Annotated in this window: 57 protein-coding genes (2 of these 57 cut by a window edge); 36 read left to right on the forward strand and 21 right to left on the reverse strand. The window is 34.6% G+C overall.

Features of this window, described 5'->3' with window-relative positions:
* The 5 genes from Q1A60_RS01280 to Q1A60_RS01300 form a co-directional block, all read left to right on the forward strand.
* Positions 1-261: the 3' end of a sigma-70 family RNA polymerase sigma factor gene (locus tag Q1A60_RS01280; protein WP_299763179.1), read on the forward strand. 288 nt of this gene lie to the left of the window's left edge; the window shows 261 of its 549 coding nt (coding positions 289-549); its start codon lies beyond the left edge, outside the window; its stop codon occupies positions 259-261.
* The gene (locus tag Q1A60_RS01285; protein ID WP_299763181.1) at positions 245-847 is read left to right on the forward strand and encodes a hypothetical protein; all 603 of its coding nucleotides are present in this window, start codon (positions 245-247) and stop codon (positions 845-847) included. The genes Q1A60_RS01280 and Q1A60_RS01285 overlap by 17 nt, the downstream gene beginning before the upstream one ends.
* A gap of 11 nt (positions 848-858) precedes the next feature.
* Positions 859-2,544 (forward strand): hypothetical protein, encoded by a 1,686-nt coding sequence (locus Q1A60_RS01290; protein ID WP_299763183.1) that lies wholly within the window; start codon positions 859-861, stop codon positions 2,542-2,544.
* 371 nt (positions 2,545-2,915) lie between these two features.
* Positions 2,916-4,868 (forward strand): DUF3857 domain-containing protein, encoded by a 1,953-nt coding sequence (locus tag Q1A60_RS01295; protein ID WP_299763185.1) that lies wholly within the window; start codon positions 2,916-2,918, stop codon positions 4,866-4,868.
* A gap of 1 nt (position 4,869) precedes the next feature.
* Positions 4,870-5,547 (forward strand): peptidoglycan DD-metalloendopeptidase family protein, encoded by a 678-nt coding sequence (locus Q1A60_RS01300; protein WP_299763187.1) that lies wholly within the window; start codon positions 4,870-4,872, stop codon positions 5,545-5,547.
* A 403-nt stretch (positions 5,548-5,950) separates the two neighbouring features.
* On the opposite strand, the gene Q1A60_RS01305 is transcribed toward Q1A60_RS01300, so the two are convergent.
* The 8 genes from Q1A60_RS01305 to kynU all read right to left on the reverse strand — a co-directional run bounded on the left by Q1A60_RS01305 (position 5,951) and on the right by kynU (position 12,289).
* On the reverse strand, positions 5,951-6,643 hold the full coding sequence (locus Q1A60_RS01305) for a hypothetical protein (protein WP_299763189.1): 693 nt from the start codon (positions 6,641-6,643) through the stop codon (positions 5,951-5,953).
* Between the two features lie 380 nt (positions 6,644-7,023).
* Positions 7,024-7,275 carry a biotin/lipoyl-binding protein gene (locus Q1A60_RS01310; RefSeq protein WP_299763191.1) on the reverse strand — a complete coding sequence of 84 codons (252 nt, stop codon included), beginning with the start codon at positions 7,273-7,275 and terminating at the stop codon, positions 7,024-7,026.
* 18 nt (positions 7,276-7,293) lie between these two features.
* On the reverse strand, positions 7,294-8,121 hold the full coding sequence (locus tag Q1A60_RS01315) for a Cof-type HAD-IIB family hydrolase (protein ID WP_299763193.1): 828 nt from the start codon (positions 8,119-8,121) through the stop codon (positions 7,294-7,296).
* A gap of 43 nt (positions 8,122-8,164) precedes the next feature.
* On the reverse strand, positions 8,165-8,461 hold the full coding sequence (locus Q1A60_RS01320) for an immunity 53 family protein (RefSeq protein WP_299763195.1): 297 nt from the start codon (positions 8,459-8,461) through the stop codon (positions 8,165-8,167).
* Between the two features lie 12 nt (positions 8,462-8,473).
* On the reverse strand, positions 8,474-8,890 hold the full coding sequence (locus Q1A60_RS01325; protein ID WP_299763197.1) for a RidA family protein: 417 nt from the start codon (positions 8,888-8,890) through the stop codon (positions 8,474-8,476).
* 2 nt (positions 8,891-8,892) lie between these two features.
* The gene (locus Q1A60_RS01330) at positions 8,893-10,290 is read right to left on the reverse strand and encodes an NAD(P)/FAD-dependent oxidoreductase (protein ID WP_299763199.1); all 1,398 of its coding nucleotides are present in this window, start codon (positions 10,288-10,290) and stop codon (positions 8,893-8,895) included.
* Positions 10,291-10,358: 68 nt separating this feature from the next.
* On the reverse strand, positions 10,359-10,982 hold the full coding sequence (locus tag Q1A60_RS01335) for an FMN-binding negative transcriptional regulator (RefSeq protein ID WP_299763201.1): 624 nt from the start codon (positions 10,980-10,982) through the stop codon (positions 10,359-10,361).
* 26 nt (positions 10,983-11,008) lie between these two features.
* Positions 11,009-12,289 carry a kynureninase gene (gene kynU, locus Q1A60_RS01340; protein WP_299763203.1) on the reverse strand — a complete coding sequence of 427 codons (1,281 nt, stop codon included), beginning with the start codon at positions 12,287-12,289 and terminating at the stop codon, positions 11,009-11,011.
* Positions 12,290-12,417: 128 nt separating this feature from the next.
* Between kynU and Q1A60_RS01345 the strand changes: the two genes are divergently transcribed.
* The 5 genes from Q1A60_RS01345 to Q1A60_RS01365 all read left to right on the forward strand — a co-directional run bounded on the left by Q1A60_RS01345 (position 12,418) and on the right by Q1A60_RS01365 (position 16,366).
* Entirely contained in the window at positions 12,418-13,578 is a 1,161-nt protein-coding gene (locus Q1A60_RS01345) for an MFS transporter (protein ID WP_299763205.1), read from the forward strand.
* A 77-nt stretch (positions 13,579-13,655) separates the two neighbouring features.
* On the forward strand, positions 13,656-14,288 hold the full coding sequence (locus tag Q1A60_RS01350) for a 7-carboxy-7-deazaguanine synthase QueE (RefSeq protein ID WP_299763207.1): 633 nt from the start codon (positions 13,656-13,658) through the stop codon (positions 14,286-14,288).
* Between the two features lie 65 nt (positions 14,289-14,353).
* Positions 14,354-15,706: a Mur ligase family protein gene (locus tag Q1A60_RS01355; RefSeq protein ID WP_299763209.1), complete on the forward strand. Its 1,353-nt coding sequence runs from the start codon at positions 14,354-14,356 to the stop codon at positions 15,704-15,706.
* A gap of 10 nt (positions 15,707-15,716) precedes the next feature.
* Positions 15,717-15,959, forward strand: coding sequence for a hypothetical protein (locus Q1A60_RS01360; protein WP_299763210.1), 243 nt, complete (start codon positions 15,717-15,719; stop codon positions 15,957-15,959).
* A gap of 35 nt (positions 15,960-15,994) precedes the next feature.
* Positions 15,995-16,366: a hypothetical protein gene (locus Q1A60_RS01365; protein ID WP_299763212.1), complete on the forward strand. Its 372-nt coding sequence runs from the start codon at positions 15,995-15,997 to the stop codon at positions 16,364-16,366.
* 241 nt (positions 16,367-16,607) lie between these two features.
* On the opposite strand, the gene Q1A60_RS01370 is transcribed toward Q1A60_RS01365, so the two are convergent.
* Together Q1A60_RS01370 and Q1A60_RS01375 are read right to left on the reverse strand one after the other, a co-directional pair.
* Positions 16,608-17,174 carry a hypothetical protein gene (locus tag Q1A60_RS01370; RefSeq protein WP_299763214.1) on the reverse strand — a complete coding sequence of 189 codons (567 nt, stop codon included), beginning with the start codon at positions 17,172-17,174 and terminating at the stop codon, positions 16,608-16,610.
* A gap of 593 nt (positions 17,175-17,767) precedes the next feature.
* Positions 17,768-18,010: a hypothetical protein gene (locus Q1A60_RS01375; protein ID WP_299763216.1), complete on the reverse strand. Its 243-nt coding sequence runs from the start codon at positions 18,008-18,010 to the stop codon at positions 17,768-17,770.
* Positions 18,011-18,688: 678 nt separating this feature from the next.
* On the opposite strand from Q1A60_RS01375, the gene Q1A60_RS01380 reads away from it, so the two are divergent.
* The 3 genes from Q1A60_RS01380 (at position 18,689) to Q1A60_RS01390 (ending at position 20,795) form a co-directional block, all read left to right on the forward strand.
* Positions 18,689-19,066 (forward strand): hypothetical protein, encoded by a 378-nt coding sequence (locus tag Q1A60_RS01380; protein ID WP_299763218.1) that lies wholly within the window; start codon positions 18,689-18,691, stop codon positions 19,064-19,066.
* Positions 19,067-19,246: 180 nt separating this feature from the next.
* Positions 19,247-20,056, forward strand: coding sequence for a hypothetical protein (locus Q1A60_RS01385; RefSeq protein ID WP_300006999.1), 810 nt, complete (start codon positions 19,247-19,249; stop codon positions 20,054-20,056).
* Positions 20,057-20,111: 55 nt separating this feature from the next.
* Positions 20,112-20,795, forward strand: a complete 684-nt coding sequence (locus tag Q1A60_RS01390; RefSeq protein ID WP_299763222.1) for a hypothetical protein — start codon at positions 20,112-20,114, stop codon at positions 20,793-20,795.
* A gap of 801 nt (positions 20,796-21,596) precedes the next feature.
* On the opposite strand, the gene Q1A60_RS01395 is transcribed toward Q1A60_RS01390, so the two are convergent.
* Positions 21,597-22,037: a DUF1569 domain-containing protein gene (locus tag Q1A60_RS01395; protein ID WP_299763224.1), complete on the reverse strand. Its 441-nt coding sequence runs from the start codon at positions 22,035-22,037 to the stop codon at positions 21,597-21,599.
* Positions 22,038-22,180: 143 nt separating this feature from the next.
* Between Q1A60_RS01395 and radC the strand changes: the two genes are divergently transcribed.
* Genes radC through Q1A60_RS01430 form a run of 7 tightly spaced genes read left to right on the forward strand, consistent with a single transcriptional unit; the run spans position 22,181 to position 31,050 of the window.
* Positions 22,181-22,879 carry a DNA repair protein RadC gene (gene radC, locus Q1A60_RS01400; protein WP_299763226.1) on the forward strand — a complete coding sequence of 233 codons (699 nt, stop codon included), beginning with the start codon at positions 22,181-22,183 and terminating at the stop codon, positions 22,877-22,879.
* 12 nt (positions 22,880-22,891) lie between these two features.
* Positions 22,892-24,178: a polysaccharide deacetylase family protein gene (locus Q1A60_RS01405; protein ID WP_299763228.1), complete on the forward strand. Its 1,287-nt coding sequence runs from the start codon at positions 22,892-22,894 to the stop codon at positions 24,176-24,178.
* Entirely contained in the window at positions 24,171-24,857 is a 687-nt protein-coding gene (locus Q1A60_RS01410) for a YjjG family noncanonical pyrimidine nucleotidase (RefSeq protein ID WP_299763230.1), read from the forward strand. The genes Q1A60_RS01405 and Q1A60_RS01410 overlap by 8 nt, the downstream gene beginning before the upstream one ends.
* A 55-nt stretch (positions 24,858-24,912) precedes the next feature.
* Positions 24,913-25,473 (forward strand): hypothetical protein, encoded by a 561-nt coding sequence (locus Q1A60_RS01415; RefSeq protein ID WP_299763232.1) that lies wholly within the window; start codon positions 24,913-24,915, stop codon positions 25,471-25,473.
* 7 nt (positions 25,474-25,480) lie between these two features.
* Positions 25,481-26,881 (forward strand): DUF5723 family protein, encoded by a 1,401-nt coding sequence (locus Q1A60_RS01420; RefSeq protein ID WP_299763234.1) that lies wholly within the window; start codon positions 25,481-25,483, stop codon positions 26,879-26,881.
* 3 nt (positions 26,882-26,884) lie between these two features.
* Positions 26,885-27,703: a hypothetical protein gene (locus Q1A60_RS01425; protein ID WP_299763236.1), complete on the forward strand. Its 819-nt coding sequence runs from the start codon at positions 26,885-26,887 to the stop codon at positions 27,701-27,703.
* Positions 27,703-31,050: a VCBS repeat-containing protein gene (locus Q1A60_RS01430; protein ID WP_299763238.1), complete on the forward strand. Its 3,348-nt coding sequence runs from the start codon at positions 27,703-27,705 to the stop codon at positions 31,048-31,050. Before Q1A60_RS01425 ends, Q1A60_RS01430 begins: the two co-directional genes overlap by 1 nt.
* 10 nt (positions 31,051-31,060) lie before the next feature.
* Here the strand turns inward: Q1A60_RS01430 and Q1A60_RS01435 are convergent, their stop codons facing one another.
* On the reverse strand, positions 31,061-32,338 hold the full coding sequence (locus Q1A60_RS01435; RefSeq protein ID WP_299763240.1) for a replication-associated recombination protein A: 1,278 nt from the start codon (positions 32,336-32,338) through the stop codon (positions 31,061-31,063).
* Positions 32,339-32,424: 86 nt separating this feature from the next.
* Here Q1A60_RS01435 and Q1A60_RS01440 point away from each other — a divergent pair, with 86 nt between their 5' ends.
* Complete coding sequence (locus Q1A60_RS01440) at positions 32,425-33,177, forward strand: rhomboid family intramembrane serine protease (protein ID WP_299763242.1); 753 nt, start codon at positions 32,425-32,427, stop codon at positions 33,175-33,177.
* Here Q1A60_RS01440 and rlmB read toward each other — a convergent pair.
* The 9 genes from rlmB to Q1A60_RS01485 form a co-directional block, all read right to left on the reverse strand.
* Entirely contained in the window at positions 33,174-33,908 is a 735-nt protein-coding gene (gene rlmB, locus Q1A60_RS01445) for a 23S rRNA (guanosine(2251)-2'-O)-methyltransferase RlmB (protein ID WP_299763243.1), read from the reverse strand. The genes Q1A60_RS01440 and rlmB overlap by 4 nt on opposite strands.
* 69 nt (positions 33,909-33,977) lie before the next feature.
* Positions 33,978-35,426: a hypothetical protein gene (locus Q1A60_RS01450; protein WP_299763245.1), complete on the reverse strand. Its 1,449-nt coding sequence runs from the start codon at positions 35,424-35,426 to the stop codon at positions 33,978-33,980.
* Positions 35,427-35,453: 27 nt separating this feature from the next.
* Positions 35,454-37,121: a SusD/RagB family nutrient-binding outer membrane lipoprotein gene (locus tag Q1A60_RS01455; protein ID WP_299763247.1), complete on the reverse strand. Its 1,668-nt coding sequence runs from the start codon at positions 37,119-37,121 to the stop codon at positions 35,454-35,456.
* A 25-nt stretch (positions 37,122-37,146) separates the two neighbouring features.
* Positions 37,147-40,392: a SusC/RagA family TonB-linked outer membrane protein gene (locus Q1A60_RS01460; RefSeq protein WP_299763249.1), complete on the reverse strand. Its 3,246-nt coding sequence runs from the start codon at positions 40,390-40,392 to the stop codon at positions 37,147-37,149.
* A gap of 311 nt (positions 40,393-40,703) precedes the next feature.
* Positions 40,704-41,465 carry a hypothetical protein gene (locus Q1A60_RS01465; protein ID WP_299763251.1) on the reverse strand — a complete coding sequence of 254 codons (762 nt, stop codon included), beginning with the start codon at positions 41,463-41,465 and terminating at the stop codon, positions 40,704-40,706.
* A gap of 90 nt (positions 41,466-41,555) precedes the next feature.
* Positions 41,556-42,410 carry a hypothetical protein gene (locus Q1A60_RS01470; RefSeq protein WP_299763254.1) on the reverse strand — a complete coding sequence of 285 codons (855 nt, stop codon included), beginning with the start codon at positions 42,408-42,410 and terminating at the stop codon, positions 41,556-41,558.
* Between the two features lie 22 nt (positions 42,411-42,432).
* A complete protein-coding gene (locus tag Q1A60_RS01475; protein WP_299763256.1) occupies positions 42,433-43,893 on the reverse strand; it encodes a RagB/SusD family nutrient uptake outer membrane protein in 1,461 nt (486 codons plus the stop codon).
* 18 nt (positions 43,894-43,911) lie between these two features.
* Positions 43,912-46,914: a TonB-dependent receptor gene (locus Q1A60_RS01480; RefSeq protein WP_299763258.1), complete on the reverse strand. Its 3,003-nt coding sequence runs from the start codon at positions 46,912-46,914 to the stop codon at positions 43,912-43,914.
* Between the two features lie 417 nt (positions 46,915-47,331).
* The gene (locus Q1A60_RS01485) at positions 47,332-49,029 is read right to left on the reverse strand and encodes a hypothetical protein (protein ID WP_299763260.1); all 1,698 of its coding nucleotides are present in this window, start codon (positions 49,027-49,029) and stop codon (positions 47,332-47,334) included.
* 186 nt (positions 49,030-49,215) lie between these two features.
* Here Q1A60_RS01485 and rpsL point away from each other — a divergent pair, with 186 nt between their 5' ends.
* The 15 genes from rpsL to rplN form a co-directional block, all read left to right on the forward strand.
* The gene (rpsL, locus tag Q1A60_RS01490; protein ID WP_089373255.1) at positions 49,216-49,590 is read left to right on the forward strand and encodes a 30S ribosomal protein S12; all 375 of its coding nucleotides are present in this window, start codon (positions 49,216-49,218) and stop codon (positions 49,588-49,590) included.
* Between the two features lie 26 nt (positions 49,591-49,616).
* The gene (rpsG, locus tag Q1A60_RS01495) at positions 49,617-50,093 is read left to right on the forward strand and encodes a 30S ribosomal protein S7 (RefSeq protein ID WP_089373254.1); all 477 of its coding nucleotides are present in this window, start codon (positions 49,617-49,619) and stop codon (positions 50,091-50,093) included.
* Between the two features lie 3 nt (positions 50,094-50,096).
* Positions 50,097-52,220 (forward strand): elongation factor G, encoded by a 2,124-nt coding sequence (fusA, locus tag Q1A60_RS01500; protein ID WP_299763264.1) that lies wholly within the window; start codon positions 50,097-50,099, stop codon positions 52,218-52,220.
* A 12-nt stretch (positions 52,221-52,232) separates the two neighbouring features.
* Positions 52,233-52,538 (forward strand): 30S ribosomal protein S10, encoded by a 306-nt coding sequence (gene rpsJ, locus Q1A60_RS01505; protein WP_013073266.1) that lies wholly within the window; start codon positions 52,233-52,235, stop codon positions 52,536-52,538.
* A 149-nt stretch (positions 52,539-52,687) separates the two neighbouring features.
* A complete protein-coding gene (gene rplC, locus Q1A60_RS01510) occupies positions 52,688-53,299 on the forward strand; it encodes a 50S ribosomal protein L3 (protein WP_299763267.1) in 612 nt (203 codons plus the stop codon).
* Positions 53,299-53,928: a 50S ribosomal protein L4 gene (gene rplD, locus Q1A60_RS01515; protein ID WP_299763269.1), complete on the forward strand. Its 630-nt coding sequence runs from the start codon at positions 53,299-53,301 to the stop codon at positions 53,926-53,928. The genes rplC and rplD overlap by 1 nt, the downstream gene beginning before the upstream one ends.
* 6 nt (positions 53,929-53,934) lie before the next feature.
* Positions 53,935-54,225, forward strand: a complete 291-nt coding sequence (rplW, locus tag Q1A60_RS01520) for a 50S ribosomal protein L23 (RefSeq protein ID WP_089373250.1) — start codon at positions 53,935-53,937, stop codon at positions 54,223-54,225.
* 9 nt (positions 54,226-54,234) lie between these two features.
* Positions 54,235-55,059, forward strand: a complete 825-nt coding sequence (rplB, locus tag Q1A60_RS01525; protein ID WP_299763272.1) for a 50S ribosomal protein L2 — start codon at positions 54,235-54,237, stop codon at positions 55,057-55,059.
* Positions 55,060-55,065: 6 nt separating this feature from the next.
* Positions 55,066-55,344, forward strand: coding sequence for a 30S ribosomal protein S19 (gene rpsS / locus Q1A60_RS01530; RefSeq protein WP_299763275.1), 279 nt, complete (start codon positions 55,066-55,068; stop codon positions 55,342-55,344).
* 8 nt (positions 55,345-55,352) lie between these two features.
* Positions 55,353-55,763, forward strand: coding sequence for a 50S ribosomal protein L22 (rplV, locus tag Q1A60_RS01535; protein WP_089373247.1), 411 nt, complete (start codon positions 55,353-55,355; stop codon positions 55,761-55,763).
* A 4-nt stretch (positions 55,764-55,767) separates the two neighbouring features.
* Positions 55,768-56,484 carry a 30S ribosomal protein S3 gene (gene rpsC / locus Q1A60_RS01540; protein WP_299763277.1) on the forward strand — a complete coding sequence of 239 codons (717 nt, stop codon included), beginning with the start codon at positions 55,768-55,770 and terminating at the stop codon, positions 56,482-56,484.
* 20 nt (positions 56,485-56,504) lie between these two features.
* Complete coding sequence (gene rplP, locus Q1A60_RS01545) at positions 56,505-56,927, forward strand: 50S ribosomal protein L16 (protein WP_089373245.1); 423 nt, start codon at positions 56,505-56,507, stop codon at positions 56,925-56,927.
* 11 nt (positions 56,928-56,938) lie between these two features.
* On the forward strand, positions 56,939-57,127 hold the full coding sequence (gene rpmC, locus Q1A60_RS01550; protein ID WP_089373244.1) for a 50S ribosomal protein L29: 189 nt from the start codon (positions 56,939-56,941) through the stop codon (positions 57,125-57,127).
* Positions 57,128-57,138: 11 nt separating this feature from the next.
* On the forward strand, positions 57,139-57,396 hold the full coding sequence (gene rpsQ / locus Q1A60_RS01555) for a 30S ribosomal protein S17 (RefSeq protein WP_089373243.1): 258 nt from the start codon (positions 57,139-57,141) through the stop codon (positions 57,394-57,396).
* A protein-coding gene (gene rplN / locus Q1A60_RS01560; RefSeq protein ID WP_089373242.1) for a 50S ribosomal protein L14 crosses the window boundary here: on the forward strand, positions 57,396-57,671 show its 5' portion. Its footprint extends 93 nt past the window's final position; the window shows 276 of its 369 coding nt (coding positions 1-276); the start codon lies at positions 57,396-57,398; the stop codon falls past the right edge of the window. Before rpsQ ends, rplN begins: the two co-directional genes overlap by 1 nt.

Here is a 57,671-nt window from a genome sequence, read left to right on the forward strand (position 1 = left end):
GTGATAGGCAAAGTAGACGAAGATACCGAAGACTGGGATGTAGGAGATGAAGTCACGGTAGAACACGTCAAGAAAACAATCGCTGAATTACCTGAAAAATATCGCTATCCGCTTATGCTATTCCTTGTAGAAGGATACGATCATCAGGAAATATCAGAAATTTTAAATATAACAGAAGTAGCTTCTCGTACCATGGTGCACCGCGGTAAGAAAAAGTTACAAGCACAATTAAAAAAAGAAAGCTATGGCACAGGATCTTAGAAAAATGCTAAAGCAGGCAAAAGATACCGAAGTAACGCAATTAAGAGAAGGGCATCAATCTCGTTTTGAAGACCGTCTTGCACAGGCATTACCTCAACAAGAAGAGACTCGTGGTTCTAAAAAAGGAGTTTTCTTTTTTATGAAAGTAGCAGCAATGCTTATCCTAGCAACGGGTATTGTATGGGGTGTTTCTAAGTACGCTTTCGCGAAAGCGGATCCAGGAAATTCAGTAGTGTCAACAGACGTTAAGGAAGTGAAAAAAGAAAGAACCATACAGTTAAGTGAAATTTCTCCAGACTTTAAAAAAGTAGAAAATTATTACTTAGCGAGTATTAATCTAGAATTAACACGACTAGAAATTAACGATGAGAATAAAGAACTTATCGATTCTTTCTTAAAACAGTTAAGTGAACTAGATGAAGAATACCAACGATTAAATAAAGAGATTTCAGAAAGCGGAATCAGTGAAGAGATGGTAAATGCGATGATAGATAACTTAAAGTTACGCGTAGAATTATTATCAAAACTGAAACGCAAGTTAGCCGAATTAAAAGCATCTCAACAAGATGCGATCCAAACGATCTAAAAAATATTAAAATGAACACAACAAAAATATATTGGTTTCTTATAGCAGTTTTTATGATGCTATCGGGAAATGTGCTAGCACAAGCCAAAAAGGAAAAACTAAAAGAACGTTTCAACACGAATAAAGATGTTGAAATAGAAGTAGATACTCGTTATGCAGATGTGATTTTTGAAACATGGAATAAAAATGAAGTTTCTGTAGAAGCCTATGTAGAAGGAGAAGATGCAGATAGAGTTATAAGAGATTGGGATTTATCCGTAAGTGGAAATAGTGATCGTGTACGTATAAGTAGTTCTAGCGGATATAGAGGAGATGATACCGTAATTCGTTTAGAGGATTTAGACGATCTAGATTTAAATATTGATTTAAAAGAACTAGTTGGAGGAACACTTAGTATTGTAGAGCCTGTTCTGGAAGGTGTTGTAGGTCCTGTTTTAGAAGGTCTTACAGGAACACCATTACCTGTAGAGTTTTATGAAGAATTAGGAAAAACTAGGTTTGATCATGATGCATATCGTAAAGAAGGAAGAGCATACCTAAAGCGTTATGAAAAGGAAATGGAAGATAGTTTTGGTCCTGAGTTTGATAAAGCGATGGAAAAGTGGGAGAAAGAAAATGATTTTTCTGGGGACGGATTCTTAGGAGGAGCATTACGTAGTCTTAAAGATATTCCGAGATGGCCTTTTAGTGATGATGGGAATATGAATTTTAATGATAATGAGTATCGTAAAGACAAGCAAGACTATGTAGATAAACTGAATAGAAAGTATGATACTAATGTCCGTGTACGCGAAGTAGATGCTTGGTTAGAAGATATGGAGAAATGGGGAGATAACTTTGAAGTTGATATGGAAGAATGGGGAGAAAACTTTGGAGAATCTCTAGAGAAAGTTTTTGAAAACTGGGGAGAAGAGTTTGGAAAAGACATGGAGAAATGGGGAGAAGATTTTGGAAAAGACATGGAGAAGTGGGGAGAAAACTTTGGTAAAAAGATAGAAAAATGGGTAGAAGATAATGAAGATGAATGGGAGGATAAATATGGAGATAAAAAATCTGGTATTCACTTTAACTATGATACGGATGATAAGCCTGGTCGAAATGTAAAGCGTGTCATTATTATTAAAATGCCTAAAAAGGCAGAATTAGATCTTAATGTACGTTATGGTAAAGTAAAAATGGCTGCGGTATATAATCCGAAGGCTATGATATCACATGGTAGTCTTGCGGCTACAAACATTGATGGAGGAGATACCTCCATCAATGTTTCATACAGTCCTGTTTCTATTGGAATATGGAATGGAGGTGCTTTAGAAACAAGTCATGTTAAAGAATGTACGATTGCAAATGCAAAAGACATAGCGCTAACGTCAAACTCAAGTAATGTCGTTATTAATACATTATCTGGAGCAGGATTGCTTACAGGCACTTTTGGTCAATTGTCAATTTCTAATGTAGTAGATGATTTTGGTTCCTTATCTATTGTTCTTGAAAATAGCGATCTTGTTCTTAATTTGCCAGACAGTGCATTTAATTTTAATTATAGTGGAGAGTTGAATGAATTTCTAGTGCCAAGACAGTTAGAAACGAAGACTGTAAAAAGTAATAAAATGTCTATGGTAAACGGTTTTCATAAGTCTCGTAATACCGCTAATGTGATTACGATTACAGCAAAGTATAGTGATGTTGTCTTAAAATAATTACCTACCTAGTTTATAAGAAAAACCTCAACAACCTTTAGTAATCCCACAACCAGTATAACAGAACAATACCCTATCTAAATTCCTTTTTTAGTTCTAGAAACCTTTATGATTTTTAGAATCTTTTTTACAGCTTCTATGAGCTGTTTTTTGTTGTAATAAATATAATACCGTTGGAGTCTTTCCAGCACAATGAAATTTTCCTCCTACAATTTTCCCAATACCATACATCCAAATTTTTGACTAGGCATAGATACAACACATATCCTCTATAATCCAATGGTGTTGTTTTATAATGCTCTTTCTTACTAAGACTGTTCTTTTGTGAATCTTGTTACGAGAGAATTCCTATTTTTGAGAAAAATATTTTCATGAAGTTTTGTTTAAGTGTCATATTATTATGTGTTTTTACTACTGTCTTTAGTCAAAATAAAGAACGTTTAGAGGCTACTTTTGGGAGAATTACTCAAAATGATTATGAGTTAAACGTCTATGAGAAAGATACAACAGCATCGGCAGTTGTATTATATGAAAGCGGTAAAAACACATTTGATATAATAAAAGGGCATGTGAGATTAATTAAAAATGTACATAAGAAAATTAAAGTCTTTGATGCAAATAACTTTGATGGTACAGAAATTAGTATTCCCTTCTATCATAATGAGAGTACAAGAGAAAAAATTATAACGATTAAAGCGATTACACATAACGGAATTGAGAAGAAAAGTATTACAAAAGACGATGTATATGAAGTAGACTTGTCTGAAAGATGGTCCGAAAAAAGGTTTGTGCTTCCAGATGTTCAAGATGGAAGTATCATTGAATATACATATACTATAGAATCTCCATTTCTATTTAATTTTGGTAATTGGGAGTTTCAAGAAGATATCCCGAAAATTTATAGCGAATTTAGTGCAGAAATTCCTGGTAATTATGTGTATAATAGATCGATTTCAGGAGTTAAAAAACTAGATGTAAATGAAGTTAAAATAAAAAAGCACTGCTTTGAAGTTGAAGGAGTAGGTACTGCAGATTGTGATCATGCTATATATGCGATGTATGATGTGCCTGTTTATAAAGAAGAACCTCATATGCTTTCTAAAGAAAATTATATTTCAAGATTATCATATCAACTTACGGAAAGTATGAGTTTTGATGGAGTTAAAAAAAAATATGCAAAAACTTGGGATGATGTAGATAAAGAATTTAGAGGTGAGAAAGATATAGGTAGGCAATTAAAATATGATTCTTATTTCAAAAAGGTAATGCCAGAAGAAATTTTTCAAATGGCAAATAAAAAAGAAAGGGCAAAAGCAGTATATAACTTTATTAAAGATCATTATACTTGGGATGGAAAGTACCGTATTTTTTCTGATATTAGGGTAAAAGAAGCCTTTCAAAATAAAAAAGGGAATATTGCAGAAATCAATTTATCACTTATTAATGCATTACAAGCAGCTAATATTAAAACACATCTAGCATTATCCTCTATTCGTACAAGTAAAGTCCCATCTTCTGTCTTTCCTGTACTTACAGAATACAACTATGTTTTGGCGCATGTGGAGATAGGGAGTGAAACGTATCTGCTAGATGCTACCCATAAATCACTTTCATTTGGCATTTTGCCTTACAAAGTTTTTAATGCAAATGCGAGAGTAATGGATTTTGATAATGGTAGTTACTGGTTTCCAATCTCTTCTAAAAGCCGTAATGCAAGTTATGTGAAAACTATTGCTACGATTAATGAAAATTTTGATATTGAAGGCAAAGTTAAAAGTTTGTACTCTGGCCAATTGGCGTATAGAAAGCGACAGGATATAATTAATAAAGGGACAGATGTTTTAAATATTGAATCTGTGAATTTTGAGTTATTTGATGAAACTATAGAAAACCTCAACAATGAAGAAAAAAATCTACAAGTAGAACAAACTTTATTGTCTACTGTAGATATGAGAGCAGGTGTTTTGTATATCAATCCATTTATTTTGAACACACAATTTAATACATCTCCTTTTCAAGCAGAAAAACGAACATATCCAATTAATTTAGGATACCCTTATGAAGTTACGTATGTCACGACACTTAAGCTGGATGAAAATTATAGCGTAATTAGTGTTCCTAAAAATACAACATATATTATGCCAGGAGGTGAAGGGGAATGTAATGTCATTTTTTCTGTATCAGACACTGCTGTAGAAAGTATATTAAGGTTTCAACTTAAAAAAGAACATTTTTCTGCGGCAGATTATGTAATGTTACAATCGTTTTATGAAGGAGTTGTTAATGTAAATTCTAATAGTATCATTTCAATAAAGAAGATGTAATATGAAGCTTTTAACAATAGGATTACCGTCCTCTTTTATTCCTGTAATTAACCCCGATTTTAAACACGCCGATTATACCCCTTTAGATTTATCAAGGGACAATAAAGCATTAGATATAGAAGTACTAAAAGACCCGGAGAGACACCACATTCAATTACAAGAATTTCTAAAAGAAAAACAAGCGAAAGTGGCGTATGGCGGATACTTAGAACAACGTAAACTATACGATCGTTCTGACTATTTTCAAGCAACACATCCAGATGATACCCGTAATATTCATTTGGGGATAGATTTATGGTGTGATGCAGGAACAGAAGTGATCGCTCCATTAGATGGGAAGATTCATAGCTTTCAAGAAAATACTAATTTTGGCGATTATGGACCTACCATTATCCTTTCGCATGAAGTGAACGGTTATGCATTTCATACACTTTACGGACATTTAAGTAAAGAATCGTTAGACAAACTAGAAGTAGGTAAAGAAGTAAAAGCAGGACAACAAATCGCTACGTTAGGACGCCCTTTTGAAAATGGCGATTACGCACCGCATTTACATTTTCAAATCGTGATAGATATGCAAGGAAATCAAGGTGATTACCCAGGTGTTTGTTCTAAGAACTCACTACCTTTTTACAAAGAGAATTGTCCAGATCCTAATATACTGTTGAACATTTACTAAATCAAATAACTGGGTTACAGGGTGGTTGTTTATAATAAAGCGTAATTTTTGGTACGTTTTATTTTAAACTTTCCGTTTTATGACGTAAAATATGTTGGAATTTTACAAAGAGAATTATCCAGATCCTAATATACTGTTGAACATCTACTAAATCAAACAACTGGGTACGGGGTGGTTGTTTAGAATAAAGTATAGTTAGTTATTAACGGACTTGTGTATGAAACGTAGCGTGTAAAAAGAGACTAACTTTTCGGATTAACACAGAGTCGAATTTTTATATTTTGTTTTTAATTTTTCTCTTTTTAAAAGCCAAATTAAAAATTTGGCGGACTTTTAAACACAGACCTTTCTGTTAAGCACTTATTAGCTATGTTTTATACACCGTGTTGGCAATAGTTATTTTTTAGCAGGAAGAACAACTTCCGACTTTATGTTTTATAAATAATTCTTTGTCTGTTTTGTCGGATAAATAGAATATTAATTCAATTCCAGCGTAATGAGTTGAAGTTCCAATCAACATATCAATTCGATTATCACCGTTTAAATCTCCAATCCAATAAAGATAAATTCCACCTTCAAACCCTCCAGATTGAAAGGAAGTAATGTCCATTTTCACAATACTTTCATTAGTTTTTCCAGAAGCAACTCTTAATTCATAATTTTCTATTTTCTCAAAATATGGAAACTCGTTATTTTCAGTTTCGATTAATTTACCTTTAGCGTAAATTGAATAACCTCGGCTTTTTTCTTCGTTTTCCGAGTTAGGAACAGAAAATATTATGGTTTCTCCAGGATACATTTTCCTATTAATCCATCTACCATTTGTTGAGTCCTTTATTGAATTCAATCCTTTGATTAGAAACTTTGGTTGAGTGGTGCTGTCAGAATTGTATTTTTTTATTTTGAAATTAGATATTAAGTATTTTTCTTTTTCATAAACAGCAAAGTAGTCTGAAAGGTCAATTTTAGTTTCGTCCATTTCACTCCCTTCATAGCAATTCATAAGCATTACATTTATAGACTTGTCGTTTTCTAAATTTTGAGAATAGATATTGCTGTAAATTAATAATGAAAAAATCAGAAATCTTATATTCATAGTTCATTTCAGGGTTTGAGTCTAATTATTGCCAACGTTAGTATAAAGCTAATTTACAACATTTTATGTGATAACCTGCTTTTTTATAGCTGTGACCAAAAAGTTCTTCATGTCAAAATCATAACCCCATAATGGCAGGTTATCGAAAGGTTTAAAATACGTAAAGATTGTAATAAGAAACAGTCTATGTTCTATGAGTGAAATGATTTATATTCTTTTATCTGATAAGAGAAATTTCTCAATCGCATCCTTTTTGTTGGTAGCATTTGCAACTGTAACATACAAAACAATACTATCTATTTCTGAGGGATCTCCCATACACAATCAATTTATGGGGCGCTCGTTGGTTTGTTTTGAAAACGAACGTGAGTAGCTATATTTTATCTGATCTCAATTATCCACATCATATCATTCTTATATAACGTTTGATTTTCTTCAACGAATAATTCCGTTACGATTCCGTCAGCATCTGCAGTTAGTTTCATTTCATAATCTCCACTCGATAAGATCGCTAGTAATTCTCCTTTTTTTACTTTTTGATTTAATTTGATGTGTAGTCTATCGACAATAGAAGAATCTTTAGCATTCATTCCTCCGGGACATTTACAGGTAATATTATCTGGATTACTCATTTTTAGTGGATGATTACGTTAAAGATGTACAAACTCCTCAATAGCTTTAGCTACCGCATCCTCTTTGTTAGTATATGCACTGGTGTGATTTGCAATCGCTTTGAGCTTATTGGTAGCATTGGCCACAGCAACTCCAAAACCAGCATGTTTGAGTAATTCTTCATCATTATGATTATCGCCAAAAGCAATCACCTTGTCCATTCCAAAATCAAAGCTATGCTCTAATAAGATCTGAAGTGCTTTTGCCTTGTCTATATATTTCGGCGTAATCTCTAGATACGTGTCTTTAGAGCGGTATAAATGGACTTCTTTGTCATGACGATCTGCGAGATAGGAAACAATACTATCTATTTCAGAAGCTTCCCCCATACACATTAATTTATGTGGCGCTCGTTGGTTTGTTTTTAAAAATGCATGGCTTTCGGATGCTTCTTGGTAGGTAGGCGTGACTCTGGTGTTATTTATTTCGCGTAAGCTCCAAAAATCTTCCTGATCTGTAAACCAATCATCATCTGCATAAATACTCAAGTTATACGTATGCTCTTTATGATGTGTAAGAAGATCTTTTAGGACTTGTAAAGGCATCGTATTACTTTCTATACAAATACCGTCTTTTCCTAAAATCAGTCCTCCATTATAGGCAATCAAGGATGCATTTTGAATTCCGAGACCTTCCTGTAAATAGTGCATGGCACTTGGCATACGTGAGGAAGCTAGTATGATTGGGAAATTGGCACCTGCCTTATCGGCAGGCAGGTTCGCGAAAGCGGACACCGTAGCATCACTCAAATATCGATCTGCATTGAGTAATGTACCGTCTATATCTGTGCAAATGAGGTGATACATTTTGATGTTTAGGAGTTTTAAAGTGTATGTCTTTAAGGGAATATTAATTTTCAATTTTCTGAATCATCTCTTTAAATAACCCTAATAGGAATGTTAGTTTTCCAGGATCACCAGAAGCATTGAATTTTTGGTTCTCAATCTTAACTCCATACCAATCTTGTGCGTTCTTTTCGTTAAGTATCCATGGGATATGAATATTAGCTATGGAAGTATTGGATATGTCAATTTCTACATTCCATCCTGGATTGTCTATGGTAGTGATTTCAATACCATAGGAGTGTTCCCAATCTCCGTCACAATTACTCTTAAACCAATCCTGTATCCATTCTAAGATTTCCATGTATATTGATTTTTACAATGGCTTATACGCCATCACTTTGATTTCAACTACCAAATGTGGGTGTGGTAATTGATGTACCGCTACGGTAGTACGTGCAGGCCCCGTTTCTTTACTGAAATACTCAGCATACACTTGATTATATCCTGCAAAATCATTCATATTTACCAAAAAGGAAGTCACATCTACCACATCTGCCATCGTTGCTCCTTCAGTAGCTAAATAATCCTTAATGTTTTCTAGGACAGCACGTGTTTGTTCTTTAATATCCAAATGCATGGTCCCCATTTCATCTATTGTATTGACACCCGCAAACGTATTATCGGGAAGTCTACTACTCGTTCCAGAAATAAATAAAAAATCACCTGCGCGTTTTACATGTGGATATGCTCCTCGCGGACTCGCTTTGCCTTCTACTAAATTACTACTCATGGTTATAAATTTTCGACAATGGCATCATCATGCAGTATGTCATTTGTTTCTTGTTGGATTTTTTCTAGTTTCGCTTTAAGTGAAAGATCATCAGAGAGTGCCCCCTCATCGAGTAAGCTTAGTATCGCTTTGTCTTGCGCTCTTCCTCGTAACATCGCTTCTCTATAGCCTATATCCTCATTGAATGTTACCAGACTATACTTTGAATAATAGTTGTTAGGGAAATCCTTTTCAAAAGCCGTTTCTAGCTTTCGTTTTTCTTGAAATAAAGGATTTGCCGTATGCTCTTTCATCTCATGAAAGTTATCTACAGCAAGATCTGCGATGGCATCTGTATCTTTTTTACGGGCTTTTTCATATTCTTTAAACACCGTTTCCCAATTCCCTTGATGTTTCTCAAGGACAGCATCAAAAACCACTACATCTTCAAAACTAGCATTCATGCCCTGTCCATAAAAAGGAACAATAGCATGCGCTGCATCCCCAAGGATACACGTCTTTCCAAAGGAATGCCAAGGACTACATTTAATAGTTCCTAATGGCCCCGTTGGGTTTTCTTGAAATTCTTGGATTAAGTTAGGCATCATCGCTACCGCATCAGGAAATTGTCGGGTGAAATATTCTGTAATGGCTTCTGGCGAATTTAGAGAGGCAAAACTATCAGGTGCATCATCATAATCTAGGAATAACGTTACTGTAAAACTTCCATCTAAATTAGGAAGTGCTATAATCATATCACGACCTCTTGGCCAAATATGTAGTGCATTTTTTTCGGTACGGTATCCTCCATCTCCAGTAGCAGGAATAGAAAGTTCTTTATACCCATGTCCTAAATATTCTTGAGAAAAACTAAATAAGAATTTTTTACTTAGATACATACTCTTACGAAGCGAAGATCCAGCACCATCAGTGCCTAAAACAACATCTCCAGAGAATGTGTGTATTTCTTTGGTCGTATATTCTTTAAAAGTAGCAGTAGCATTTTCAAGATCTACCTCTTTACACCCTAAATTAAAATGAATCGTCAGATCATCAAATTTGTCTGCTTCATTTAATAACATCAAATTAAGATCACTACGAGATATAGAATTGATATACTCATCTGTACGACCGCTATACGGACTAAAAAACGTATTCCCTTTTGGATCGTGAATCATACGTCCATTCATAGGAATACATAGTTTACGAACCTCATCTTCGAGACCTACTAACTTGATACCCTTCATACCTCTATCAGAAAAAGCGAGATTGATAGACCGTCCTGCATCTTGATATACTTGCCTTGGATCTGGGCGTTTTTCTACAATAGTGACTTTATAGCCTCTTTGTACCATGCGTAATCCTAATAACGAGCCACAAAGACCAGCGCCTATAATTAATATGTGTTCTTGTTTCTTCATATTATCATTCCCGCCCTTCGACTATCGCTCAGGATAAACTCCGGTGAGAATCTTTTTAAATTAACAATTTATTTCTTCGTACTCCTCAATTTACCCATCTCTTCTGCAATAGCTTTACTCCCAGGATCACTACTTTTATGTAACTGATCTACCACGGCTGTATGATTTTTATCGTCTCTGTTTTGAGATAATTTGTATGCTGCCTCAACTGATGTTATAGCGATTTCAAAACCTATAATCCCATTCATTTGACGTAATGTTTTCTCAGAAAGTTCCTCCATACGAACAGGATTTTCTTGGGGAGACTCATATTTGTTCATGAGTGTTTTTACAGAATTCCATAATCCCTCTTTGTCTAATAGTGTAAAAGTACCTCTTACCTGTACTGCAATATAATTCCAAGTAGGGACTTCTTCAAAATCATACCAACTGCTAGAAACATAACTATGTGGGCCATTAAAAATGCATAAGGCATCAGCGCCATCTTCTATATGTTTGCATTGGTCATTTGCTTTTGAAATGTGTGCGTGTAAAATTTCTGTGCCATCTTCTTTTTGTGCATATTCTAAAGGAATATGCGTCGCTAAAGAAACCCCCTCTTTATTGGTAATCAAAATTCCAAAACTGTTTTCTTTTAAGAAAGCTCTGATTTGTTCTGGGTTTTCATTTTTATAAATTTCAGGTATGTACATAGTATGCCCACGAAAGTGGGTATCTTTTAATTCAATACTTCTTTTAATTTCTCAACAAGCATATACACATCTTCATAGCTTGTGTATAAGGGTGCTGGTGCCACACGAATTACATCAGGTTCGCGCCAATCTGAAATCACGCCAGCTTTCGTCAGTTGATCATGCAAACTACGATCTGCATTTTTTACTTGAATAGAGAGTTGGCAACCACGTTGCTCAGGATCTCTAGGAGTAATTACTGAAATACGATCATGATTAAGATCGTCTACTAAAAACTCTAAGTATCCTGTAAGATGAATAGATTTTGCTCGTATGTTTTTCATTCCCGCTTCCGCGAAAATATCCAAAGAAGCTTTTACCGCTGCCATTGATAAAATAGGTGGGTTGGATAATTGCCATCCCTCAGCAGAAGGAATAGGGTCAAAACCATGACGCATATTAAATCGAGTATCCTTATTGTGTCCCCACCATCCTGAAAAACGGTTGAGTTTTGTATTCCTATGATGACGCTCATGTACAAAACAACCTCCTAAACTTCCGGGACCACTATTCAGGTATTTATAAGAACACCATACGGCAAAGTCAGGTCCGTTTTTATGTAAGTCGGGCATAATATTACCTACGCCATGCGCTAAGTCAAATCCTACTTTACTTCCATTGCGATGTCCTAATTCTGTAATTTTTTGAATCGGGTAACATTGTCCAGAATAGTAATTTGTATTTCCTATTAAGAAGAGTGCAATACTATCTCCATGTTCTTTTACAATAGCTTCTAAATCTTCATAACGACATAATTCTTCTCCTTCTCTAGGTTGCCATAAAATAAGGCTTTCGGAAGGGTCAAATCCATGATGCTTAATCTGGCTCTCAACCGCATACCTATCTGATGGAAAGGCATCACTTTCAATAATGATTTTATGACGTGTTGCAGTAGGTCTATAAAAAGAGACCATCATGAGGTGCAAATTTGTAGTCAATGTATTCATAATAACTACTTCACTAGGAAGTGCCCCTACAATATCTGCCATTTGATTTGCAAGAAACTCATGATAGGGCATCCAAGGGTTTTCGGCTTCAAAATGTCCTTCTACACCTAGGTTTGCCCAGTCATTCAATTCCTGCTCCAGATACGTTGCAACCGATTTGGGTTGGCATCCTAAACTATTTCCGCACATGTAAATAAGCGGATTGTCGTCTTTGTCTATTGGGAGGTGAAAACGATCTCTAAAATGAGAAAGCGGGTCTTTTACGTCTTGTTCTTTCGCGAAAGCGAGTGTATTTTGATACGTAGTTTTTGATATGGTCATTAGATACAATTAATGACTATAAAAATACGCATTATAGTGTGATGTAAAAAGGAATTTACGTAAACGTTTTCGTAATTAGCGGTATGATTTAGGTGTGTTATAGCATAGGATTTAGTAGTTTTAGAACCATGAATTCTCTGTTGTTAATACTTTCGCGAAAGCGGTATTTTGCCCCAGTATGGGTGTTTGCTTCCATCAATATCATGGTGGGAACATGGGTGCTGTATATTCCAAGGGTAAAGGAAAAATTGATGATAGATGATGGCGATATTGGGATTGCTTTATTTTGTTATGCTATTGGAGGGCTTTTTGCAGTTACTTTTTCATCAAAGCTTATCGATGCTATAGGAGTGGGAAAGGCCACTTTGTATGGTATTGTAGTTTTTGCGGTACTTTTTTTATTTCCTATTATAGCTCCGTCACTGGTTTTATTGTGTGTTAGTCTATTTCTGGCAGGAATGAGTAGCGCTTTTACTGATATAGCGATGAACGCTCTTGTGTCTGAATTAGAAAAAGGAGATGATGTTCATTTTATGAGTGCGGCGCATGCTTTTTTTAGTTTAGGAGGTGTTTTAGGTGCGGGAATAGGAAGTCTTGTGATTGGGTCTGTAACTGTTCCTTTTATTCATATAGTTGTTGTTACACTTGTGCTCATAGTAACCAATCTTTTACTATCTAAAAACTTTATAGCTATTGCAAACAAGCCCATTGAAAAGGAACATACAGGGTTTTCATTAAAATTACTAAAACCCATTTTTGCGTTAACTATTATATCTTTTATTGTGATGGGTAGTGAAGGGTCATTAGAGCAGTGGAGTAAGTTATATCTTGAAGATGTTGTAGGTGTATCTCTAGAATGGCTGGCTGGTTTTGGGTTTGTTATTTTTAGTGCAGCCATGACACTAGGTAGGTTTTTTGGCGATGAGATTAGTTCACGTATCGGTTCGTATCGCATTATTATATATGGATTGCTTATCGCAATTGCGGGATATATCGCTATTTTATCCCGATCGCAAGGTTTGAGTTTAGTTGGATTTGGTCTCGTTGGGATTGGCTTTTCTGTCATTATTCCAGAATTATTTCGAGTGGCAGGAAAAGCAAAAGGAGTTACCTCTTCTCAAGGGATTTCTATCGTTGCGGGAATGGGTTTTGTAGGATTTATGGCGGGGCCTGCTATTATGGGTTCTTTGGCAGATGCCTTTTCTTTATGGGCAAGCTATTTGGCATTGGGAATTTCAAGTGGTGTTGCACTTATCGCTGCCATTCTATTATTTCTTAAAAGACGATAAACTCCATTTTAAAAAGGTTACTTCGTGGGGTATAATATGTCTCGTTACTATCTTAATACTTCCTATCTTTGCACCTTATGACAAAAGAAGCCATACAATCACGTGTAGATTTAGGAGAATTACTTCCACTTATGGAAGAGTTTTATACGATTCAAGGAGAAGGATATCACAAAGGGACTGCCGCGTATTTTATACGTATAGGAGGTTGTGATGTGGGATGTCATTGGTGTGATGTAAAAGAGAGTTGGGATGCCGCAATTCACCCACCTACCGAGGCAGTGACGATTGCAGATAATGCGGCAAAATATAGTGATACCATTGTAGTGACAGGAGGAGAGCCTTTGATGTGGGATATGAAACCACTTACAACCTTATTGAAAGAGAGAGGGCTCCAAGTGCATATAGAAACTTCAGGGGCTTATGACCTTTCTGGAGATTGGGATTGGATTTGCCTTTCTCCAAAGAAGCGAATGTTACCGAAATATGAGGTGTCTCAAAAAGCACATGAGCTTAAAGTTATTGTATATAACAAAAGTGACTTTGCATTTGCCGAAGAACAAGCAGCTAAAGTGTCTGCAGCGTGTATTTTATATCTACAACCAGAATGGTCTGTGAGGGATAAGATGGTACCACTTATTGTAGATTATGTGATGGCACATCCAAAATGGAAAATTTCTTTGCAAACTCATAAGTATTTGAATATTCCTTAATGGAATTGTATACGCTTTCGCGAAAGCGGAAACAGCAACAGTATTAAATAGATGACAACTATTATATGAACGTACATTTTATAGCTATAGGAGGTGCAGCAATGCACAATCTAGCCTTAGCATTACATCATAAAGGATATCAAGTTACAGGAAGTGATGATACCATTTTTGATCCTTCAAAATCTCGTTTGGAGAAATATGGGTTATTGCCAGAAACTTTTGGATGGTTTCCGGAAAAGATCACCAATGATTTGGATGCTGTTATTTTAGGAATGCATGCTAAAGAAGATAATCCGGAATTACATAAAGCGCAAGCATTAGGGCTTACTGTGTATTCGTATCCTGAGTATTTATACGAGCAATCAAAAAATAAAACACGTGTTGTGATAGGGGGATCTCATGGGAAGACAACCATTACTTCTATGATTTTACATGTGATGCATTATTGGGAGAAGGATGTAGACTATATGGTGGGTGCGCAACTGGAAGGTTTTGAAACCATGGTACATCTTACCGAAGAGAATGATTTTATTGTTTTAGAAGGTGATGAGTATTTGAGTAGTCCTATAGATAGACGTCCTAAATTTCATTTATACAAACCCAATATTGCCTTATTGAGTGGCATTGCTTGGGATCATATTAATGTATTTCCCACATTTGAAAATTATGTAGAACAGTTTCAACTATTTGTCAATAGTATGACGAATGGGGGAGCCATGGTATACAACACAGAAGATGCTGAAGTGGTAAAGGTGGTTGAGAATGCAACAGCACATATTAAGAAATATCCGTATGAAACTCCAGTATATGAAGTGGAGGATGGAGAAACTTTATTAGATACACCCGAAGGGTCAATGCCTATTGAAATATTTGGAAAACATAATCTTAATAATTTAGCTGGCGCGAAATGGATTTGTCAGCATATGGGTGTGGTAGAAGAAGATTTTTATGAAGCTATTGCAACGTTTAAAGGAGCATCCAAACGTTTAGAGAAAATTGCAGAGAGTACTACCAATGTTGCCTATAAAGATTTTGCACATAGTCCATCCAAAGTAAGCGCTACGACCAAAGCGGTAAAAGAACAGTATGAGAATCGTACGTTAGTGGCTTGTTTAGAATTACATACGTATAGTAGTTTGAATGCTGAATTCTTATCAGAGTATCAAGGTGCTTTAGATGCAGCTGATGTAGCTGTAGTTTTTTATTCTCCACATGCGGTTGAAATTAAAAAACTAGAAAAAGTAACTGAGCAACAAATCGCCGATGCCTTTCAAAGGGAAGATTTAATTATTTATACAGATCCAGCTCAATTTAAAGATTTCTTATTTCAACAAGAATTTAAAAACACCGCTTTGTTATTAATGAGTAGTGGGAATTATGGTGGATTGGATTTTGAAGAGGTGAAGGAGATTATATAGTGTTTATTTAATGAAGTACGTTTTATATCTAGTTTTATGTATCCTTCCGATAACAGCACATTGTCAGGATAGTTACTTATTTGATAAGGTCTTAGAATATGAGGTTAAAGAACCTTCAGAATCTGTCGATAAGGATATGGAAACGCGATTTTATTTTATAAATACAAAAGATAATTCTTATGTAGCTATAGTGATAGAAAGAGCAGACGGGACGTATACACTTGTTTTTAGAGATGATAAAAAAAGAAAATAGCTGAACTTGTCGTTGATGAAAATGCAATATTTAGAATGAATAAATTATCTCTTAAAAAGAGATTTTTAAAAGATAATAGATATAGAAATCTTGTAGATGTAAACGATTATACAATCGCTATTAGTAAAAAAGATTCTTTAACTGAAGAATATACATACACATACAAACGAGGTAATTGGCAGAATCGGTATAAAACAAAAAAACATATCATTATCGTAAATGAAAGTGTGGATTATTTTATGCCAGGTGTGGGTTTCGGAAATTATTATTCACTACTCACTTGGAAAGAAAAATTCCCTACAGGATTAGTTCAAAAATCTTTCACTGAAAAACTTGATGGGCGTATTATTTCTTACTGTACTCTTTTCAAAATATTTGATAGTGATAAGGTTTTTGTTTTTAAGTAGTAGATATAATCTGTTATCTAAAAGTTTAAATTGACTTTTAGACAACAGATTACAATACAATTTTTAGAATTTATTTTAATTTTTTGAATATTCTAAAAATTAAGACTATCAAAAATATTAGTAATAAAAAATTAATTACCTGAAAAATCAATAGAGGGAGATCAAAAGAATCTACTACTAGTGGTTTTTTTGGTGCATTACTTATAGTTTCTTGTAATATCATGTTAAAAATCATAATGTTTTAATTTTCAATTTGAAATATAGAGATAGGATTTCCTGTATTTATATCAATATGTAATTCTATAATTATGGTATCTGTATAAATAGCACCAATAGATTCGATAAATAAGTTGAAGTTTCGACTTCCAAAAACAGTGATAATAGCTTCGTTACCTACAACAGAGTGCTCTATCGAAGCTTGTTCCCAGCTAAGTCCAAGTGTTATTCCACTTAATTCTGAAGTTACTTCTACTAAATTATAATCTTGGTTTTCAGTTGGATTATTTAAAATTTGATTTACAAATAAATCTAAATTTGTCAAACCCCAATCAACTCTAAAAGTTGTTATTCTGTTATTTCCTTGATCAATAGTTGGTATTGTTAAATCTGTTTCAAAGGTGTTTAAAAAATCGGTAAATTCATCGATAGTATTAAAATGAATTGAATTATTAGAGTCAATACTTTCATCAAATGTATATGAGTCTCCATTACCTAATAGGTTATTAAGTGCTATTGCTAATATCTCTCTAGGAGTGAATGGTATAATATCTCCAAAAGGACCTGTCATACCTCCGCCTGCAATACACATACCATTACCTATATCAATACCTTCTCCAGGAGGGAGACTATCACATGGAACTACTTCTTCTGTTGGTTCATCAGGATCAACTTGGGAATCAGCACCCCCACCTCCTTCACCAGTAGTATCAGTATTAGATGTTTCATCTTGATTAGCACCACCGTCGCCAGCGCAATTAGAAATTACAGATACTGGAGTACATACGGTAGAAGTACCGTCAATTACTGTACAATTATCACCAGCAGGATGAGTTGTTCCACCATAACTACAAGTATCTACTGTAACACAATTTTCTGTAACTGTTGTGCCACAAAAGCTTCTTGAAGTTCTTTGATTTTTATTAAGAAAACTACCACTATCAACATCCAGTAATTCTATACTTGTTTTATCATCTAAATTTAACGCTGTTCCACTATTAATGGCATCAAGTTCATCTTGAGTTATGTCGTAAGTAACTAGATATGACTCGTAACTCCCATCAGCTTTTAAACTGAATGTTAGATTTTGTAATGGTAGTGGATCTTCTTTATCTACAATAAATGTATAACTATGATAGTTATTAGCTTCTATATAAAGTACTTGATCTTCTATTACTGGTATTTCTATTTCTTCTGATGATTTCGTTTTTTACTTTTCATAAAACGAGAAACATTTTTAATCAAATCTTTATTTGTTGTATATTCTTCAAGATTTAATCTTTTAGAATTGATACTGAAATTAGATTCTTCAATTGGTGTAACTGAATTTGTTGTTATGTCATCATCTTTTTGACATCTTACAAAAAGTGTTACTGTCATAATAACTAGTAATATCCTTGTAATCCAAAATCCTGTTTTTGTGTTCATTTATTTATGGTTTTAAAATTAATATTCTCAACAATGGTTAGGGGGTGTTTGAATATTATGTTTTGTTCAAATATGTGTTTTATACATTATTTTACATAGTCATATTGAGTGAAGTTGCCACATGAATGAGTAAACAACTCAATGGCATGACAACCTATCTCAATAATCATATATGATTATTAATTTTCCTTTAGATACATGTGCGAGTATTGAATATAATACCAATACATACAGGTATACCTGCTGCTAATAATTTAGGGGTGGATTATTTGAGTGTTCTTGAAATAATTGTTAGTTAGACAATTTAGACAATCACCTCATATAGACAGTTTTAAAAGTATATAATAATTACTTGTAATTTATGAAAAAGTATAAAAAAGTGATGTCAAATTTTCTTAATCATATGATAATTAATACATTAAATATAATTTGTTTTTAGTAATCATAAGTTTGTTATGAGGATTAGATGAGTAAGTCTGTATCTGTACTAAGTAGATTAGGTTCAAGTTTTTGTTAAAAATAACTTTCCATGGAAATCTATTCCTTATCCATCATTCTTTATATGTATTTCTTATAATAATAATGCATCAGATTTTCAAAGTGAAAAAGAAATTGAATAAGCGAAGGAGATTACAGTAGTATACTGTAACATTCCTTTAATAATGCCTACCTATTAGTATGGGTAGATTCTATATGCATAAACCACTAAGTATTTATGATTTTTCTAAAAGAAGAGCAATCATAAGCATACTATTAGCATTAGGGTCGACACTTATTTTTTACTTTTTTCAGCAGTATTTCTTTTCATTGTATCGATCAGCAATGTTATCTTTTCAATTTAATGCAAATTATCTTTTATCAGATGATGCTATATCTCTATTTGCATTTGTTTTTGCAGGAAATGCTGTAATTGTAGGGAATTCAGTAGGCATTTCTTTTTATATTTCAGGTGTATCTAAATCTGTACGACAGCGATCTAGAAGACGAAATATTTTAAATAATCAATCTTTTCTTTTAGGTAATTACCTATACTTATTTATAAAGCTAGCTTTATAAATAGGCTTTATGCAATTTATGATGTTAAAGTATGGTTTTTTAGGTGAAAGTTGGGTTTTGTATATATTATTGTTTAGTGTGTTATTTCTTGAGAGTGTCAAAGAATTAAGAAGGTCTTTTAAAGGATATACTTTAAAAATAGTATTCTTCCATTTCACATTAGTTTTTGCCTTGATATTTATGTGTTCTTTCCTTAAGAAATCAAATTATAATAGATTAAACGAAGTTTATAATAATTCAGATCCTTACGTAAATGTCCCTGTAACATCCTATCAAATACAATCATATGATGATCCTATAATATCTCCATACAATGGGTATTTGAAACTATTTGTAAAAGTGCTATCTGATTCCAGTAATAATCTTAAGTATAGGTTGTACGATAATGAGTTAACGATACATGATTTGGTAGAGACACCGTATTCAGAAGAGTATAATTATTATGGAAGGAAATATAGGAACAACCCAATACTTACCATACATGCCGATAGAATGTTGTCTTATGCTAAACTTAAGGAATTAGAGAGTAAAGCGATTATAAGAGGAATAAGTAAATTAAATTATGTGGTTCATTCTACTATTAATGATCAGCCATATGTGTACACAAAATATATATACCCTACAAAAGCGTTGTATGCGAATATTGAGAAATCTAAACCGCCTTCACCATTAGGAATTTTCTTTTTTGAAGATTATCTAAAGAGTAAGAAAGAGCAAATTGTAAATCTTGAAACTTTTATACTAAATGAGAAAGTAGATGAGCAGAAAGTATATACTTATTTTCAAGAATCGGTATCTGATAGTGTATTTTTTAAATTCAAAATAAGTAAAGAGATAACACTTCAACACTATCTTGATTTTATGATTTCTTACAAGCAAAGTGTGTATGATTTAAGAGATGAGCAAAAACGTATGAATCACGCGTTAAATGAGTATATTTTAAAAGTAGAAGATAAGTATCCATTTTTGTTTATAGAAGAAGTGGAGTAGCTGTAAAGTATACTAAATATTTGATTAACTCGTTTTTAGCATAAACATACTAGCTATGAAAAAATATTTCTTTACCATTAGTCTTTTCTGTATTGTTTGTATATCCTGTAATAATGACAATAATGATACTTCTGTATCTCAAGAAGGAGTAGGTGTAGAAGTAGAAGATGCAGGGTTTTATAACTTAAGAGTTGGAAATAGTTGGACGTATGAATATTTTAGAAGGGATGAGTTTGGTAATCCTTCTAGTGAATTTAGTACAACAGGTATTATTGAAGAGCAGGAGATTATAGCTTCTCAAGAAATTAATGGAGAACAAATTTTTACATTTCAAGTAACGGTTTCTGGAGTTGAAGAAAGTTCAAGTAATTTCCCTGCAGAAGATGTAGCTACATTTCAAGTAAAAGATTCATTAGGTTATTTAGTTCGTTTAAATGAAGGTATTATTTTCTCCAGTGAAAATGAACAAGAATACTTAAGAAATGATGATCTTTTTGAAGGAGTTTTTGGAGTTTTACTAAATACTCAAGAGGCTGTTGAAGTTCCTGTTGGAAATTTTGAATGTGCCGTTAATGAAGTGTATGCAATGTTAACTCAAGAGGGAGATTTATCTCTAGGACGTGACGAGTATTTATATGCTGAAGGAATAGGAGAGGTGTTATACAGAATTTCATTTGTGTTTACAGAATTACATGTTTTTGAACAACGACTCATAGATTTTAGCTTTCAAGAGCAATAGTGTCTTTACTTCCTAAATAGCTTTTGAACTTAATTCAAATGTTTGTAAAATAAGCCATAACGGAAAGTTTTTAAATATTTGAAAACAACCACCCCGTATTAAGAGAGTGTTTAAGAATTGATAAGAAGCAAAACAGTAGATCTAGGTTTTTTATTCGTTGTTTGGCATTCGGAGTTCCAACCTCATCATACATCAAACTGCCTCAAATGATGATCTAGATGTTTATAGAAGAATCTGTAACGGAAAGATTTTCTATTTTTTGTGCTTCGCATGTTACAAAAAAATAGAAAACAACCGCCCCGTTTTAAGAGAGTGTCTAAGAATTGATAAGAAACAAAACAGTAGATCTAGGTTTTTTATTCGTCGTTCGGCATTCGTAGTTCTAACCTCATCACATACCAAACTGTCTCAAATGATGATCTAGATGTTTATAGAAGAATCTGTAACGGAAAGATTTTCTATTTTTTGTGCTTCGCATGTTACAAAAAATAGAAAACAACCACCCCGTTTTAAGAGAATGTTTAAGAATTGATAAGAAGCAAAACAGTAGATTTAGGTTTTTTATTCGTCGTTCGGCATTCGTAGTTCCAACCTCATCATACACCAAACTGTCTCAAATGATGATCTAGATGTTTATAGAAGAATCTGTAACGGAAAGATTTTCTATTTTTTGTGCTTCGCATATTACAAAAAATAGAAAACAACCACCCCGTTTTAAGAGAATGTTTAAGAATTGATAAGAAGCAAAACAGTAGATCTAGGTTTTTTATTCGTCGTTCGGCATTCAGAGTTCCAACCTCATCATACACCAAACTGTCTCAAATGATGATCTAGATGTTTATACTCTAACTGACCCCATTGTTCGGGAGTGAAGTTGCCAAACATTGGATGCGGTTGCCATTCAGTTTGCTCTTTTTTAGCATGAAAAGCATCGATCATTGATGCTAATGCTTCGCGTTCTTTTGCGAATTCTCTTTGATCAGTAATCTTTGCAGGCTTAGCTGTAGGAAGCCCTTGTCTCCATGGTTTGTCATTATATAAAGACTTTTTAAATAAAAAACCAATAAGATTCCATTTGTGTTTTCTGGGTTTACTACTCAACGCAATTTTTAAAGGAAACTGACAGTGTGTAACCATTTGGCTTACGTTCATTTTACCCCATGTAGGTGTGCTTTCTTCATGCAATGCCTCAACGCGAGACTTAATTTCTGTATAGGCAGCAGGGTCAAATAGGGATTTCATAAACTATTATTTTTGATAAATTAAGTATTTATTTCTAGGAAATCTTCATTCTAAAATTACTGTAAATAATTCTGATTATAAAAAACGAAGCATTTTAAACTAACAATCTTTATTTTAGCAATGTCAGAAAAATAAGTTTTAATATGTCAGAAAAACAAACTTCGTTCTCGATCAAGAATTGGTCGGAGGATGATAGACCGCGTGAAAAATTAGTAAATAAAGGTAGATTAGCACTCTCAGATGCAGAACTTATAGCCATTCTTATAGGCTCTGGAAATCGAGAAGAAAGTGCTGTAGGATTGAGTAAACGTATTCTCGCTTCGTCTTCAAATAATCTCTCAGAACTCGGCAAAAAATCGATTAAAGATCTCAAAAAATTTAAGGGAATTGGTGAGGCCAAAGCAGTCACTATTGCTGCAGCGCTAGAATTAGGAAGACGGCGAAATGATAGTAGTACGCTTTCGCGAAAGCGTATAACCTCATCTTCTTCCGTTTTTGAAGTATTGCAACCTATTATTGGAGATTTATCTCATGAAGAGTTTTGGGTCGTATATCTCAATAACTCCAACCGAATTTTAGAAAAACAACAATTAAGCAAAGGCGGGATTACAGGTACGCTAGTTGATGTGCGATTGGTACTTAAAATGGCATTAGAGTTAAATGCTGTCGGAATTATTTTAGCACACAATCACCCTTCAGGAACACTGAAGCCTAGTAAATCAGATATTCAGCTTACTCAAAAATTAAAGGTAGCTTCAGCGAGTCTAGATGTAAAAGTATTAGATCATATCATTGTAACCGAAAAGGCGTATTTTAGCTTTGCCGATGATGGCTTGCTCTAATTTCTTTTTTAAATGTTGCTCGTATATACCCATAAAATCACACCTAGAGTTACCTATATATTCAAACATGTATGTACTAGAGTAATGGGGATTAAGGTGTCTTTTACTTCTAAAGTTGAAGACTTTATAGCGCATGATGGGCCTAAGTTATCATATACACAAAAGCAACTTGGGAACGAATTACATATTAGCGCTGTAGATCTTCTTTTTGAACAAGGAGTGATGGATGTAGACATCCAGTTACAAGATTGGGATGGAGTTCCTTGTTTTTTTGCATCTAAAAGTTCAGAAGCATTAGTACCCTATGATATCTTTGGAGCTGCTTTTTATATGTTGAGTAGATATGAAGAATATTTACCACATGTTAAAGATGCATTAGGGCGTTTTCCAGCAAGTGAAAGTATAGCGTATAAACATCATTTTTTAGATCGCCCCGTTGTAGATGAATGGATTAGTCGATTCAAAGAAGCTATAAGATCTTCTTTTCCTTCAGACAAAATAAAAGAATTGCAATTTGAAACCCAGGTTGTTGTAGATGTACCACAAGCGTATGCTTTTAGGAAAATAGGATTTTTAAGAACAGTAGGAGGATATGGGCGTGATTTTATAAACTTTCGTTTAAAGCAAAATTTCATACGTACACAAGTATTATTAGGGTTACGGAAAGATCCTTTTGATATATTTAGTTGGTTAGTAAATGTACAAAAGCAATCATCATCACGATTTAAAGTATTCTTTGAGTTAGGCGATTATACAGAAGATAGTAAGAATATAAAATACAGTAAGCGTAGTTTTCAATCATTAATAAAAATGGTAGGAGATTATTCATGTGTGGGATTACTAGTCTCTAAAAAAGGGGCAAAATCTATAACCGAATTAAAAGAAGAAAAGAGGCGTATAGAGTATATTACCAACAGACCTTTAAAACAAACTAGAATTACAGATTACAAAATAACACTACCTACGAGTTATCGAAATCTTTTAGATCAAGAAATTCTAGAAGATTACACCATGGGATATCCAGATACACCTGGATTTAGAGCAAGTACAAGTACACCGTTTCTATTTTATGATTTGGATTATGAAATACAAACTCCTTTAATGATATATCCATTTTGTATTCATGTAAATGCTATTATAGATGAAAATAAACATACTGTAGATAGTGTGAGTTTGACGAAGATTAAAAATGCTGTAAAGAATGTAAAAGGAGTATTTTTAATAGCTTTTTCAAATTCAGATTTTACAAATATATATAGTAAGAAAGTATTCAGAACATTATTAACAACAGATGAATAAAGAGATAAAGGATGTTTTTTTTGATCTTGACCATACCTTATGGGATTTTGATCGGAACTCAGGACTGGCATTTGCCACAATATTTGAAAAAAATAAGATTGATCTAGATTTAGAAGAGTTTTTAAAAGTATATGCTCCAATTAATTTCCAGTATTGGAAATGGTATAGAGAAGAGCGAGTAACGAAGTCACAATTGCGATATGGAAGGTTTAAAAAAACCTTTGATGCGCTTCATATTAAAGTGACAGACGATACGATAGATAGACTTTCCGAAGATTATATATTACATCTACCTGACCATAATTATTTATTTGATGGTGCAATAGAGCTTCTAGAGTATTTAAAAGAACATTACAAACTCCATATCATTACAAATGGATTTGAAGAGGTGCAATCCAAAAAGCTGAAAAATTCAAAAATTGATGTTTATTTTGATACAGTGACCACTAGTGAAGCTGTTGGTGTAAAGAAACCTAATCCGCGTATATTTCATGTAGCTTTAGAGGCTGCCCAGGCTGTTCCTGAAAAAAGTATGATGATAGGAGATACCTATGAAGCTGATATATTAGGCGCAGAAGGTGTGCATATGAAAACTATTTGTTATAATTACCATAATTTAAAAATGCCTGACAAGCAAGTAATTGTAAATGATTTGTTAGAGATACGTAATTATTTATAGCAATATACTTGGTAATTGAGCGTTTTTAACTAGACATAATCAATTCCTCCAAATTATGAAATACTACCTGCTTTATATCAGAGTTATGGTGCTTACTATTTCTTTGTTTCTATGCGTTTCTTGCGTAAGCGATGTAGATTTTGATCAAACTCAAGATATTGTTCTTAGTCCTACTGTAGATGCTTCTCTAATTTTCTTTACATTAGATACCTCAGACTTTGAAAGTGTAGATACTCAAGAAGCAGTAGTTACTGTTAGAGATACAACTCGTTTAGAATTTCTTGATGATGACTTTATAAGAGAAAATTTAAGAGAAGTTACGTTAGATTTTCAAGTAGATAATACGTTTGGACAATCACTTGTAAATCGAGCGGCTTTTTTAAATGGAGATGGAGAAGAACAATTTGTTGTGATTTTTGAAATAATTTCTTCTACCGATGGCTCTGTGCAGAGAACTGAATTTACACAAGTTCTTAGTGAAGAAGATATTCAAGCCATAAGTAATGCAAATCAACTGGCAAACGAAGTCATTCTGACAACAAATGGTGCTTCTATAAATGGAGAACTTACACTTCAGAGTAAGGCTATTTATGCTCTAGAATTTTCTGACTTATAATAATAGTATGAGAACAGTTATTCTTGTATATATAAGTTTTGTGGTCACACAAGTGTGTGCTCAAAATAAGCAATTGCTCTATAATGTAGACGATTTGCCACAGACATTACTTAGCAATCCAGGAGCTGCTATCTCTTTTGAAAAACACATAGGAATTCCACTTTTATCAGGATTTTCTGTGAGTGCAGGTTCTAGTGGTGTTAGTACCTATGATATTTTTCAAGAAGGAGGAGATATAAATGCGCGTATACGAGATGCTATTTTTAGATTAGATAATAAAGATTCGTTTGTAGTAAATCAACAATTAGAACTAGCCTCTTTTGGATGGAAAAGTAAGTTTACAAATAATTATTATTCGGCAGGACTGTATCAGGAAACAGATGTGATTGCTTATTTTCCAAAAGATATTGCAGTTCTTGCGTATGAAGGAAATGCAAATTTTATAGATGTTCCTTTTCAGTTTTCAGATTTATCTGTTGCTGCAGAGGTGATTTCTGTCTATCATTTTGGGGTGAATAAAGAGATTTCTAAAAAACTTAGGGTAGGAGGTAGAGCAAAACTATATATGAGTATTATTAATGTTAATAGTACAAATAATGAAGGCTCTTTTATAACTAGAAATACCCCAAATGGACCTAATTTTTTGCAACATCAAGTACAAGGTGCCGATGTAACGGCTAATACTTCAGGGTTAGAATCATTTATAGATGGAGAAGGAGGAGCCGGAAAAGTGGTAAGAAGAGCAATAGTGAGTAATAATCTTGGGGTAGGTTTTGATATAGGAGCTACGTATACTATTGATGATCATTGGACAGCAACAGCTAGTGTCATTGATGTAGGAGCTATTTTTCATAATAAAGATTTACGTAATTATAGACTGTCTGGTAGTTATGAAACCAATGGAATAGAATTAGAATTTCCTGATGTATTAAATGGAGAAGATTTAACCGATTATTGGCAAAATTTACAAGATGAGTTTGAAGAAAACCTTCCTTATGATGATTCTTTACAAACGTCCTATACTACTTGGCGCCCTACCAAGTTTAATGCATCTATAAATAGAGGCTTCGGTACAAACTTAAATGGCGACTGTGATTGTACCAATAGTGGTGTAGATCGATATGCCACAAATGTAGGAGCGCAACTATATGCTATAAAGCGCCCTAGAGGATTTCAAGAAGCTGCTACTTTATATGTAGATAGAACCTGGAATCGATTTATAAGAACGAAAATGACTTATACCTATGATGCATTTTCTAATAGAAATATAGGGCTGTTACTTTCAACAAAAATTAACAAATTTAATGTTTATCTTGCAGCAGATAATATATTAGATTATTCCAATCTGGCAAAGGCGCAAAGCGCTTCGATACAGTTTGGTTTTCAGTTAATTTTTGATCCTGAATAAAAAATGAAACACCTAGTAATTGCACTACTTTTACTGATACACTTTTCTTCTTTTTCTCAAAACATAAATGACTATCAATATGTCATAGTTCCAGAGAAATATGAATTTGCTAAAAGTATAGATGAATATCAATTAAATTCACTTACCCAGTTCCTATTTAATAAATATGGATTTGATTCCTATAGAGTAAGAGATGAAAAGCCCTTAGGACTTAAAAATGGAAGCTGTAATGCTTTGTATGTAGACGTAGAGAGTGACTCTAACTTCATTATTGCTAGATTAAAAGTAATTTTAAAAGACTGTAATGGGAAGGTTGTCTTTATCACCGAACAAGGAAAAAGTAAAGAAAAAGATTTTAAAAGAGCCTACCATGAAGCTTTGCGTAAAGCGTTTGTTTCTATAGAAGAATTAAAATATGCTTATAATGGGAAGACTCATGAAGACACCACTACAGAGACGGTAGAAGCACCTGAGGTGACTGAGGTGAAAAAAGAGGTGGAAACACCTAAAGTAGAAACCACGACTACCCCTGTAGAAGTAGTAGAAAAGGAAACAGAAACGCAAGTTGTTGAAAATACAGCTAGTCTTGATGGGACTTATCAAAGTGCAGATGGTATTTATAAATTAGTTATTTCACAAGAAAATATAACCATTTATGAAGGCTCAAAAAAGATTGGTTCGGCGATAACAAATGACAATAAAAGTTACGAGGTATTAACGACTCAATTTAATGGTAAAGGTCGTTTTGAGAACAATACTTTTATTGTAGATCGTGTTGTAAAAGGAATCGGTGTCGTACAAATGCTATTTTCTAAAAACTAATGAAATATTTTTTTACCATAAGTTTAGCGCTTCTTTTTTTAGGCTGTGGTCAAGAACAAAAGACCACCACCACAACGACCAAATCAGAAGAAAAAGTAGATAAAACTCAAAATCTTTTTGAACTCGTTCCTGGAGCAGAAAGTGGGATTACATTTTCAAATACACTGAAAGAAGATGTAGGGACTATAGAAAACCTATTTGACTTTGATTACTTCTATAACGGAGCTGGTGTAGGTGTGGCAGATATTAATAACGATGGTTTGCAGGATCTCTTTTTTGCTGGAAATCAAGTAGAGAATAAATTATACCTCAATAAAGGAAATCTGCAATTCGAAGATATTTCTGAGCAAGCTGGTATCAATACCGGTAAGCAATGGGCAAACGGAGTCACGTTTGCCGATGTTAATAATGACGGATGGATAGATATATACGTTTCCCAAGGAGGACCTAAGCAAGCAGAAGACCGTAAAAACCTCCTATACATAAATTTAAAAGATAACCGCTTTCGCGAAAGCGCACAAGACTATAATCTCGCAGATACAGGAATTAGTACACAATCCGTGTTTTTCGATTACGATAATGACGGCGATCTTGACTGTGTGGTTTCCAATGAAAATGAATTCTATGGACTAGATCCCCAGCGTTTTTTTGCTACAATGAAATTAGGTAATAACCTAGAAAAAAGTAGCGTACAACTCTATGAAAATAAAGGAACATCCTATCGTAAAGTCACAAAGGAAGCAGGACTGCTCAAAGCAGCTTTTGGTTTAGGTATTACGGTTAGTGATATCAATAATGATGGGTGGTTAGATATCTATATTACAAATGATTACTATGTGCCAGATGCGATGTACATCAATAACAAAAATGGGACATTTTCAGACCGTATAAAAGAGTATACAAAACAAGTATCCTTCTTTGGGATGGGCGTAGATATTGCCGATATCAATAACGATAAGCTTCAAGATATTTTTGTGTTAGACATGGCAGCAAGTGATCATGTGCGCTCAAAAACATTAATGGCGAGCATGGATGTAGATCGGTTTTCGATGCTAGTTGATGATTTTGGTTTCCAACATCAATATATGTTTAATTCATTGCAATTAAATATGGGAGGAAATCATTTCAATAATGCAGTACATCAAGCAAAGATGGCAAAAACCGACTGGAGTTGGGCAGGCCTTATTGCCGATCTAGATAATGATTCTCATCGTGATGTATATGTTACAAATGGATATAGAAGGTACGCTTTAGATAATGATATCCAGAATCAAGTACGGGATACTCAAAAAGCATTTGGTGGGAAAGTACCTCTGGATGTAAAGCAAAAGCTATATGATGCAATGCCTACAGAAAAGCTTAGTAATATCATGTTTCATAATGATGGAAATCTTCATTTTGAAAATAAAGGATATCAATGGGGACTCGCAGTAGCATCCTATTCTAATGGAGGTGCTTATGCCGATTTAGATAACGATGGCGATTTAGAACTTGTGGTCAATAATATAGATGATGAAGCATTCCTGTTTAAAAATACAAGCGTAGAAAAAGAAACGGGAAATTATGCGCGTGTTTCTTTAAAAGGAAAGACATCAGAGACATTTGCCAAAGTGACTATTGCTTATGGAGATCAATCTCAAGTGTATGAATCTAAAAGAACTAAAGGATATCTTTCTGCAACAGAAAATAGTGCGCATTTTGGGTTAGGCGATGTCGCAGTAATAGATAAAGTAACGGTACAGTGGCTTTCGGGTAAAAGCGAAGAGCGTACTAATATAAAAGCAAATACAACACTTGTGTTTTCTGAAGAAGAAGCAACGATATCAACGGCGCCTATTTTTAAAGTTGATGATACTATTGAGTACGCTTTCGCGAAAGCGGAAACAACTTACGGACTCGATTTTATTCATAAAGAAAATACCTATGATGATTTTGCTAAAGAAGTCTTATTGCCGTATAAGCAATCCACTTTAGGTCCTCATATGACAAAAGGCGATGTCAATGGAGATGGCCTTGATGATATCTATGTAGGCGGTGCTTCTGGACAAGCAGGACAGCTATACATTCAAACAGCTAGTGGTTTTTCAAAATCTAAGCAACTAGCATTTACAGCTGACGCTATCCATGAAGATATGGAGTCTATTCTTTTTGATGCCGATGGTGATCAGGATTTAGACCTTATTGTGGTAAGCGGTGGAAACGAATTTAATGCCAATGCTCTACAATACAAGAATCGATATTATCAAAATGATGGTAAAGGTACATTTACACAAATCTCTTTTGATGAAGACACAACAACGGGATTCTTGTCTGGTAAATCAATCACCACTATTGATTATGACTCTGACGGTGATTTTGATATTATTGTAGGAAATAGAATTGAGCCACAGCATTTCCCAACGAGTGCACCCTCTCAAGTGTATCAAAATAATGGTGGTTCTTTTACAAATGTAACGGCTCAAGTCGCTCCAGAATTAGCAAATTTTGGAATTGTAAATAAAGTGATCGCTACAGACTATGATTCGGATGGTGATGCTGATTTTATGGTAGTAGGAGAGTGGTCTCATATAGGTGTCTTTAAAAATAATGATGGCGTATTTACAGATGTTTCTAAGGAAATAGGATTGGATAAAGAAAAGGGGTGGTGGTTTACAATCACAGAAACAGATGTCAATAAAGATGGTTTTCCAGATTATATAGTTGGAAATATAGGTGATAATATAAAATATAAAGCAAGTGCAAAAACACCTTTTAAAGTCTTTGCTTCAGATTTTGATGATAATGGTACTTTTGACTTAGTATTGAGTAATAACTATAATGGTAATTACGTGCCGGCTAGAGGTAAAGAATGTTCTACACAACAAATGCCTTTTATCTCAGAAAAATTTGAAACCTATAATGCTTTTGCTAATGCAACATTGAAAGATATTTATGGAGAAAAATTAGAAACCGCTTATCAAAAAGAAGTGACAACATTTTCTTCAAAATTATTACTCAATAAAGGAGATGGTTCTTTTGTGATTTCAGAGCTCCCATCAATAGCCCAAGCGGCACCTGTATTAAGTGTGATCTCTAGAGATATTAATAATGATGGTTTTGAAGATGCTATTGTGATAGGAAATATATACGAAACAGAAGTAGAGACTCCTCGATATGATGCGGGTAATGGTGTTGTGCTACTCTCTAATCAGAAAGATGGATATACTGCATTATCTGCTATAGCATCAGGATTATATGTAGAGGGTAATGCGAAAGCACTACTAGAAGTGTCTCATAAAGCATTAGATAAAGAAATAGTTGTTATAGGTGTAAATGATAGCCCTCTTAAAATATTGACGTTTAAATAGGCAAGTGGTATTAATATCCATATTTTTCATTCCAACGTACTTTAAGAAAATCTCGTAATCCTTTTTCTCTTGCAGAGGTCCCTGGATCATATAGTTTTGTATTTGCTATTTCTTCAGGTAAAAATTCTTGATGTACAAAATTACCAGGATAATCATGAGAATATTTATAATCATCTCCGTATCCTAGATCTTTCATAAGCTTTGTAGGTGCATTGCGTAAGTGTAAAGGAATACTAAGATCACCAGTTTCTCTAACAAGTTGTTGCGCTTTTTTAATGGCCATGTATGAAGCATTACTTTTGGGAGAGCTTGCAAGATAGGTAACACATTGACTTAAAATAATTCTCGCTTCAGGATATCCTATCGTATTTACTGCTTGAAAGCAATTTGTGGCAACAACTAAAGCTGTAGGGTTTGCATTTCCTATATCTTCAGAGGCCGCAATAATGAGTCTACGTGCTATAAACTTAACGTCTTCTCCTCCTTCAATCATTCTTGCAAGCCAGTATACTGCGGCATTAGGATCACTACCGCGTATCGATTTTATAAAAGCCGAAATGATGTCGTAATGCTGTTCTCCTGTTTTATCATACAAAACAGTATTCTTTTGAATTTTAGACATTACAAGATCGTTAGTAATTGTAACATCTTTTGTAGACTCTGTTGTCACAACAAGCTCAAAAATATTGAGTAGTTTTCGTGCATCGCCACCACTTAAGCGTAATAAAGCTTCCGTTTCTTTAAGGTGTATGTTTTTATTTTTTATAACACTATCTTCTGCTATAGCCCGTTTTAATAAAGCTTCTAAGTCTTCTTTTCCAAAAGGCTTTAGAATATATACTTGGCAACGCGACAAAAGGGCAGGAATTACTTCAAAACTTGGATTTTCTGTTGTAGCACCTATCAGAGTTACCCATCCTTTTTCTACAGCACCTAGTAAAGAATCTTGTTGTGATTTGCTAAAGCGATGTATCTCATCGATAAAAAGAATCGGGTTCTTTTGGGTAAATAAACCCCCACTTTGTTTTGCTTTTTCAATGACTTCCCTTACGTCTTTTACACCACTATTAATAGCACTTAACGTATAAAATGGACGTTTAGATTCATTAGAAATGATGGTGGCTAAGGTTGTTTTGCCTATGCCTGGTGGCCCCCAAAGAATAAGTGACGGAATAACACCTGCATTCAATGCTTGACGTAATGAACCCTGTTCTCCCACTAGATGTAATTGACTTAAGTAGTCCTCAAGTTTTTTAGGGCGTAAACGTTCTGCAAGTGGTGTGTTCATAACATAAAAATAGGTATTTTATAAGTCATAGAATGACAATATTACTGTAATATTATATTTGGCTAATTCTTTGCTTTTAGATCTGTATGGAATCAAAACCTTCTTCTTTTCAGTTTTATAATGGGGTTGTATTATACCCTGTTGGTTTTGTTTTGCTTATTTGGGTAGTATATTGGTTAGAAATACGTTTTGGATTGAATTTTACACCGTATGGCGTAAAGCCACAAACATTTTCTGGGTTAAGAGGTGTTTTGTTTTCTCCGTTTATACATGGAAGTTTATCACATTTATGGCATAATACAGTGCCACTATTTGTGCTAAGTACAGCATTGTTTTATTTCTATAATAGAATAGCTTGGCGTGTATTTTTTCTCATTATACTTTTAAGTGGTGTAGGTACTTGGTGTATTGGTCGTTCTGCCTATCATATTGGAATGAGTGGTGTTATTTATGGGCTGGTTTCCTTTTTATTTTTTAAAGGCATAAGAGCAAAGCATTTTAGACTTGTGGCACTTTCATTACTTGTGGTCTTTTTGTATGGTAGCTTGGTGTGGGGAACATTACCTATGGACGAGAAAGTTTCTTGGGAAGGACATTTGGCAGGATTTATCTCTGGGGCTATATTAGGTTTTTGCTTTCGCGAAAGCGTAGCCAAGCCACCCAAATATGTTTGGGAAGCAGAAGATTATAATGAAGAGGATGATCCATTCATGCGCCAATTTGATGAGAATGGAAACTTTATAGAGATAGAAGAGGAGGAAGAGGATATTGTAAATACTCCTACTGTAAATTATATATATAAAGAAAAGGATACTAATTCAGAATCTGAGATTGATTAAAGCCTTTGTCTTACAATTTCATATAAGAAAGCACCACAAGCTACAGATACATTTAAAGATGCAATAGATCCCATTAAAGGCAGTTTTGCTTTTTCGTCTACAATTTTAAGAACACCAGATGAGACTCCGCTATCTTCTCGACCCATTACAATAGCTGTAGGTTGTTTGAAATCGATAGTATATAAATTATTTTCTGTTTTTTCTGTAGCAGCAACAACGTTTACTCCTGATCCTTGTAAGTAATAAATAGCATCTTTCAGATGGTCTACTTTTGCAATAGGAATATTAAATGCAGCTCCTGCAGATGTTTTTATAGCTACGGCATTCAGTGGAGCGCCTCCTTTTTTTTGAATAATGATGCCATGAGCTCCAGTACATTCTGCGGTACGTATAATAGCACCAAAATTTCGAACGTCAGATAGTTGATCTAATAAAATAAATAAAGGGCTGACATCAGATGCGACAGTTCTATTTACAAGATCTTCAAAATTGTGAAATCCAATGACAGCTATAGTTGCTATAGCTCCTTGATGATTTTGTTGTGTAAGCTTGTTTAATTTTTGGATAGGTACATACGAAGTTTGTATACCTTTCTTTTTTATGAGTGTATTTAATTCGCTAGTAAGGTTATTTTTTAGCCCTGTCTGTAAATAAACTTTGTCAATTTCCTTTCCAGCTTCAATAGCTTCTATGATAGCTCTAGTCCCAAATATTTGAAGTGAATTTTTCATATTTATATTTATAAATATAATAAGGCCACATATAGTGGCCTTATTGAATAATTTAATTTAATTGTTAAATTAAATTCTTGTAAATGTAAGTGTAGAAGTGTAAGGAACACTTGGACACGTTCCAACAGGAGCAAAAATAGTGAAGCTTAATGTGAACGTAGTATCATCTAAAGAATCAAATTCGCCAAAAACAGTATCAGTAGATTCTCCAGTTATATCAAAATTTTCTCCATCACAACCTAACCCTCCAGCAAGAAAGTGTGTAGGTACAAGAGTTCTATCACAACTAAATGAGAATGGAATGGTAGTAGGGAACCCTCCATTATTAAATTCAGGTAAAAATGGAACGTTAGCTATTTCTCTGTTTAAACCATTTGTACTTACTATTTCATAAGGACCTTCCATAAAGTCAACAGTTACACCAAAATCTGGAAATACACCAGAAGTAATTTCTAAGTTATACATACCTACACCAAAAGTATCAGCATCAGCTATAGGAGCTATAGGACAACTTACAACAGGAATAATAACTGAGAAAGGTTCTTCTAGTGAAGAAATTTCACGTCCAGCGAAATTACGTACAGAAAATCTAATAATTACTTCATCATCTTCAAATAATTCATCTAGACCTAGTCCAATTCCAGTTAAAATACTTTCAAGTGAGATGTTTACGGCACCTCCAATAGCCATTTCTATAGGCTCATCATCATTGTCTTGATCTAAAGCTGGTAATGTGAAATCTGCTCTTGGAATAATGCCTAAAGATGTATCTTGTGTACTATTGTCAGTACCATCATCATTATTATCAACATAGCGAACAAATATTTCCGTTTGATCCCATAGGTCTTCTACAGCTTCTTGAACTTGTAAAATAGTCTGATAACCATCATTTGGCTGACCTTCTGCAATATTAATTTCATTTAAACCACTTTCGCGAAAAGATAGATTAATACCTCCAGTGACAGTCTGAACATGTTGAAAAGGTGAGTTAAAAAAACCAGCAGTAATAATACCACCTGCGTTATTTACGCTAAAAACACGACCATCAGTAAGAATTAATTCTTCTCTAAATGTGAACGTATCATCTACATATATATCGTCAAAAGTGCCTCCTATAGCAGCTAATGTTTCACTTAAAGGAGCAATAATTTCAGCTCTAGGTAAACCAAAAGGTCCAGGAAAAAACTCTGATGCAGGAATATTTCTCAATAACACTTCTTCAGTATTTATGGAAGAACTATTACCAGCAATCGCTGAGTTATCTGCATAGGTGACAAATAAATTAACACTTTCAAGAAGTTCTCCTTCAAATTCATCTTGTTCTTCTATTTCAAGTACAAATTGTGGTGGATTATCAACATCTAATAAAAGCTCATCTGTAAAACTAATAGTTCTTAGTACAGCACCAGTTTCAACAGTGTCTTGAACGCCTATTGTTGTATTTTCTTCATCGTCATCACAAGATCCTAAACCTAATGCTAGAATTCCCATAAAGACATATTTATATAAATTTTTCATGTTTAATTTTTACTTTATATTAAATTATTAGTTTGCAGCAGGGAATCCGCCACCACCAGCTGAAGATGGAGGGTTAGTATCCCAGAATACTTGAACGCTCTGATCTGCTTTTTGACTAATGTTTGGATTAGCAACAACTTCAGACGTAGCATAAGGGAATGATCTTACAAATCCTCCAGGGTTTAATTCTAAGTTTGGAGGAAGCGTTGTTGGGAAACCTGTTCTTCTGTAGAAGTTGTAAGCTTCTGCCCCAGCTCCAAATTGAGAAATCCAATATTGCTCTGCAAGTATATTCATACGATCATCATTAGTTAAAGCGTCATTAAATGCCATAACTTGCGCGTCAATAAATGTAGTAATATCGTCAGACGAAGCTTCGAAAGAGGCGTCCCTAGATGCATCTAGAGCACCAAATGATACAACTTTATTTACAGATTTTGTAATCGCATTTTGAAGATGTGTTGCTGCAGCATCAGGGTTATTCTGAGCCATTGCAACTTCAGCACGCATAAAATCTACTTGAGATGCAAGTAAGAAAGGTTCTATACCTGCTCCACCTCCACCTAGACCTAAGCCTACGTTAGCAAAACGATCATCATCAAATAATCCACCTGCGGGATATACACCAGCAGCAGTTCTTAAGAAGTTATCTGGCGGTGCACCTTCATCATTTCCATGCAAACGACCCCAGTAACCATCTTCAACAAAACAAGCGATATCACCAAAACCAGCATTAACAATATGCTGAGGTGGGTTTTGAAGAGAGCAAGATAATGTTTCGCCATTACCATTAGGGTTACAAGTAGCACCTGGAGTACAATCTGTTTGTCTAAAGTAGTAGTAACGTATTCTTGGATCATTAGAATTTAACATATAATCCATAGTCCAATTTGACTTGTAAAAACCAGCTCCAGATGGAGTGTAATCTGCAATATAATCAGGATGGCGTTCATCTGGGTTAACTTCGTTTGTTCCAAATGTAAATGTGAAATCTTGATCGTTTGATTCAATAAAGTTACCTCCTGCAATAATAGCATCGAAAGTAGTGTAGTCCTGAATCGTTAAAGAAGCTTTTAAACGAATTGTATTAATTGCTCTAATCCATAATTCAGAATCACCATCATAAAATAAATCAGCACCACTTGTCCCATTTAATATACCTTCAGCTTCATCAAGTAGAGCCAATGCAGCAGTATATACTGACTGACCTGGATCTACATTAGGAGCAGGGAATTCATCTGGATTCACTGCTTCAGAGAAAGGAACATCTCCTATAAAGTCAACTAATAGCATAAGACTATGCGCTAACATTACTTTAGAAGTACCTTCTTGGAAGTTAAGAGAACCATCTCCTGCTTCCGCGTTTAGAGCTGTAATCGTATTGATATTTGGAATCATTGAAGTAGAATAGATTCTATTCCAGTTAGCATTTAATGCATTCCCAGTAATACCTGCAAAATAATCTCTAGAGCCAAAAGTATTAATTCTAACTAATCCTGCTGCATTTCCATTGAAACTAGACATATTAGCTAAGTACCCTATTTGTATACTATTTGCCAATAAGTTTGGATCGGCTTGACTAGGGTTAAGTCCATTGGGATTTTCAATTTGCTCAAGTTCTATTGTTTCACAAGAGTAAAACATAGCAGAACTAGCAACTGCAATCGCCATTATGAATTTAATTATTTTTTTCATAATTATAATTTTATAAATTTTTTAATTAAAATGATGCTTTAACACTTACACCGTAACGCTTAGATGATGGTCCATTAAGGAAATCAAATCCACGTCCGTTACCTACACCTACACCTGCTACGTTAGGATCAAAATTTGCTCCTGCTGGCGTGTTGTAAGCATCATACCATAGGTTAAATCCGCTAGCCGTAATGCTGAAAGAACCAAATGGTGTTTTCTCTAAGTATTTCTTAGGTACATTGTATCCAAAAGAAATCTCTTGAAGTCTAACTACAGAACCATCATATACTTGTAATTCAGATGGTCCGAACAGTATGTTTGAGAAGTAATACTGTGAGTTGTTAATCTGTGTTTCGTTAGGAGTTGAATTTCCGTTAGCGTCAACATTCACACCAGGAAGGATGAACGTGTTTTCTCTATCTTCTGTCTCTACAATTAATCCACGTCCAAGAAGTACAGAAATAGTTGATGCATAAATGTCACCTCCTTTAGTATGGTTAATTTGGAATCCTAAGTTAAAGTTTTTATATGATAATGTATTGATAAAGTTCATTACATAATCTGGCTGTGGGTTACCAATGATAGGCTGAATGTTACGTCCATCATCTAAAGTAATATTTGGCTCAGATACATAGTTACCAGCACCATTCACAACAAAGTTACCGTTAGCATCTCTTAAGATACGATCTCCAACGATTACCCCTAATTGCTCTCCTCGAATTGCAGCATTACCTAAGTTGCCAAATCCAGCATATACAATGATATCTTCAGCTTGCTCAGTTACAATTTGCTCAGATTGAGTAAAATTAAGTCTTGAGTTCCAATTGAATCCGTTGTTTTCACTTTTGAAGATGTCAACACCTAAATCAACTTCCCAACCATCACCTTCTACTTTACCAATGTTATCTTGTGTAACAGTAAAACCTGTTGAAGGTGCTAAGTTTCTATTTACAATTAAGTCTTCAGTTTGACGATCAAAATAAGATACATCTAAACTAATTCTATTTTTCCATAAACGAGCATCGAAACCTACTTCGAATTCGCTAATAAGCTCAGGCTGTAAATCTGGATTTGCTCTAAAGCTACTAAGTGCATTTGTTGTTAAACCAACTTGTTGTTGATTAATTCCTTGGTTTACAATTTGAGATACTGGGAACCCTTGTGGGAATCCTGCAGATGTTCCTAAACCAGCTCTTACTTTTAAGTAATTTAATGCATCACTCTTTAAGCCATCAAATGCAGCTGTTGGTAAGAAAGAGATACTTGCACTTGGGTAAAACTGAGAGTTGTTCTCAGTAGGAAGGTTAGAAACCCAGTCATTACGAGCAGAAAGTGTAACGAAAGCAAAATTGTCATAATCAAAATCAGCTTGTCCTAATACCCCTACAATGTTTCTGAATGTAGTAAACTGTCTAGCAACTTGCTGTCTGAAGTTAAAGTGTCTTTGAACACCAAATACAATCTGATCTGTACTATTTACTCCTTGTCCATCAACTTCTCTAGATCTAGAAGTTGCACCAGCGATAAATGTTAAACCAATTTTATCACTTAGGTCATAATCTCCGCTTACAGCTGCGTAGTGATCCCAAATTCTTGTATTAATATCAAATGTATTATACTCTCCACGAATATCATCTCTTGCAGCTCCTAATACACCACCCCTATTAATATAACTCTCATTTCTTTGGTTGAAGAAATCAACCCCAGCTCTATACTGAAGGCTTAAGTTATCAGTTAATTGGTATGATAAAGTACTAGTACCGAATACACGGTTAGTTAACTGAGAGTCTTGTGCGTTAGCAACAATCCAGTTAGGGTTGTTAATGTCATTTCCATCACGGTAATAAATACTACCTCCTGTTTCAGGAATGGTAAATGGAAGATTTACTAAATCTACGTTACGTGGTGTAAAGAATACGTTTGCAAATACAGAGAAACCTGTAGTACCATTTCCTAAAGAAGCAGCAACTGGAGGAATAGCAAAATTAGTTCTAGCATAGTTTAAAGATCCAGAGATCGTAAACTTGTTAGATAATTGAGCTCTACCACCAATAGATAAGTTATTTCTTCTTAATCTGTTTCCAGGGATAAATCCTTGATCATCTAAATGACCGTAGTTTACATTGTAAGCTACTTTACCATCTTCTGAACTTCCATTAATGTTTATAGAAGTGTTAGAAACTGCACCAGTTCTAAAAAATGCATCTACGTTATTATATGGTCTCCACTCATAACGTTGGTCTTGGAATTCCTCTTGAAGAATGTTATTCCCGTCTAAGAATCCATCTAAGAAAGCAGATGAAGAGTATGGGTGCTCAACAGTTCCGTCAGCAGCAATTAGCTGCGCAGGATCATTTAAATAACCATCAACTCCATCAGGGTTGAAAGCTGGTCCCCAGTTAGAGAAGAACCATCCAAATGATTGGTCAAATCCTCCACCGTATGTATTTTGATAATCTGGTAATGAAGCAATTTCATTAGCAAAGTAAGATTGGTTAATCGTAATCTCTGTTTTCTTAGGACCTTGTCCACGAGAAGTTGCAGATTTTGTAGTAATTACGATTACCCCGTTACGTCCAGCAGTACCATAAAGTGTAGCAGCTGCTAAACCTTTAAGTACGTTAACGCTTTCAATATTGTTAGGATCAAGATCTAAGAAACGAGAAGATCCATTGTTACCGTTTGCGAAGTTTCCATCAGTATTAGTATCACTACTAAAAGGAACACCATCTACGATGAAAAGTGCTTGGTTACTTCCATTAATAGAGTTGTAACCACGAATTACAACGTTCGTTGCAGATCCCGATGCACCACTCTGAGAAGTAATAGCTACCCCAGACGCTTTACCTGAAAGTATACGTCCAACATCACCTTCTGTACGGTTTTCTATCTCTTCAGAAGAAACCTCACTTACAGCATATCCTAACGCTTTCTTTTCACGCTTTATACCCTGAGCAGTTACAATTACTTCGTCAAGTTGATTGTCTGAAGCAAGAGTAACATTAATTGTAGTTTGATTACCTACAGTAACCTCTTGAGTTGAGTAACCAACATAACTAAAGACAAGTACATCACCTGAACTTGCTTGAATAGTATAGTTACCATCAAAATCGGTTTGAGCTCCAGTCTGAGTTCCTTTAATTAGGACACTTGCTCCAGGCAATGGTCCGTTTTCTTCAGAAACTGTTCCGGAAACTGTTGTTTGTGCAAATGAAACTTGCACGACAAACGCTAACAAAAGCGTTAAAATTCCACTAAACTTTGTTTTCATTTTTATAAATTATTTGAATTAGCCAATGTCAAAAATCACAATAAAAAGTTAATTACACAACTATTTACTCCTAAAATTAAAGAATTTGTTAGCCATCAATATTTATTTTTGATTTAATAGTTAGTTGTTGGGTAATGGAATTTTGAGTTTTTTTTAAAAATAAATCATAGCGATTGAGTTTTTAAATATTAAACATAAAGTATAGATTAATTAAAAAAGTGCTGTGTTATAGCTAGATAGACGCATAAACGTGTAGTGAATTTTTAAATAATATGATTGTGGAATATTAGAAGTTTTTAATATTCTAACCTTTAAAACAATAATGAATTGTAGTAGGTAAAGATTTGGTTTAAGTCCTTATCTTTTTTGAAAGATAATTTTTCCTTATTGGCAAAGGCTAAAATTTTGGAAGATTTTTGGCCAAATAATTGTAGAATTTCAGATTTTTTTAACTTAATCTCTTTAAAGTCTTTATTCGAAGTGTAGTAATATCTTGATTTTTTCGAATATTTATTTTTACTTACAATATAACCGCCAGCATTTTCAGTTTCTTTTATTATTAAAGTATAGTCTCTAAGTAATTTGATGTTTTCAGAAGCATAAATAACTTCTAAATATCGTCGAGATTTGTTTATAGGATTATAAGTGCTAATAAATACTTTATTTTTAAAAAGTATTTCTTTATAGTTTATAACATCTAATAAGTAAATGGTTTCCTCTGTTGCCAAGGCAAAAGTACCTTTTTCAAGATTGTAATTAGCGTTATTTAAGGTTTGGTCTTTTCCTTGTTTTCTTTTTATAACTATTGGATTTTCCCAATTTTTAAACATAAACTTACTTCCTTCAATTTCCTTTTTTTTTAAAATTACAGTAAAAGGTGTATTGCTTCCTGGAGTGCCTTCATTTGTGAATTCAGAAAATGCTTGGTTGGAAATTAAAGAATTGTTTTTTCTTCTTACGTCTTCTTTGTTAAAATTCTTTTTATCCTCTTTTGAAGGTGTGTTTTTTTTCTCTTGGGCTTGTATTGATATGCCAAGTGTTAGAATTACTAGTAATATGAACCTTTTTTTCATGATCTTTTTTTTAAGGATATTAATTATTTCAAAAAAAAAGCTGGACTTATATATATTGTAAGTCCAGCTTTTTTATTTCATATGTTATTTTTAAAATTCTAAAACAACAGTATTAGAATTAAAAGGAGGAGCGAAAGTTCCATTATCTAAGGTGAAAGAAATCTGACCTATACAAGATAATATTTGCCCAGTAATAAGGGTTGTTCGTGTCGGAACACCTCCATTATTAAATGAATTTCCTAGTGGAAGATCTTCTGTAGTTTCTTCTGGTGTTGCAGTTCCTGTAGCTAATCCAGTTTCTAAGTCTACTGTCAATATGATATCACTACTTCCTATATCTGGTGATAAACCACCTATAATAGTGATTTGATCACTTCCAGGTCCCATGACAACGGTTCTTGGATCTGAAAAAGTAGCATCTACTCCAAAAGCCTCTAGTAAAGGATTTGATGTAGTGACACCTTCCCCTACAACTAATTCAAGTTCTACTGTTGGGCATGCAACGGTAATTCCTAATTCTTCCGAAAGATTACTAGTTTCTAATAGTTGGGCTCCTTCTACAGATTCCAACACTAAAGTTAAAACAGCATCAGTTTCAGGGAAACTACTAGGAATAGGTGTGTTAATCACTAATTCTCCTATAAAACTACCAGCAGGTATCACTCCTGTTAAAGATGGTATATTGTAAAATGAAGATTCTAGAGTAGTGTTATCCATGTCGATAGAAACAGTATAAGATCTGTCAGAATCAGAAAGTGTTGAAACACCAATGTTAACGATATTAACTACATCTTCTACAGGGTTGAAGGTAAGCACAGTCCCACCATTAATTTGAGCGATGGAATTAGCAGGGTCATTTACATCTAAAACTATAGAGTCGTCTTCATTACAACTAACGACAAGTAATAGTGTTAGTATGAAGCTTATTTTATATAAATATTTCATTTTCATTTTCATTTTTTCTTAATTAATAACCAGGGTTTTGATCTGCATCTGAAATGCCATCATTTGCGAAGATTTCAGCTTGCGGAATTGGAAAAGTAAACCTGAAACTTCCGGCTTCTAAATTACAAGAAGTAGCTGGCCTGTCTACTCCTGAACAATCATCATCAATTCGATTAATGGCTCTGTTATAGCGCTTGAGATCTAATAAACGATGTCCTTCAAATGCTAATTCGACTCTTCTTTCATTAAGGATTTCATCGATAGCTTGATCTAAGTTTGTATAATTTGCCGGAGTTGTTATATTGCTACCTCTTGTTGTGCGTAATTGATCAATATCATTACGGGCATCAGATAGATTCCCTAAAAGTGCATTAGCTTCTGCTCTTATAAGTAGCATTTCTGAAGATCTAAATACTTTTATGTTGTTAAGTGATAGTAATTCTGTAGAACCTAAATATTTTCCTACAATTTGATCATCTCCATCAGCTATACGCTCTGTTATTTCTGTTTCATTATCAATATTAGTGTTGAATCTATCTTGACCTGCTAAGGATAGTTGATTGAATAAATCAACAGAAGTTGAGAAAAATACATCTTGATTAACATCGCTAAAAATTGTTCCAATTCTACCATCAAATTGATCTCTTTCTATTTGGAAAATTGTCTCAGTAGGAGTGGTAGGAATGTCTTGATCTACTCTAAACATATTGATATAATCATTTCCAGATACTAAAGGAACTTCAGTTAGTATTTGAGTAGTAAGATTTACGGCATTCGTTAAGTTGTCATTACCACCACTATAAATAGCAACTCTTGCTTGTAAAGCACGAACAGCATTTATGTTAAATCTATTTACATTTAAATTACTTCCAGATAATAAATCTGCAGCCATAGTTAAATCTTCATTTATTTGTTGCAAAACTTCCCCTACTGAACTTCTAGGGATGTTTAGATCATCTACGCCCACTTCTTGTACTGAAGTTACAAGAGGTACCCCTGGAGATGAAGGATCAAATGATGGTGCAAACATGCGTAATAAATCAAAATATTGCCAAGCTCTTAATGCTAAGGCTTCTCCCATTATTTGTGTGGTTGAAATTTCACTACCAGGGCTTGTTGTAACATCATCAATAGCTCGCAATACTCTGTTAGCATTATCAATGGCGTCATAGGCAGAATTCCAAATTCCAAGAGGCTCTCCAGAGCCATTGGTAAGTGTGAATGAATGCGCTTGAAGTCCTTGTCCTCTGTTTCCTTGACCTATACGAACTTCATCGGCTCCTAGACTATTTATAGATATGATTCCATTGTAAGATCCGATAGAATTGTAGGCTCCTAACAGGAAGCGTTGTAAGTCTTCGGTAGTTTCTATAGATCCATTTTCGGAAAGAATGAAATCTCTGTCAAATTCTGTAAAATCATCGCAAGATATAAAGCAGGTAACTGCCATAACTGCAATAATTATTTTATTAAATAGTTTCATTATTTTTTATTTTTTGTATTAGAAATTTAAGTCAAGTCCAATGGTATATTGTTTTGCATTTGGAAACTCAAATTGAGAAATGTTATTGTTGTCTTCAGGGTCTAAGCCGCCAAAGTTTGTAAATGTCAAAACGTTTACACCTCTAGCATATATTCTAGCACTTTGTAAAAATGTGTTTTTCAATAAATCTGGTGATAACGAATAAGCTAATGTGATGTCTCTTAGTCGTATAAAAGATGCGTCTTCTAGATCTTGATTTGTAAATTGACGTTGGGTAGCCACACCATTTACACTAGGTGCAGGTATTTCTGTGATGTCCCCTGGATTTTGGAAGTAATCTAAAATGGTGACAGACTGATTTAATCCAGATCCTAGGAAATTGAAATTCTCTAAGAAGAATGATGTATTGTTAAATCGTGTAACTTCTGCTTGGAATGAGAATAATGTAGACAGCGAGAATCCTTTGTAGCTAGAAGAAAAACCAAATCCTCCAGTGTATAGGGGTTCTGAGCTTCCAAAACCTGTCCTAGCATCATCTGCACTAAATACATTGGTGATATTTCCATTAATATCTCGATAAAGAGGTTCTCCGTTAGAAGGATTCACTCCAGCAAATTCGTTAATAAAATGTGATCCTAACTGTTCGCCAACACGTACGATACTAGTTCCGTTAACAAATTGATCAATTTGTGGACCTAAGTCAGTTACACGTCCGAAATTATAAGATGCATTTCCGTAAATATCAAAATTCCAATTTTGGTCATTATAAATATTATAATCTAATTTTAACTCAAGTCCTTGATTTTTTATAGATCCAATGTTGGTATTTACATTAGTGTCTCCAAAAGCTGCTGGTAATGTAAGGTTAACAGCTAAATCTTCTGTATTAGAGACATAGTAATCAAAGGTTCCGCTTAATTTACCTTTCCATAGGCCAAAATCTAATCCAACATTAAATTGTTCTGTAAATTCCCAACGAGAAGTAGTATTAGCTAATCCAGCAGTTACTAGTGTTGGTACTCCTTGAAAAATAGGATTTGCTAATTGCTGTATGAAAGCATTGGCTCCAGCACTTGCGTCATTCCCTGTTGTTCCAAAGCTGGCTCTTAATTTTAATTGGTCGATCCAAGTTACATTTTCTAAGAACCTTTCATTGTCAATGCTCCATCTTCCAGATACAGAATAAAATAAGATGTTGCTGAATTCTGGATCAATACGTGAAGATCTATCGCTTCTAATAGAAGCTGCAAACCCATAACGATTGTCATAACTATATCCTCCAGTTGCAAAATAAGAATTTAAACTATTTCTAGATCGTATACCATTAGTTGTAGGGATGATTCCATTATCAACGGTTCCTTGCGTAATAGCAGCTTGAAATCCGAAAAGAGCAGGCTCTAATCCGAAGCCAGTAAACCCGCTAGTTCTTAGGTCTCTATTGTTAAGTTCCCAAAATATACTGAAGTTTACATCGTGTTTTTCATTAAAAGTATCAGCATAATTCAACTGAAGTGTAGATGTGAAATTGAGATCTCTAACAGATATTTCTTGTTGACTACCAAATAAGTTAGAATCTGCGTCAGTAATTGCAGGGATAGTCTGTCCTCTGAATGTGTTTGGATTGAAGGCGTTTACGTTAAAATCATCCTCAAAATCAATCCCTACATTATATCCTATATTTAACCAATCGGTAAATTTGTAATTAAAACGTGCAGAAGTTATTAATTTCAATTGTTCATTTTCACGTATTCCATTTTGAAGATCTTCTAAAACATTAGGAGCTAATCTAGAAAGCGTTGGATTTCCAGTATTAAAAGTTCCATCATCGTTAAATACAGGTACTGTTGGATTTCCTAAAAATGGAATTAGAAACGGATTTGCAAGATTTACACCTCCATTACTAGGTACATTATTAGTTCTTGAAAAACCTAATGATGTATTGATGTCAAATTTAAATCTTTCATTTAATTGATGCGTAAGATTTAATCTTGTTGTAATACGTTGTAAATCTGAATTTGGGACAGTTCCTTCTTGTTCAAAATAGGATAGAGATGTAAAGAATCCTGTTTTTTCAGACCCACCAGTTGCTGATACTTCATGGGAAAATGTTCTACCCGTTCTTAGTAAAGCATCTTCAGGGCTAAACCCGTTTAAATCGCTTACTTGTTGACTTATTTGTTCATCAGTAAGATTCCCTGCGCCATTTAAGCCTAAATCTCTACTTAACTCCAAGAACTGTCTAGCATTTAATACATCTACATTTAATGAAGGTGCTTCAGAAACTCCTGTAAAAGTTCTTACTGCTATTTGAGTTTTACTAGATCCGATTCTCCCTTTCTTGGTTTCTATAAGAATTACTCCTGCAGCACCTCTAGCTCCATATAAACTTGTAGCTTGTGCATCTTTTAGTACAGTAACACTTTCGAAATCATTTGCATTCAGTGAGGCAAAACTATTTGGATCAATAGTAATACCATCTACAAGAAATAAAGGCTGTGAATTCCCAAGAATAGAAGAGGTACCTCGTATTCTGATACGTGCAGCAGTTCCTGGTTGACCAGAACCTGAAGAAATTTCAATACCAGTTGCTCTACCTTGAAGAATTTGTTCAAAAGATGCTAAAGGTACTTGAGCCAAGTCTTCAGCTTTTACAGTTGATGTTGCTGCAGTAACAGTAGATTTTTTTTGCGAACCATAAGCAACTACAACGACCTCGTCTAGCGCATTATCTTTCTCTAAAAGAATACTGATTAGTGATTTGTTGCCAACTTGAACTTCCTGGTCTTTAAAACCGACGTAACTTATGACGAGAACGTCAGTTGAAGCTACATTTTTGAGAGTAAAATTACCATCAAAATCAGTTTGAGTTCCTCTGTCAGAGCCTTTAACAATAACGTTAGCGCCTGGTAAAGGGCCGTTTTCTTCGAGAACAGTTCCTGATACTGTTCGTTGTTGTGCAAACGCAGTTTGCACTGCCAGTACTAAGAATAGTACTAGCATTGAGCATAGTTTCTTTTTCATTTTTCTTAAATTACAATTTTTCGATAAAAATCACAATAAAAAGTGATTTATCCAACTATTTATTGATAAATATTGACTTTTTTCGTGTTTTTAATGAGTTATCTACAAAAATATAGAGATTTTCAGAGTGTAATTATGAGCTTAAGTGTTGGTTTACTGCTTGTTTGGTCAGGAACACCTTGTCTGTAGGCATAATCTTTACAATGTTTCAATATTTAAAGTCGATTTACACAATTTTTTAAAAACACGTTTTAAGTCATTGTTTGTTGTTCGAGATGAACATGAAATAGGAAAGTGGTGCTTTCTCGAGATTTTTCTATTTCATTATAAATTTTGTGGTTTTTTGACGGTTTGTAGATAACGCCGATAAAGCTTTACTTTTATCTTAATTTTAACTTAAAATAGGGGTAATTATATTTAAAAACGTATCGCTAATTGAAAATGAAGCTTTGTGTTAGAAAATCTAAAAGTTTGATTTTCAGTTTTTCCATTAGCAATATTAATCTTAAAAATGCCAGCTTTGGTTCTAAGTCCAGCTCCAAAGCCAAAACTTATTAGTTTTTCTTTTTGATCAGAGATATCATTTTCAAAGTAGGCTAGGTCAATAATACTGTGTACATATATGCTAGAGTTTAACACATATCTATATTCTGTATTTAAAGTACTAACCAGATTTGCAAAAATGCTGTTTTCTTCAAATCCTCGTATGCTGGTGATTCCTCCAAAACGATAAAGTTCATTGGTAAGGTATGTGTCTGAAAGAAGTACTTGTGTTTTGTTGTTTAGGTAGATTTGGTTGGTTTCGTTCAGCTTAAATATATGACTCGTTAGTGAGTTGAAGCTAATTTGTTCTTCTTTTTTTTCTGTAGAAGATCTGTTTCCGACTTCACCTTCTAATGTAAAGTGTGTTTTAACAGGATAGAAAAAGTCTGATTGTAGTTTTGAAAATGAAAAACTACCAAGAACTCTTTGTTGTGTGTAGTCTTCTATGATTTCGTTATCGGTGTTGGTAGACTCGATAAGATCTTCAGATTGTTTTGATTTGTAGCCTAAAGAAATGGTGCTGTTTGGGTTAACTTGGTAAAATAAACTCACCTCTTGGCTGTTTTCAGAAAATGTGCTGTCTTTTCTAAATAATGATAATTGTGTTTCAACTCCTAGTGGACTTCTAAATAAATAAGGCAATGAGGCCTTTACATTTAGTTGTGTTTGGTCATCGCCATCACTCTTATAATTTAATAGTAATGTTTCTCCGTAGTTAAGGTTGTTTGTTAAGATAAGGTCTATATACCCGTCTAGTTGCAATCTGTTAGTCTCTTCATTCGTAGCAAAACCTAGAAAGCCATCAAATCGGTTGTTCACTTTACGCTCTAGGTAAAAGTAAATGGTAGTGCTGTCTTTTGTAAATAAAACTTGAGGATCTTTTTTTGAAGTGATAAAACTAAGATTGTTTAATCGTTCATTTTGTTCAAGTAATTCTTTTTGGTTGAAAACTTTTCCTTCTCTTATTCTTGCGTAATATTTTATATAACCTCTTGGGGCTTTTTTGTATCCATTAATAATAATGCGATTTGCATAGCGATTTACGTCTTGATTTATAGAAAGTTTTCCTGAAAGTGTGTTTATGTTGTCTTTGGATATTGATGTGATTTGAAAACTAGTAAAAGGATTTCCGCTATTTGCAGCTATAGAGGTTAAATTTTCTAAAACCGCTTTCGCGAAAGCGGTCTCAATAAGAATACTGTCGTTCTTAATAGAGAGGTTGGCTTCCTTAAGGTATGTTTTAGTAGATGTGTCTTTTCCTACGTAGATTCTCACATATTTATATCGCTTACCTAAATGCATTGCTGATGCATACAAGGAGTCGTTAATTTTAACTCTTTCTTCAGTGATGTCTATGTAGCCTATTTTTGAAAGAGAGCTTTTTAAGCTATCTATTGTTTTAAATAAAGGAATAAGTTCCTTGAATGTTTTTTGATATCCTATGCTGTCAATTATTTCTGTCTCAGCAAGCGTTTTACCTTTAATACTAAGCAGTAGTTTTCCTTCTTGAGATTGGCAATAGGAAATACTGAAAATATATAGAGTAAAAAAGATGTAGATAATGCGTCTCAAATAGATTTGATTTTTAATGTAAAGCTAACGGTTTTTGTAGGTAAAAAGTGTTTTTAGATTTAATTTATGGGAAACCATTATAAAATAAGTGAGTTATTATTTGATTAATCTCAAAATAATTGTACTTTTGCAAGCCCTTAGAGAAGGGTTAGTTAATTTTTAACAAAATTTAGGTAGAAAGAAATTATGCCAACAATTTCACAATTAGTACGAAAAGGAAGAGCCAAAATAACCAAGAAGAGTAAATCGGCTGCTTTAGATTCGTGCCCACAACGCCGCGGCGTATGTACTCGTGTTTACACGACTACACCTAAGAAACCAAACTCGGCTATGCGTAAAGTTGCGCGTGTTCGTTTAACAAATGGTAAAGAGGTGAATGCATACATCGGAGGTGAAGGACACAATCTTCAGGAGCACTCGATAGTATTGGTTAGAGGTGGAAGGGTAAAAGATTTGCCAGGAGTTAGATATCACATTGTACGTGGAGCTTTGGATACCGCAGGTGTTCAAGGAAGACTACAGTCAAGATCTAAATATGGTGCAAAACGCCCTAAAAAGTAAATCATCAACACTTTTAAAGAGAAGAAATGAGAAAAAGACAGGCCAAGAAGAGACCACTTTTACCAGATCCACGCTTTAACGATCAGTTAGTGACTAGATTCGTTAATATGATGATGTGGGATGGGAAAAAATCGGTAGCTTTTAAAGTTTTTTACGATGCAATTGATATCGTAGAAGAAAAGAAAACAGACGAAGAGAAAACTGCACTTGAAATGTGGAAAGATGCATTATCTAATGTAATGCCACACGTTGAAGTTCGTAGTCGTCGAGTAGGAGGGGCAACTTTCCAAATTCCAATGCAAATCCGTCCAGATCGTAAGATCTCAACTGCAATGAAGTGGTTAATTGGATATGCAAGAAAAAGAAACGAAAAATCTATGGCTTCTAAGCTTGCTGCAGAAATATTAGCTGCTGCAAAAGAGGAAGGTGCTGCTGTAAAAAAGCGTGTTGATACACATAAAATGGCAGAAGCAAACAAAGCATTCTCACACTTTAGATTCTAAGAAATGGCAAGAGATTTAAAATTCACTAGAAATATTGGTATTGCTGCGCACATTGATGCAGGAAAAACTACTACTACTGAGCGTATTCTTTATTATACAGGTGTAAGTCATAAAATTGGAGAAGTACATGATGGTGCTGCGACAATGGACTGGATGGAGCAAGAGCAAGAGCGTGGGATCACGATTACTTCTGCTGCAACTACTTGTGAGTGGAATTTCCCACTTGAGAATGGACAAAAAACTCCAGATACTAAAGGATATCATTTTAATATTATTGATACTCCAGGTCACGTTGATTTTACGGTTGAAGTAAATCGTTCATTACGTGTTCTTGATGGGTTAGTATTCTTATTTAGTGCGGTTGATGGTGTTGAGCCTCAGTCAGAGACTAACTGGAGACTAGCTGATAATTACAAAGTGCCACGTATTGGTTTTGTAAATAAAATGGACCGTCAAGGGTCTAATTTTCTTGCTGTTTGTCAGCAGGTGAAAGATATGTTGAAGTCTAATGCAGTGCCAATTGTATTGAATATTGGTGATGAGGCAGACTTTAAAGGAGTTGTCGATCTTGTAAAGAACCGTGCTATTGTATGGCATGATGAAACACAAGGATCTACTTTTGATATCATCGATATTCCTGATGATATGAAAGAAGAGGCTCGTAAGTATCGTGCTATGCTTATTGAAGAGGTGGCAACGTATGATGAAAATCTTCTTGAGAAATTCATGGAAGACGAAGATTCAATTACAGAAGAAGAAGTGCATGCTGCACTTCGTGCTGCTGTAATGGATATGGCAATAATCCCAATGATTTGTGGTTCTGCATTTAAGAATAAAGGAGTTCAGTTCCTTCTTGATGCGGTATGTCGTTACCTGCCTTCTCCTACTGATAAGGAGGGTATTGTAGGGATGAACCCAGATACAGAGGAGGAAGAAGTGCGTAAGCCAGATGTAAAAGAGCCATTTGCTGCTCTTGCATTTAAAATTGCTACAGATCCTTTTGTAGGGCGTTTAGCATTTTTCCGTGCATATTCAGGTCGTTTAGACGCTGGGTCTTATATCTTAAATAACCGTTCAGGTAAAAAAGAACGTATTTCTCGTATATATCAAATGCACTCTAATAAACAAAATGCTATCGATTATATCGAGGCTGGAGATATTGGAGCGGCAGTTGGATTTAAAGATATTAAAACTGGAGACACAATGTCTTCTGAGAAGCATCCTATTGTTCTTGAATCAATGGACTTCCCAGATCCAGTAATTGGTATCGCAGTAGAGCCTAAGACAAAAGCTGACGTAGATAAACTAGGTATGGCGCTTGCTAAGCTTTCTGAAGAAGATCCAACATTCCAAGTAAAAACAGATGAAGCTTCAGGACAGACTATTATTTCTGGAATGGGTGAACTTCACTTAGATATTATTGTAGATCGTCTTAAGCGTGAGTTTAAGGTGGAAGTGAATCAGGGTCAACCACAAGTTGAGTATAAAGAAGCGATTACTGCAAAAGCAGATCACCGTGAAGTATACAAAAAGCAGTCTGGAGGTCGTGGTAAATTTGCAGATATCGTATTTACTATTGAGCCAGCAGAAGAAGGTAAAGTAGGTCTTGATTTTATTTCTACAATTAAAGGTGGTAACGTTCCTAAGGAATTTATCCCTTCTATTGAAAAAGGATTTAAAACAGCAATGATCAATGGTCCTTTAGCTGGATACGAAGTAGATGCTATGAAAGTAACATTGACTGATGGATCTTACCATGATGTAGATTCTGATCAGTTATCTTTCGAACTTGCTGCAAAATTAGGATTTAAGAACGCTGCAAAAGCTGCTAAGGCAGTAATTATGGAGCCTATTATGAAACTTGAGGTGATTACTCCTGAAGAAAATATGGGTGATATTGTAGGGGATCTTAACCGTCGTCGCGGTCAAGTAAGTGATATGGGAGATCGTGCTGGAGCAAAAACTGTAAAAGCGACTGTGCCACTTTCAGAAATGTTTGGATATGTTACTACATTGAGAACATTATCTTCTGGACGTGCGACTTCTACAATGGAATTTTCTCACTATGCAGAAACTCCTTCTAATATATCAGAAGAAGTAATTGCAGCATCTAAAGGAACAAATTAATTTACTAAGGATATGAGTCAAAAAATAAGAATCAAATTAAAGTCTTACGACCACAACTTAGTAGATAAGTCTGCTGAGAAAATCGTAAAGACAGTAAAAACGACAGGTGCTGTAGTAACTGGTCCAATTCCACTTCCTACGCATAAGAAAATTTTTACGGTACTACGTTCGCCACACGTAAACAAAAAATCTCGTGAACAATTTGAGCTAAGCTCTTACAAGCGTTTACTAGATATTTATAGTTCTTCTTCAAAAACGATTGATGCGTTAATGAAGTTAGAGTTGCCTAGTGGAGTTGAAGTAGAGATAAAAGTGTGATAGATTGAGTACGCTTTCGCGAAAGCGTACTCATCACTATAAAATGTCCTGAGCTGCGTGCGAAGGAAAAACGGAGAAAATACATTCAGGGTTGAAGGTATTTGACCCTGTTTTTTTGAATAGAATTTTAATAATTAATATAAATAAATATGTCTGGGTTAATCGGAAAAAAAATAGGTATGACCAGCATCTTTGACGAAAATGGGAAAAATATTCCTTGTACAGTCTTAGAAGTAGGTCCCTGTGTAGTTACCCAAGTCAGAACCAAAGAAACTGACGGGTATGAGGCCCTTCAACTTGGTTTCGATGACGCAAAAAAGGCAAACAAAGCTGCTAGCGGTCACGCTAAAAAAGCAGGTACGGTTGCAAAGCGTAAAGTTGTCGAATTTCAAGGATTTGAAGGAGAGTTTAAATTAGGAGATGCAATCACTGTAGATCACTTTGAAGAAGGTGAGTTTGTAGATGTGGCTGGTACTTCAAAAGGTAAAGGTTTTCAGGGAGTTGTTAAACGTCACGGCTTTGCTGGGGTTGGACAAGCAACTCACGGTCAACATAACCGTTTGAGAGCTCCAGGTTCTATTGGTGCGGCTTCTTATCCTGCACGTGTATTCAAGGGAATGCGTATGGCAGGACGTATGGGAGGTGATCAAGTGAAAGTTCAAAATTTAAGAGTTTTAAAAGTAGTTACTGATAAGAATCTACTTGTTGTAAAAGGATGTGTTCCTGGTCACAAAAACGCTTATGTAACCATTCAGAAATAATGAAAGTAGCAGTTGTAGATATTAAAGGAAAAGAAACAGGGAGAAAGGCAGACCTTTCTGATGCTGTTTTTGCTATTGAGCCTAATAATCATGCTGTGTACTTAGACGTAAAGCAATATCTTGCTAATCAGCGTCAAGGAACTCATAAGGCTAAAGAGAGAGCTGAGATTTCAGGTTCTACTCGTAAGATTAAAAAACAAAAAGGAACTGGTACTGCTCGTGCGGGAAGTATTAAGTCTGGTGTTTTTAAAGGAGGAGGAAGAATGTTTGGTCCTAGACCAAGAAATTATTCCTTCAAACTTAATAAAGGTATGAAAAGATTAGCACGTCGTTCTGCACTTTCTTTGAAGGCAAATGATAAGGCTATTACAGTCGTAGAAGACTTTAATTTTGAAACTCCAAAGACAAAAGATTTTATTAATGTACTTAAGGCTTTAGGTCTTGAGAATAAAAAATCTTTGATAGTGTTGGGAGAGTCAAATAATAATGTATATTTGTCGTCACGCAATTTAAAGAGCTCTGAAGTTATAACAAGTTCAGAATTAAGTACTTACAAAATTATGAATGCAAATAATGTTGTATTGCTTGAAGGTTCTTTAGAAGGTATTGAGACTAATTTAGCTAAATAAGACGTCATGAGTATTTTAATAAAACCTGTTATTACAGAAAAAGCTACGATGGATAGTGAGGTAAATAACCGCTATACTTTCGAAGTAAGTATGAGAACAAATAAGGTTGAAATTAAGAAAGCAGTTGAATCTGCTTATGGTGTTTCAGTTGAAAAAGTTCGAACAATGAATATCCGTCCAGATCGCAAATCTCGTTATACGAAATCTGGGATGATAACTGGTAAAACAAATGCAATTAAAAAAGCAATTGTACAGTTGGCGGAAGGTGATACAATAGATTTTTATAACAACATTTAATTTCTTAAAATGTCAGTAAGAAAACTAAAACCTATCACTCCAGGGCAGCGATTTAGAGTTGTAAATGGTTTCGACCAAATTACAACTGACAAGCCGGAAAAGAGCCTTTTGGCTCCGAGAAAACGCTCAGGGGGTAGAAACAACACGGGAAAAATGACAGTGCGCCAATTAGGTGGTGGTCATAAAAGAAGGTATCGTATAATTGATTTTAAGCGTAACAAGGAAGGAATTCCTGCTACGGTTGCTTCAATTCAATACGATCCAAACAGAACGGCATTTATTGCATTGCTTAATTACCAAGATGGTGAAAAGCGTTATGTAATTGCTCAAAACGGTCTTCAAGTAGGTCAAAACATTGTTTCTGGTGCAAATGTTGCTCCAGAAATCGGTAATGCTATGCCACTTTCTGGTATTCCATTAGGTACAATCATTTCTTGTATAGAGTTGCGTCCAGGACAAGGGGCTGTTATGGCTCGTAGTGCGGGTGCTTTTGCACAGTTAATGGCGCGTGATGGTAAATTTGCTACTGTTAAATTACCATCAGGAGAAACAAGATTAATTCTTGTTACTTGTATGGCAACTATTGGAGCTGTGTCAAACAGTGATCACCAATTGTTAGTGTCTGGTAAAGCAGGTAGAAGCCGTTGGTTAGGAAGAAGACCTCGTGTACGTCCAGTAGTAATGAACCCTGTTGATCACCCAATGGGAGGTGGTGAAGGTAAATCATCTGGAGGTCACCCTCGTAATAGAAACGGAGTTCCTGCTAAAGGATACAGAACACGTTCTAAGACGAAAGCGAGTAATAAGTATATTGTAGAACGTAGAAAGAAATAATAAGATATGGCACGTTCATTAAAAAAAGGACCTTACGTTCACTATAAATTAGAAAAGAAAGTTGCTGCAAACGTTGAAAGCAATAAAAAGACTGTTATTAAAACATGGTCTAGAGCTTCAATGATTACTCCAGATTTTGTGGGGCAAACAATAGCAGTACATAATGGTCGCCAATTTGTTCCTGTATATGTTACAGAGAATATGGTAGGTCATAAATTAGGAGAATTTTCACCTACACGTTCTTATAGAGGGCATGCTGGTGCAAAAAATAAAGGTAAAAAATAATTGAAGTCATGGGAGTTCGTAAAAGAGAATCAGCAGAGGCACGTAAAGCTGCAAATAAGCAAGTAGCTTTCGCTAAATTGAATAACTGCCCGACTTCACCTAGAAAAATGCGCCTTGTAGCAGATATGGTACGTGGAGCAAAGGTGGAGAGAGCACTTCAGTTGTTGAAATTTAGTAATAAAGAGGCGTCTCGTAAGGTTGAGAAATTAGTTCTTTCTGCAATTGCAAATTGGGAAGCAAAGAACGAAGATGCAAGTATCGAAGATGCAGATCTTTTTATTAAAGAGATTAAAGTGGATAGTGGAGCAATGTTAAAAAGATTGCGTCCAGCACCACAAGGTCGTGCACACAGAATAAGAAAACGCAGCAATCACGTTACAGTTGTGCTTGGTGCAAACGATAACACACAAAGCAATTAATTAGATGGGACAGAAGACAAATCCAATCGGAAATCGCCTAGGAATTATCAGAGGATGGGAATCTAACTGGTATGGAGGTAACGACTACGGTGACAAACTTGCCGAAGACGATAAGATTAGACGTTATATTCACGCTCGTTTAAGTAAGGCTAGTGTGTCACGTGTAATTATTGAGCGTACGCTTAAACTTGTAACCGTTACTATCACTACTGCTAGACCTGGTATAATTATCGGAAAAGGTGGTCAAGAGGTAGACAAGTTAAAAGAAGAGCTTAAGAAAATCACAGAGAAAGAAGTACAAATTAATATCCATGAGATCAAACGTCCAGAACTTGATGCGTTCTTGGTTGGGTCTAGTGTTGCTCGTCAGATTGAAAATCGTATTTCTTTCCGTCGTGCAATAAAGATGGCAATTGCGGCTGCAATGCGTATGAATGCAGAGGGTATTAAAATCCAGATTTCTGGACGTTTGAATGGTGCTGAAATGGCACGTTCTGAGTCTTACAAGGATGGACGTATTCCTTTATCAACATTTAGAGCCGATATTGATTATGCTTTGGTAGAAGCTCATACTACATATGGTAGATTGGGTATTAAAGTATGGATCATGAAAGGTGAAGTATATGGCAAAAGAGAACTTTCTCCATTAGTTGGTTTACAGAAGAAATCAGGTAAAGGTGGTTCGGGTAAAGATAATCGCGGATCTCGCCGTAGAAAGTAATTTTTTAAAAGAACAAGAAAATGTTACAGCCTAAAAAAACAAAATTTCGTAAGCAGCAGAAGGGTCGCATGAAAGGTCTCTCTCAAAGAGGGCATACACTTTCAAACGGAACTTTTGGAATTAAGTCAACAGACTCTAATTTTATTACTGCTAGACAAATAGAAGCAGCTCGTATTGCAGCAACACGTTACATGAAAAGGGAAGGTCAATTATGGATCAAAATATTCCCAGATAAGCCTATTACAAAAAAGCCTCTTGAGGTACGTATGGGTAAAGGTAAAGGTGCTGTTGAGTATTGGGCAGCTGTGGTAAAACCAGGACGTATATTATTTGAAGTAGGTGGAGTGCCTGAGCCAGTGGCTAAAGAAGCTCTTAGACTTGCTGCTCAAAAACTTCCTGTGAGAACAAAGTATATTGTAGCTAGAGACTTTTCAGCTGAATAAATTATAAGATAATGAAACAATCAGAAGTAAAAGGATTATCTGTAGCGGAATTACAAGAAGAACTTGGAAAAGCTAAAAGATCTTATGCAGATCTAAAAATGGCACATACAATTTCTCCATTAGACAATCCTATTCAATTGCGTGCTTTAAGACGTACTGTCGCAAGAATAGCAACTGAATTAACTAAAAGAGAACAATAACGCTGCTTAAGATGGAAAAAAGAAATTTAAGAAAAGAGCGTATAGGTGTTGTAACCAGTAATAAGATGCAAAAATCAATTGTTGTGTCTGAGGTTAAAAAAGTAAAACACCCTATGTATGGAAAATTCGTTTTGAAAACGAAGAAATACGTAGCACACGACGAAACAAATGACTGCAACGAAGGAGATACTGTTAGGATTATGGAAACTCGTCCTATGAGTAAATCAAAATGTTGGAGATTAGTAGAAATCATTGAAAGAGCTAAGTAATGTTACAGCAAGAATCAAGATTAAAAGTAGCAGATAACACAGGTGCAAAAGAAGTTTTGACTATCCGTGTGTTGGGAGGTACTAAAAGAAGATATGCTTCTGTAGGAGATAAAATTGTTGTGTCTGTAAAAGATGCAACTCCTAACGGTCAAGTTAAAAAAGGAGCCGTTTCTACAGCAGTAGTTGTGCGTACTAAGAAAGAAGTGCGTCGTCCAGATGGATCATACATTCGTTTTGACGATAATGCTTGTGTTCTTTTAAACGCTCAAGGCGAA

Origin of the sequence: uncultured Dokdonia sp. (genome assembly GCF_947492535.1) — a bacterium.
In the GTDB taxonomy this organism is placed as follows: Bacteria; Bacteroidota; Bacteroidia; order Flavobacteriales; family Flavobacteriaceae; genus Dokdonia.

Excerpts from the sequence above, each read along its gene's own strand:
- Q1A60_RS01285 (WP_299763181.1), top strand. The coding sequence starts at position 245 with ATGGCACAGGATCTTAGAAAAATGCTAAAGCAGGCAAAAGATACCGAA.
- Q1A60_RS01290 (WP_299763183.1), top strand. The coding sequence starts at position 859 with ATGAACACAACAAAAATATATTGGTTTCTTATAGCAGTTTTTATGATG.
- Q1A60_RS01295 (WP_299763185.1), top strand. The coding sequence starts at position 2,916 with ATGAAGTTTTGTTTAAGTGTCATATTATTATGTGTTTTTACTACTGTC.
- Q1A60_RS01300 (WP_299763187.1), top strand. The coding sequence starts at position 4,870 with ATGAAGCTTTTAACAATAGGATTACCGTCCTCTTTTATTCCTGTAATT.
- Q1A60_RS01305 (WP_299763189.1), bottom strand. The coding sequence starts at position 6,643 with ATGAATATAAGATTTCTGATTTTTTCATTATTAATTTACAGCAATATC.
- Q1A60_RS01310 (WP_299763191.1), bottom strand. The coding sequence starts at position 7,275 with ATGAGTAATCCAGATAATATTACCTGTAAATGTCCCGGAGGAATGAAT.
- Q1A60_RS01315 (WP_299763193.1), bottom strand. The coding sequence starts at position 8,121 with ATGTATCACCTCATTTGCACAGATATAGACGGTACATTACTCAATGCA.
- Q1A60_RS01320 (WP_299763195.1), bottom strand. The coding sequence starts at position 8,461 with ATGGAAATCTTAGAATGGATACAGGATTGGTTTAAGAGTAATTGTGAC.
- Q1A60_RS01325 (WP_299763197.1), bottom strand. The coding sequence starts at position 8,890 with ATGAGTAGTAATTTAGTAGAAGGCAAAGCGAGTCCGCGAGGAGCATAT.
- Q1A60_RS01330 (WP_299763199.1), bottom strand. The coding sequence starts at position 10,290 with ATGAAGAAACAAGAACACATATTAATTATAGGCGCTGGTCTTTGTGGC.
- Q1A60_RS01335 (WP_299763201.1), bottom strand. The coding sequence starts at position 10,982 with ATGTACATACCTGAAATTTATAAAAATGAAAACCCAGAACAAATCAGA.
- kynU (WP_299763203.1), bottom strand. The coding sequence starts at position 12,289 with ATGACCATATCAAAAACTACGTATCAAAATACACTCGCTTTCGCGAAA.
- Q1A60_RS01345 (WP_299763205.1), top strand. The coding sequence starts at position 12,418 with ATGAATTCTCTGTTGTTAATACTTTCGCGAAAGCGGTATTTTGCCCCA.
- Q1A60_RS01350 (WP_299763207.1), top strand. The coding sequence starts at position 13,656 with ATGACAAAAGAAGCCATACAATCACGTGTAGATTTAGGAGAATTACTT.
- Q1A60_RS01355 (WP_299763209.1), top strand. The coding sequence starts at position 14,354 with ATGAACGTACATTTTATAGCTATAGGAGGTGCAGCAATGCACAATCTA.
- Q1A60_RS01360 (WP_299763210.1), top strand. The coding sequence starts at position 15,717 with ATGAAGTACGTTTTATATCTAGTTTTATGTATCCTTCCGATAACAGCA.
- Q1A60_RS01365 (WP_299763212.1), top strand. The coding sequence starts at position 15,995 with ATGAATAAATTATCTCTTAAAAAGAGATTTTTAAAAGATAATAGATAT.
- Q1A60_RS01370 (WP_299763214.1), bottom strand. The coding sequence starts at position 17,174 with ATGTGTATTGCAGGCGGAGGTATGACAGGTCCTTTTGGAGATATTATA.
- Q1A60_RS01375 (WP_299763216.1), bottom strand. The coding sequence starts at position 18,010 with ATGAACACAAAAACAGGATTTTGGATTACAAGGATATTACTAGTTATT.
- Q1A60_RS01380 (WP_299763218.1), top strand. The coding sequence starts at position 18,689 with ATGGGTAGATTCTATATGCATAAACCACTAAGTATTTATGATTTTTCT.
- Q1A60_RS01385 (WP_300006999.1), top strand. The coding sequence starts at position 19,247 with ATGTGTTCTTTCCTTAAGAAATCAAATTATAATAGATTAAACGAAGTT.
- Q1A60_RS01390 (WP_299763222.1), top strand. The coding sequence starts at position 20,112 with ATGAAAAAATATTTCTTTACCATTAGTCTTTTCTGTATTGTTTGTATA.
- Q1A60_RS01395 (WP_299763224.1), bottom strand. The coding sequence starts at position 22,037 with ATGAAATCCCTATTTGACCCTGCTGCCTATACAGAAATTAAGTCTCGC.
- radC (WP_299763226.1), top strand. The coding sequence starts at position 22,181 with ATGTCAGAAAAACAAACTTCGTTCTCGATCAAGAATTGGTCGGAGGAT.
- Q1A60_RS01405 (WP_299763228.1), top strand. The coding sequence starts at position 22,892 with ATGTTGCTCGTATATACCCATAAAATCACACCTAGAGTTACCTATATA.
- Q1A60_RS01410 (WP_299763230.1), top strand. The coding sequence starts at position 24,171 with ATGAATAAAGAGATAAAGGATGTTTTTTTTGATCTTGACCATACCTTA.
- Q1A60_RS01415 (WP_299763232.1), top strand. The coding sequence starts at position 24,913 with ATGAAATACTACCTGCTTTATATCAGAGTTATGGTGCTTACTATTTCT.
- Q1A60_RS01420 (WP_299763234.1), top strand. The coding sequence starts at position 25,481 with ATGAGAACAGTTATTCTTGTATATATAAGTTTTGTGGTCACACAAGTG.
- Q1A60_RS01425 (WP_299763236.1), top strand. The coding sequence starts at position 26,885 with ATGAAACACCTAGTAATTGCACTACTTTTACTGATACACTTTTCTTCT.
- Q1A60_RS01430 (WP_299763238.1), top strand. The coding sequence starts at position 27,703 with ATGAAATATTTTTTTACCATAAGTTTAGCGCTTCTTTTTTTAGGCTGT.
- Q1A60_RS01435 (WP_299763240.1), bottom strand. The coding sequence starts at position 32,338 with ATGAACACACCACTTGCAGAACGTTTACGCCCTAAAAAACTTGAGGAC.
- Q1A60_RS01440 (WP_299763242.1), top strand. The coding sequence starts at position 32,425 with ATGGAATCAAAACCTTCTTCTTTTCAGTTTTATAATGGGGTTGTATTA.
- rlmB (WP_299763243.1), bottom strand. The coding sequence starts at position 33,908 with ATGAAAAATTCACTTCAAATATTTGGGACTAGAGCTATCATAGAAGCT.
- Q1A60_RS01450 (WP_299763245.1), bottom strand. The coding sequence starts at position 35,426 with ATGAAAAATTTATATAAATATGTCTTTATGGGAATTCTAGCATTAGGT.
- Q1A60_RS01455 (WP_299763247.1), bottom strand. The coding sequence starts at position 37,121 with ATGAAAAAAATAATTAAATTCATAATGGCGATTGCAGTTGCTAGTTCT.
- Q1A60_RS01460 (WP_299763249.1), bottom strand. The coding sequence starts at position 40,392 with ATGAAAACAAAGTTTAGTGGAATTTTAACGCTTTTGTTAGCGTTTGTC.
- Q1A60_RS01465 (WP_299763251.1), bottom strand. The coding sequence starts at position 41,465 with ATGAAAAAAAGGTTCATATTACTAGTAATTCTAACACTTGGCATATCA.
- Q1A60_RS01470 (WP_299763254.1), bottom strand. The coding sequence starts at position 42,410 with ATGAAATATTTATATAAAATAAGCTTCATACTAACACTATTACTTGTC.
- Q1A60_RS01475 (WP_299763256.1), bottom strand. The coding sequence starts at position 43,893 with ATGAAACTATTTAATAAAATAATTATTGCAGTTATGGCAGTTACCTGC.
- Q1A60_RS01480 (WP_299763258.1), bottom strand. The coding sequence starts at position 46,914 with ATGAAAAAGAAACTATGCTCAATGCTAGTACTATTCTTAGTACTGGCA.
- rpsL (WP_089373255.1), top strand. The coding sequence starts at position 49,216 with ATGCCAACAATTTCACAATTAGTACGAAAAGGAAGAGCCAAAATAACC.
- rpsG (WP_089373254.1), top strand. The coding sequence starts at position 49,617 with ATGAGAAAAAGACAGGCCAAGAAGAGACCACTTTTACCAGATCCACGC.
- fusA (WP_299763264.1), top strand. The coding sequence starts at position 50,097 with ATGGCAAGAGATTTAAAATTCACTAGAAATATTGGTATTGCTGCGCAC.
- rpsJ (WP_013073266.1), top strand. The coding sequence starts at position 52,233 with ATGAGTCAAAAAATAAGAATCAAATTAAAGTCTTACGACCACAACTTA.
- rplC (WP_299763267.1), top strand. The coding sequence starts at position 52,688 with ATGTCTGGGTTAATCGGAAAAAAAATAGGTATGACCAGCATCTTTGAC.
- rplD (WP_299763269.1), top strand. The coding sequence starts at position 53,299 with ATGAAAGTAGCAGTTGTAGATATTAAAGGAAAAGAAACAGGGAGAAAG.
- rplW (WP_089373250.1), top strand. The coding sequence starts at position 53,935 with ATGAGTATTTTAATAAAACCTGTTATTACAGAAAAAGCTACGATGGAT.
- rplB (WP_299763272.1), top strand. The coding sequence starts at position 54,235 with ATGTCAGTAAGAAAACTAAAACCTATCACTCCAGGGCAGCGATTTAGA.
- rpsS (WP_299763275.1), top strand. The coding sequence starts at position 55,066 with ATGGCACGTTCATTAAAAAAAGGACCTTACGTTCACTATAAATTAGAA.
- rplV (WP_089373247.1), top strand. The coding sequence starts at position 55,353 with ATGGGAGTTCGTAAAAGAGAATCAGCAGAGGCACGTAAAGCTGCAAAT.
- rpsC (WP_299763277.1), top strand. The coding sequence starts at position 55,768 with ATGGGACAGAAGACAAATCCAATCGGAAATCGCCTAGGAATTATCAGA.
- rplP (WP_089373245.1), top strand. The coding sequence starts at position 56,505 with ATGTTACAGCCTAAAAAAACAAAATTTCGTAAGCAGCAGAAGGGTCGC.
- rpmC (WP_089373244.1), top strand. The coding sequence starts at position 56,939 with ATGAAACAATCAGAAGTAAAAGGATTATCTGTAGCGGAATTACAAGAA.
- rpsQ (WP_089373243.1), top strand. The coding sequence starts at position 57,139 with ATGGAAAAAAGAAATTTAAGAAAAGAGCGTATAGGTGTTGTAACCAGT.